A 54,060-nucleotide genomic window follows, 5' to 3' on the forward strand; every position below is an offset into this window, starting at 1 on the left:
CGCGCGATGCCGCGGCCCAGGCGCCGGCGCCCGCGCCCGCCGCGCCGGCGCGGCCGATCCACGCCAAGCTCGACGAGGCCGCCCGCGCCGTGGAAGCCCGGATGATCGGCTGGCGCCGCGACATCCACCAGAACCCGGAGCTCGGCAACCAGGAACGGCGCACTGCCGGGCTGGCGGCGGCGCATCTGAAGCGCCTCGGCTACGAGGTGCGGGAGGGTGTCGCCGTCACCGGCGTCATCGGCGTGCTGCGCGGTGGCGCCGGGCCTGGACCGGTGCTGGCGCTCCGCGCCGACATGGACGCGCTGCCGGTGACCGAGGAGGTCGATCTGCCCTTCGCCTCTCGCGTGCGGACGCGCTGGGGCGGGCAGGAGGTGGGCGTGATGCATGCCTGCGGCCATGACTGCCATGTCGCGATCCTGATGGCGGCCGCCGAAGTGCTGGCCGCGCAGCGCGCTGAGCTCCGCGGCACCGTGAAGCTGCTGTTCCAGCCGGCCGAGGAGGGCCTGCCGAATGGTGAGATCGGCGGCGCCCGGCGGATGCTGGACGAAGGCGCCTTCGATGATCCGAAGCCGGAGGCCGTCTTCGGCCTGCATGTCGGCAGCGCCCGCGCGGTCGGCACCCTCGGCTATCGCCCGGGCCCGGCGATGGCGAGCTCGGACGGCTTCCGCATCACCGTCGAGGGGCGGCAGACCCATGGCGCGCGGCCCTGGAGCGGGGTCGACCCGATCGTCATCGGCGCGCAGATCGTCACCGCGCTGCAGACCATCCAGAGCCGCCAGGTCGACGCCAACGACCCCTCGGTGCTGACCATCGGCAGCTTCCAGGCGGGCAACCGCGGCAACATCATCCCCGACCGCGCCGTCATGGTCGGCACGCTCCGCACCTTCGACGAGGGGCGGCGCAGCTATATGCAGCGGCGCGTCACTGAGATCGCGGAGGGGATCGCGCGCGGCATGGACGGCAACGCCGTCGTGCGGTGGGAAGCGAACGGCTATGCCACCGTGGTCAACGACCCCACGCTCGCCGATCGCATGGCGCCGACCTTGGCGCGGGTCGCGGGCCCCGGAAAGCTCGGCATCAATCCGCGCGCCACCGCCTCCGAGGATTTCTCCTTCTTCGCCCAGCGGGTACCCGGCTTCTTCTTCACCATCGGCATCACCGCGCCCGGCGAGGATCTTGCCACGGCGGCGCCCAATCATTCCCCACGCTTCCGGGTGGACGAGGCCGGGCTGCTGCCCGGCCTCCGCGCCATGCTGCATCTGGTCGCGGACTACACCGGCAGCGGGAGCGTCTGACCTGGCGCCCGCCAGTCCTCAGCCGGCGTAGCCGCCCGCGTCCAGATAGCGCTGCTCCTCCGCGCGCATGGCGCGGCCGAGGATGGGGTTGCGGTGCGGGAAGCGGGCGAAGCGGCGGATGATGTCGCGGTGGCGCCGCGCGCGCGTGAGGTTCGGCTCGCCCAGATGCGCCACCAGCGCGACCGACCGGTCCTGGTCGGCCAGGTCCTCCGAATGCGCGAAGGGCAGGTAGAGGAAGAGCCGGAGCGCCGTCTCGACGCCCTGGTCGTGCCCGGCGGCGATGGCCGCCGCCGCCGCCGCCCGCGCCGTCGCATCGGTCGCATACATGCGCCGCGTGCCGCGGAAGGCGTTGCGCGGGAACTGGTCCAGCAGCAGCACCAGGCCGAGCGCGCCCTCGGGCGTCGCCAGCCAACCGGCGCCGTCGCTGCGTGCCGCCGCCTCGTGCGCGGCCAGGAAGCCGCGGCGGAAACGATCGTCGAAACCCGGGTCCTTGGCGAACCAGAGGCCCGGCCCCGCCGCCCGCCAGAAATCGACCACCGCCCGGGCGGAATCCAGGCCGCCGGCCTCTACCAGGCTCTCCATCGCGCGCATCGCTGTCTCCATTCTGCTTGCGGGGCGAAACTGGCGCTGGGGCGATACTGAATCCAATGATACGATTTCAACGATATGCTGCACGAAATCGACCTTTCCCGTGCCGACCTCAACCTGCTGGTCCTGTTCGAGGCCGTGCTGCGGGAGGGCCATGTCGGGCGCGCCGCGGCGCGGCTGAACCTCTCTGCGTCAGCGGTCAGCCACGGGCTCGGGCGGCTCCGGCGGCTGCTGAACGACCCGGTCTTCCTGCGCACGCCGAAGGGCGTGGTGCCGACGGCCCGCGCCCTCGACCTCGCGGGGCCGATCGGCCTGGTGCTGGCCGGTGCCCGCGGCGTCATCGCCACCGCCCGGCCTTTCGACCCCGCGCGCTCGGCGCGGCAATTCGTGATCGGCGCGCCGGACGGGGTCTCGGCACTGTTCCTGCAGCCGCTGCTCGCGGTGCTGCGGCGCGATGCGCCCGGCGTCGACATCCGCCTCCGCCAATTGCTGCCGCCGGCCGCCGCGCGGGTGGGCGCCACCGCCTGGGAGCCGGCGCTGGCCGAGCTCGAAGCCCGTACCCTCGACATCGCGGTCGCCCCCTTCGAGGGCGTGCCGGCACGGTTCGCCGCGCAGGTGCTGCGGGAGGAGGATTTCGTCATCCTGGCGCGGGCCGGCCATCCCTTCGCCGCGGCGCCCACGCTGCCGCATTATTGCGCCGCCAGCCACCTGGTCGTGTCGATGACCGGCGATGCCAATGGCTTCGTCGATGATGCACTGGCCGAGCGCGGCCTCTCGCGCCGGGTCGCGCTGACGGTGCCGAGCTTCTTCATGGCGCTCGCGGTGGTGGCGGAGACCGACCTGATCGCGGCGGTTCCGCGCGGCTTCGCCGCCGCCTATGCGCCGCGGTCCGGCGTCACCTCCAGCGAGGCGCCGCTGCCGCTGCCCCGCTTCCGGATCCAGGCGGTCGCGTCGAAGGCCGCGCTGCAGGATGCCGGCATCGCCTGGCTCGGCGATGCGCTGCTGGCTGCCGGTACGCCGGCTGACGCGGTATCGCCGTCATCGTGCGATGCGCGTCCTGTTCCCTGAGGAACAGCCGTTACGGCGGCGCTGCGGCATGTGTCCGCCTGCAAAAGGCAATCAAGCCGTCACACGGGAAAAGACACATGACCTCTCAGATGTTCGACACCGAGACCATGATCCACCTGCATGCGCGGGCCGCTGAAGCCGTGCCGCAGCCGGCATCGCGCAGCCCCTTCGGCGCGATCTCGCGCTGGTGGCGCGCCCGGCGCGACGCGCAGCAACTCGATGCCCTGAGCAACGAGACGCGGAAGGATATCGGCCTGCCGCCGCGCAACGCCTACACGACGATGCCGGACTGGCCGCGCTGACGCGCTGGCCGCGGCGACCGCACCCTCGGCGCCGGTCGCCGCGCACCGGAGCGTGAGCTTCACGCGGCGAAGCCCACACCCGCATCCACACACCGCGCCTCATACCAACGGACCGGTCGCTTGGCCGGTCCGAGGCCGCGAATGCGGCCCGCCGCAAGTGCGGCGAAAGCCAAGCCGCACGGATGTGCGGCGCGTCACGCCGAAGGCGTGCCTTCGGCACGACGCCTTTGAGGGCGCTGGTATAACTTCCGGCATGGGCTATGCCGATCCGGATTGCCGGCCTAACCTTCCCACTCCCGATGCATCCAGTGCGTCCGCCCAGCAACAAGATGACGTCCAAGACCGGCGGGCCGCGAAGGGAGTGGAAGATCGACAATGACGGATACCCGATACCTCGCGCCGCAGACGCTGGATGAGGCGGTCGGCGCCTTCGCGGCGGCCGCGGGCGCGGCCCGCATCCTGGCGGGCGGCACCGACCTGCTGGTGCAGATGCGCGCCGGCCTGCTGCGGCCAGGCCTGATCATCGATATCAAGAAGATCGAGGAGATGACGGCGATCGTGGAGGAGCCCGATGGCGGCTTCCGCGTCGGCGCCGCCGTCTCCGGCGCGGCACTCGCCGAGCATCCGCGCTTCGGCCAGGTCTGGCCGGGCGTGCTGGAGGCGGTGAACCTGATCGGCTCCACCCAGGTGCAGGGCCGCGCCTCCCCGGGCGGCAATCTCTGCAACGCCTCGCCCGCCGGCGACAGCGTGCCGGCGATGATCGCGGCCGGTGCGGTGGTCACCGTGCAGGGCCCGAACGGGCGCCGGCAGATGCCGGTGGAGGCTGTACCGGCCGGCCCCGGCCGCACCAACCTCACGCCGGGCGAGATCCTGGTCAGCTTCGCGCTGCCGGCCCGGCCGAAGGGCTCGGGCGATGCCTATCTGCGCATGATCCCGCGTACGGAGATGGACATCGCGGTGGTCGGGGTCGGCGTCAGCCTGACGATCCAGGGCGGCACCGTCACCGCGGCGCGTGTCGGCCTCGGCGCCGTGGCGCCGACCGTGCTGCTGGTCGCGGATGCCGCCGATGCGCTGATCGGATCGAAGCTCGACGACGCGGCGCTGGAGGCGGCGGCCGCCGCCTGCCGCGCCGCCTGCCGCCCGATCGACGACAAGCGCGGCACCATCGTCTACCGCACCAAGGTCGCCGGCGTGCTGCTGAAGCGCACCGTCGCGATCGCCGCCGAACGCGCCGGGAGGGCCTGAGACCATGGCGAAACTGCATGTCGCGACCACCATCAACGGCGAGCCGATGGAGTTCCTCTGCGATCCCGGGCAGAGCCTGCTCGACGCGCTGCGCGGGACGCTCGGCCTGACCGGCACCAAGGAAGGCTGCGGCACCGGCGATTGCGGCGCCTGCTCCATCACGCTGGACGGCCGGCTCGTCTGCTCCTGCCTGATGCTGGCCGCCGAGGCCGAGGGCCGCGAGATCGCGACCATCGAAGGCATGGCGGCGGGCGAGGATCTGCACCCGCTGCAGCAGAAGTTCCTGGAGATGGCGGCGCTGCAATGCGGGATCTGTACGCCCGGCATGCTGATCGCCGCCAGGAACCTGCTGGAGCGCAACCCCGATCCGACCGAGACCGAGGTGCGCTTCTGGCTGGCGGGCAATCTCTGCCGCTGCACCGGCTATGACAAGATCGTCCGCGCGGTGATGGAAACCGCCGAGGAGATGAGGGGGGCCGCGCGATGAACGTCATCAGCAACAAGTGGATCGGCCAGCGCACCATCCGCCCGGATGGCGCGGACAAGGTGACGGGCCGCGCCGCCTATGGCGCCGATACTGTCATGCCCGGGATGATCTGGGCCCGCGTCCTGCGCAGCCCGCACGCGCATGCGCGCATCCTCCGGATCGACACCAGCAAGGCCGAGGCACTGCCGGGCGTGAAGGCTGTCATGACGGCCAAGGACGTCGTCGAGTTCCCGCTCGACAAATCCGTCATGCTCGGCATCCAGGACATGCGCTGGATGTGCCGCAACGTGATGGCGCGGGAGAAGGCGCTGTTCCACGGCCATCCCGTCGCTGCCGTCGCCGCGACGACCGAGGCGATCGCCGCCGAGGCCTGCGCCCTGATCGAGGTCGAGTACGAGGTGCTGCCCTGGGTCATCGAGATCGAGGACGCGATCAAGCCCGACGCGCCGATCCTGCACGACTTCATCAAGCTGGACGGCAAGCCCTCCAATATCGCGGGCAAGCTCGAGCACAAGCTCGGCGATGTCGATGCCGGCTTCGCCCAGGCCGATGTGGTGATCGAGCGCGAGTTCAAGACGCGCCCTGTCCACCAGGGCTATATCGAATCGCACGCCTGCCTGGTCAGCGTCTCGCCCGATGGCAAGGCGACGATCTGGAGCTCGAGCCAGGGCCAGTTCATGGTGCGCGCGATGAGCGCCTACCTGACGGGCATCCCGCAGAGCGACATCCGCGCCATCCCGGCCGAGATCGGCGGCGGCTTCGGCGGCAAGACCATCATCTACCTGGAGCCGCTGGCGCTGATCCTGGCGCGGAAATCCGGCCGCCCCGTGAAGATGATCATGTCGCGGGAGGAGGTGTTCCGCGCCTCCGGCCCGACCTCGGGCTCCATGAGCAAGGTGAAGATCGGCGCCACCAAGGATGGCAAGATCGTCGCGGCGCAGGGCACCTTCTACCTGCAGGCGGGCGCGCTGCCGGGGTCGCCGATCCGGGGCGCCGCCGGCTGCGCCTTCGCGCCCTACGACATCCCGAACGTGCATTCGCTCGGGTTCGACGTGGTCTCCAACCGCTCCAAGGTCGCGGCCTATCGCGCGCCGGGCGCGCCGATCGGCGCCTATGCGGTCGAATGCGTGGTGGATGAGATCGCCGAAGCGCTGAAGATGGATCCCCTGGAGCTCCGCCTGAAGAACGCGGCGAAGCAGGGGACCAAGGCGGCGCATGGCCCGGTCTATCCGCGCATCGGCTTCGTGGAGACGATCGAGGCGGCGCTCGCGCATCCGCACTACAAGGCGCCGCTCGGCAAGCATCAGGGCCGCGGCGTCGCCAGCGGCTTCTGGTTCAACGCCGGCGGGGAATCGAGCGCCCAGGTCAACGTCACCGAGGACGGCAATGTGGTTGTCACCACCGGCCATCCGGATATCGGCGGGTCCCGCGCATCGACCGCCAACATCACGGCGGAGCTACTCGGCATCGACTACAAGCGCGTCTCGGTGCTGATCGGTGACACCGCGACGATCGGCTACAGCAACCTCACCGGCGGCAGCCGCGTCACCTTCGCGTCCGCCATGGTGGTCACGCAGTCGACCGAGAAGGTGATCACCACCTTGCGGGAGCGCGCGGCCAAGATCTGGAAGATCGACCCGGAGGCGGTCACCTGGGATGATGGGGAGGCGCGGCCCGCCGGCGACAATGCCGGCAAGTTCCCGGCGCTGACCTTGGCCGAGATCGCGGCGAAGGCGAGCGAGACGGGCGGGCCGATCGGCGCCGGCGTGCAGCTCAACACCGCCGGGGCGGAAGGCGGCTTCGCGACCCATGTCTGCGATGTCGAGGTCGACCTCGACCTCGGGATCGTGCGCGTGCTGCGCTACACCTCCTTCCAGGATGTCGGGCGTGCCATCCACCCGAGCTATGTGGAAGGCCAGATGCAGGGCGGCGCCGCGCAGGGCATCGGTTGGGCGCTGAGCGAGGAGTATATCTACGACAAGAAGGGGCGCGTCGATAACGCCAGCTTCCTCGACTACCGGATGCCGGTCTGCTCCGACCTGCCGATGCTCGACACCGTGATCATCGAGGTGCCGAACCCGAAGCATCCGCAAGGGGTGCGCGGTGTCGGCGAGGTGCCGCTGGTACCGCCGCTCGCGGCGGTCTCCAACGCCGTTTACAACGCACTCGGCCGCCGCTTCTACAGCCTGCCGATGTCCCCGCCCCGCGTGCTGGAGGTGCTGGAGGGCGCGTGACTTCGGCGTCATGATGTGACCCGCGAGGGGCTGCGCCATCGCCAGGTGCGGCCCCTTTCGCTATCCAGGGGCATGCTCCGTCCGTGGCACCTGATCCTCACGCTTCTGCCGCTTGCAGCCGCCTTGCCGTCGCTTGCACAGGATGCGGGGCCGGCGCCCGGCACCTACGGGTCCTGGCGGGACGCGCATTGTCAGCGGCCGGATGAAGACCATGACGAATGGCGCTGCGGCCCGCCGCAGGCATTGCTGGGCGCAGTGATCGCGCCGCGTCCCGGCCACCGGGCGCGGGTCCGCGTGCAGATCTGGGGCGCCGATCGCGGCTGCCAGTTCGACGGCGACGGCGAATGGCAGGGCGCCGCGCTCATCGCGCGGGAGGATCCGGATGGCGGGTCCGGCCCGCGCTGCGAGATCCGCGTGACCCGCGGCGCTGGTGGCATCGATATCGCGGCACCGGACATCGTGGCCTGCGGCTGCGGCGACTGGATCAACATGCGGGGCCTGCCCCGGATCTCCGCCGCAACCGCGATCCCGCCGGTCGCGCCGCGCCGGCGTTAGATCGGGTTTCCTTTCCGTCAGTGGCCCGCCATAGGATCGCTCCGGCGACTGGATAATCGCCAGCGCCACAGGGGAGGATCAGTATGGCGAAAACTTCGCGGCGGCCGCTGCTCGGCGGCCTGGCCGGCCTGCTCGCGTCACCCGGCCTCGCGCGGCCGGCGCTCGCCCAGGGCAGCGCTGCGGCGCGCCCCGTCACCATCATCGTCCCCTTCGCGCCCGGCGGCAGCACCGATGTCGTCAGCCGGCTGATGGCCGAGCGGATGACCGCCAGCCTCGGCCAGCCGGTGCAGGTCGAGAACCGGCCCGGCGGCAACACCATCGTCGGCGCCGAATATGTCGCGCGCGCCCGGCCCGATGGCCAGACGCTGCTGATGGCGGCCGGCACCACGCTGACCATCAATCCGGTGATCCAGCCGAACCTGCCCTATGCGGTGGAGGATTTCGCGCCGGTGATGCTGGCGACGACCTTCCCCTTCGGCATCATCACGCGGCTGGAGGGCGGGCCTGTGGATGTGCCGGCCTGGGTCGCGGCGGCACGCGCGCGGCCGGGGCAGATGACCTACGGCACCAACGGGCCGACGACGCTCACCAATGTCGCCATGCTGATGGTGCTGGAGCGGCTCGGCATCACCATGCAGGACGTGACCTATCGCGGTGATTCCGTGCAGCTCTCGGCCTTCCTCGCCGGCGATATCGACATGCTGATCGTGGCCGGCGGCACCGCGCAGCCGGTGCACCGCAACCGCCAGGGCCGCATGATCGCCTGGACCAGCGGGCGTCGCGTGGAATCGACGCCGGAGGTGCCCTCGATCGCCGAATTCGCGCCGGGGCTGGAGGTGCTGAGCTGGTTCGGCCTGCTGGCGCCGGCGCGCACGCCGGCGGAGCTGGTGCAGCGGCTGAACGCGGCGGCGAACCAGGCGCTGCAGGATCCCCGCCTGCGCGAGCGGCTGGTGACCGAAGGCCAGTTCCTCGCCGGCGGCACGCCGCAGGATTTTTCGGAGTTCCTGCGCCGGTCGGATGCGCAGTGGCGGCCGATCCTCAGTCGGCTGAACGTGCCGCGGAACTGACGCTGGATTTGACCGGCATCGGGGCGCGACTAAGCTCTTCGGTTCACGGCTCCGGAGATCCGCATGGCCCGCGTCCGCGACATTCCCTCGAGCGAGCTGCCGCCCGACCTCGCCGCGATCTATGAGCGTTTCGCCGCCGATTACGGCCCCTTCCGCAACCAGGTCGCGGTCTTCGCGCATGTGCCGGCGGCGCTGCGCCATCTGATGGCGATGCTGATGGAGCTGCGCGAGGCGAAGACGCTGCCCAAGCGCTATCTGGAGATTGCGATCATCGTGGTCTCCAAGCTGAACGAATGCCACTACTGCGTCGCGCACCACACGCCCTTCCTGACGGTCGAGGGCATCTCGCCCGCCGGCATCGACCGCATCCTCGACTACCGGGACCATCCGGAGCTCGACGAGGTCGACCGCGTCGTCGTCGAATGGGCGATCGCCGCCTGGGAGACGCCGAACCGCATCCGCGATGCGCTCTACCAGCGCCTGCGCGCGCATTTCTCCGAGGCGCAGGTGGTCGAGCTGGCCCTGCGGACGACGCTCTGCGGCTTCTTCAACCGCTTCAACGACGCGCTGCAGATCGAGGAGGAGCAGGAAGCGCAGGCGCGCCTCGCCGCCGCCGGCGGCTGACGCGGTGCGACGACGAGGCGCAGCTCCTGCTCAGGCAGCGGGCCTGATGAAGCCGAGCTGGGTGAGCGCGGTGACGCCATCATCGAGGCCGATCTCCTCGGCGATGCGGCCGTCCTTCACGCGCAGCACCGTGGTGCCGGTGAAGTGCATCTTCCGCCCGGTCGCGGCCGGCAGCCGGCCTGCCAGGAAGTCATCGAAGGCGGGGCCGGTATGGGTGCCGCCGCCTTCCCATTGGCCGACGACGTAATCGCCCTCCGCGATCAGCTCCGCCGTGCCCCAGAATTTCAGGTCGGGGAAGGCGCTCCGGAAGCCGGTCATGAAGGCCTTGATGTCGGCATGGCCCCGGCGCGGCGCGTGCAGCGAGTATTTCAGCAGCATGTCCGGTGCGGCGATATCGTCGATGACCGAGAGATTGCAGGTCTCGCCCCAGAATTCGGTGAACCAGCGGCCGACCACGGCCTTGTTGTCGTCCAGTCTGCTCATGCGAAAGCCCTTTCCTCTGGCATTGGTGTGCCGAGGATGGGCTCTGGTCCGCATGGGCGCCTTCCGCTTCTTGCCCTCGCATCGGGCGCCGGTCTTCACCTCCGGGATGGTTCAGGGATTGCCGCCCTCCCGCGTCTTGCGGTCGCGGAGCGGCGCGACATCGGCGGGGCCGCCGCGCGTCTGCCCCTGTTCGGCCAGGCTGCCGGCCTGGGCCTCGCCCGGCGCCACGGGATGCTCGGGCATACCGGCCGCGGGATCCTCGCCGCGCTCCGTGCCCTTGCGGCCTTCGGCCTGGCGCCGGGTCGCGGGGTTCTGCCGGATGGGGGCGGGCTGGGCGCCCGGTTGCCTCGGGTCGGTGCTTGATGGCTTGCTGGTCATGGCGTCCTCCTTCGTCCCTGGTCGTCAGGAACGCGGCGGGTCATCCGGGGGCCGGGGCGCCTTCGGATCCGCCGCGCGGCGCCACCGACGCGGCACCACGCTCACGAATTCCAGCCAGTGCAGCAGCGCCAGGATCAGCACCAGCGCGACCACGGCCGCCAGCCATCCCATTCCGGACCCTCCGCGTCACCGGAAGGCAATGCATGGCGCCGGGCCGGCGTTGCATCACGCCGCGGATGCGCATCCGTCCTCGGGCGATCCCGGCTTTCGCAGCTTGGCCGTGAGGGGCAGGATGAGCCTTTCCCCGGCAAGGAGCCGCCGCCCGCATGTCCGCCCTCGACAAGATCCGCCAGTACCACCCCGAGCTGACCGCGCTGCGCCGCGACCTGCATGCCCATCCCGAGCTCGGCATGGGCGAGCATCGCACGGCGGAGATCGTGGCCCGGCAGCTCGAAGCCATGGGCGTCGAGGTGCATCGCGGCGTCGGCGGCACCGGCGTGGTCGGCGTGCTGCGGGGACGCCCGGGCAACCGCGCCATCGGGCTCCGCGCCGACATGGATGCGCTGCCGATTGAGGAACAGAACGACGTGCCGTATCGCAGCGGCACCAAGGGCGTGATGCATGCCTGCGGCCATGACGGGCACACGACGATGCTGCTGGGGGCGGCGAAGTACCTGGCGGAGACGCGGAACTTCGACGGCACCGTGCACCTGATCTTCCAGCCCGGGGAGGAAGGCTGCGGCGGCGCGCTCGCGATGCTGGAAGACGGGCTGTTCGACCGCTTCCCCTGCGACGTGGTGTTCGGCATGCACAACCGCCCGGGCATGCCGGTCGGCGAATACGCGATCAGCGAAGGCCCGGCCATGGCGGGCGGCGCCTTCTTCGACGTAACCGTGCGCGGCAAGGGCGCGCATGGCGCGCATCCGGAAGCGGGCATCGATCCCGTCATCGCCGCCTGCCACATCGCGACCGCGGCGCAGACCATCGTCTCCCGCGTCGTGAACCCGGCCGACCCCGCGGTGATCAGCATCACCAAGATCGCCGGTGGTGATGCCTACAACGTCATCCCGGAGACCGCGACGCTCGCCGGCACTGCGCGCTTCTTCAGCCGCAAGGTCGGCGCGCAGATCGAGGAAGGGCTGAAGCGCGTGGTCGAAGGCGTCGCCGCCGGCCTCGGCTGCGAGGCAAGCCTCGACTACCGGCTGATCTTCGCGCCGACGCTCAACGCCGCGGACCCGACCGACGCCTATGTGGCCGCGGCGACGGAGCTGGTGGGGGAGGCGAAGGTGACGCGCGGCAAGCCGCCCTCGATGGGGTCGGAGGATTTCTCCTTCATGATGGAGAAGGTGCCGGGCGCCTATATCCTGGTCGGCAATGGCGAGGGCGCGATGCCGCACAACCCCCGCTACATGTTCAACGACGAGGCGATCCCCTTCGGCGCCGCGCTCTATGCCCGCATCGTCGAGCGCGGGCTGAAGCAGGAGGGCTGACAGCGCGCCGTCCGCCGCCTTCCCCTGGATCCTGAAGGCCAACCGGGCGCGATGCCCGGTTGCGCGTGCATGGGCTCGTAAAACATACCAACCTGATCGCCGGGCCCAGGGCGCTGAGCTGACAGGTATGGACGGTTGGTAAGCTGTCACGGAGACATCAAGCAACCGACGCCCGACAGAAATGGTTGGTATGTTTCTGTCGTTCTCATGGACGCCATCCTTGGATCCGGCCGATCGCCCCTCTGGGCGCGCGTCGCCGACGACCTCCGCCGCGCCATCCTGGGCGGCACCTATCCTCCCGGGTCCCAGCTCCCGAATGAGCAGGGGCTCATGCAGCTCTACCGCGTCAGCCGGAACACGCTCCGCCGCGCGGTGGCGGAGCTGGAGCTGCGCGGGTTGCTGCGTACCGAGCAGGGGCGGGGATCCTTCGTGCAGGAACGGCTCGACTATGCGCTGGGCGCGCGGACCCGCCTGACGGATAACCTGCTCGGCACGGGCCTCACCGCGAAGCGACGGCTGCGCGAGATGTGGCAGGTGCCGGCGTCACCCGAAGCGGCGGAGGCGCTCGGCATTCCCCTCGGCGATCCGGCCTGGCGCGTCGTCTCGCTGCAATGTGTCGACGGCGCCGAGATCAACATCGCCACCTCCTGGTATTCCGCGCGCCGCTTCCCCGATTTCGACCAGCGCCGGCAGCAGGAGGAGAGCGTGACCAGGCTCTTCCGGAGCTACGGCATCCCCGACTATGTGCGCGCCTGGACGCGCCTCTTCGCCCGCCGTGCGACGGAGGCGGAGGCGCGCGCGCTGCGCCAGCCCGCCGCTTCCCCGGTGCTTGAGATCCACAAGCTTGATGCCGCGCCGGATGGCACGCCGCTCGCCTATGGCAGCGGCGTCTGGGCGGCGGACCGCGTCCAGCTCGTGGTGCCGGGGCCGGGTGGGACCATGATGGGGGAGGATCGCCGATGACCGGGATCACGCGCCGCACCGCGCTGGCGGCGGCCGCACTTACGCCGCTGTCCGGCTCTGCGCGCGCCCAGCCATCCGCGCCATCGGGTCTCATCATCGCCATGCCGACGCATCCCGAAGTGCTGGAGCCGGTGCTCGGCAACAACCTGCCGAAACTGCGCAGCCTGCCCAACCTCTTCGATGGGCTGCTCGCGATCGATGCGCGGGATGGCGTGCGCATCCGCCCCGCGCTCGCCGAGCGCTGGCGCCGCGTGGATGCGCGGGTGCTGGAATTCGATCTGCGCCGCGACGTCGTCTTCCATGACGGCAGCCCGATGACGGCGGAGGATGTCGTCTTCAGCCTGGGGCCGGAGCGCGGGCGCGGCCCGGGTGGCGCCGGCCGCACCGTGACGCCGCAGTACCTCTCGACCATCGAGCGCGTGGAGACGACCGGCCCGCATGCGGTGCGGGTGACGACCCGCGCGCCCGACCCGCTGATCGAGCAGCGTCTGGCGGGCTGGAGCGCGGAAATCGTCAGCCAGCGCGCCTTCCGCGCGGCGAGCGACTGGGATCGCTGGGCCGCGGCGCCGGTCGGCACTGGGCCCTATCGCATGGCGGAGAGCCGCACCGATGTCCGGCTGCTTCTGCGCCGCCATGACCGACATTGGGCCGGGCCGGCGCCCTATGAGAGCCTCGATTTCCGCATCGTGCCTGAGCTCGCGGCGCGCGTCGCCGGGCTACGCACCGGCGATTTCGACATCATCGTCGACGTCTCCCCCGACCTGATCCCGGAGGTCGAGCGCGACCGCCGCTTCCTGGTCGCCGGCGGCTCGATTCCCAATGTGCGCTTCGTCAACTGCGACATCGGCCATCCGCTGCTCGCCGACGCCCGGATCCGCCGCGCCCTATCCTTCGCGGTGGACCGGGAGGCGATCGTCGCCGGCCTCTGGGTCGGGCGCACCGACATCCCGCGTGGCTTCCAGAGCCCGGCCTTCGGCGCCATGTACATCGAGGATTTCCCTTACCCGCGCCATGATCCGGAGGCGGCGCGGCGGCTGCTGCGCGAGGCCGGCTATGGTGGCGCGCCGATCCCCTACCGGGTGATGCCGAACTACTACCCGCTCGAGGTGCAGACGGCGCAGGTGCTGGTCGAGATGTGGCGCGCCGTCGGCATCGCGGTGCGCATCGAGGCAGTCGAAGGGCTGAGCCAGGCGCGGCGCCTGCCGATCCACGCCATGTGGAACGAGAGCACCCTGATGTTCTACCCGGACCCGCTCAGCATGGCGTCGCGCAGCCACGGGCCGGGCGGGGTGTTCCAGCGCGCGCTGACCCGCTGGGCCAATCCCGAGTTCAACGGGATCGCCGCCGCGCTGGAGACGGAAGGCGACCTGGCGCCGCGCCGCCGCCTGCACCGGCGCGCGCTGGAAATCCTCGATCACGATGATCCGCCCTGTGTGATCCTGCACAACAACGCGGTGCTCTACGGCTTTCGGCGCGACATCTCCTGGCGTCCGGGCAGTAGCGTCGCCCTCGATTTCCGGAGACCAGCCGCATGAGCATCCCCATTGCCCGCGCGTATCCGCGCATCCTGCAGATCACCGACACGCATTTGGGGCAGGGCGATACCCAGGGCGCCGCGAACTGGGCGATCATGGCTGCGCTGATCCGCAGGCTGAGCCCCGACCTTGTCGTGCATACCGGCGATCTGATGCTGAGCGATCCAGGCTCTGTCAGCGACCGCGCCACCGGCCATGCGGCGCTGGCGGCACTCGGCCTGCCCTTCCGCGTGACACCCGGCAATCACGACGTCGGCGACACGCCTTCCCCCAACGCCATCTTCGGCCAGGTGGTGAACCACGACTGGATTGCCGCCTGGTCTGGAACCTTCGGATCGGATCGCTGGGCGCTGGAGCTCGGCGTGTGGACGCTCGCCGGCCTCAATGCGCAGCTCTTCGGCACCGGTTGGGTGGAGGAGGAAGCGCAGTGGGACTGGCTGGCGCGGCTGCTCGCGGAAGTCGCGCCGCGGCCGGTCGCGCTGTTCATGCATAAGCCGCCCTATCTGGTGCAGTTCGGGGAAGAGCGCGACCAGGACCCGATGACCATCCCGGCCGTGGCGCGCGCCCGGCTGCGGCACCTCGCCACCGGCAGCACGCTGCGGCTGATCGCCTGCGGCCATCGGCACGAGCATCGCGTCTATCTCGGCAGTGCGGAGGAACCCGCGGTGCTCTGGGCACCGCCGGTCTCCTTCGTCGGCCAGTATTCGGCGCCGGTGCCGGATGTCGGCGGCCATCCCGGCTGCGTCCTGCACACGCTGCTCGGGGACCGCATCCTGTCGCAGGTGCTGAGCCCGCCCGGGCTGTCGCGCTTCGATTCCAGCTTCCTGCACCGCATGCTGGAAGCGCAGCGCGCCGGGGCGCAGCATGCGGCGGCGTAGCCTGCTGGCGGCGCCGCTCGCCGCCATTCCGGCGGCGCGTGCCGCGGCGGAGCCCTGGCCCGGCCGCCCGATCCGCATCATCGTACCCTTCCCGCCAGCGAGCGGCGTCGACGCCACCGCGCGGTTGATCGCGGAGCCGCTGCGCGCCCTGCTCGGCCAGCCGGTGCTGGTCGAGAACCGCAGCGGTGCCGGGGGCAATATCGGCGGCGCGGCGGTGGCCGCAGCGGCGCCGGACGGCCATACCCTGCTGATCTCCTCGCCGGGGCCGCTCGCGGTCAACCAATTCGTCTACCGGCAGATGCCCTACGAGACCGACACGGCTTTCGCGCCGATCATCCTGCTGGCGCACAATCCGATGGTCATCCTGACCGCGCGGGAGCGGCCGGAGCGCAGCTTCGCGGATCTTGCCGCCGCCGCCCGGGTCGCCGCTGCGCCGTTGCGCTACGGCACCGCCGGTGCCGGCGGTGGCGGCCACCTGACCATGGCGCTGCTCTGCGCGCAGCAAGGGCTGGTGCTGGAACACGTGCCGTTCCGTGGCGGAGCACAGGCGCTGCTGGCGCTGGCCGCCGGGCAAATCGAATTCGCGATCGACGCGATCTCGGCCGCCTGGCCGCAGATCTCCTCCGGCCTGGTATGGCCGGTCGCGGTCACCGGCCCGTCGCGCTGGCCGCCGCTGCCGGAGGTCCCGACGGTCGACGAAAGCGGCGCGCCGGGCTTCGCTATGGCCGCCTGGACCGTACTCGCTTTCCCCGCCGCGACGCCGCCCGCGATCGTGGCGCGCATGAACCAGGCGGTGAATGCCGTGATCGCGGCGCCGGGGCTGCGCGCACAGCTTGCGCAGGGCGGCACGCTGGCGGGCGGCGGGACGCCGCAGCAGGCCGAAGCCTTCCTGCGGGCGGAGCGCATCCGCTGGCGCCGCGCCGTCGAGATCTCTGGCGCGACGGCAGATTAGAGTTTGTTCCGACGAGCAGATCCACGTCTCCGGCCGATGCCGCCCTCCGACGATCTGCTCTAGATGGTCGGCTTCTTGCGCAGCTCCGCATCCAGGAAGCGCTCATAGGCGAGCTCGCCAACCGCCGCGATCCCGGCCTCGCCGATCGCGGCGCGCGGATCCGCGGCGTTGCGCCAGGCCTTGTAGCCATCCTCGGCCGGCCAGCCGAGGCTCTCGGCCAGCAGATGGATCCAGTTGGCGACGCCGACGCCCTGCCGTTCCAGACTCACGCTCTCCCGGTGGCAGGAATGGAAGATGGTGCAGAGCGTGTCGGCGCCGGTCTCCGCCATCGCCGCAAGCGTCGCGCGCTGCGCATCGGCCAGCGCGCCGGGCACCGCTGATATCGCGGAGCACATGTGCCCGGGCGCGCGATAGGGATGCTCGACGACCTCGAGGCCCGGGATCATCAGCAGGATCTCCGGGATCATGGCGTTGACCGGCACGCGCCCGTTGAAGCCGAGATGCGCGTGCAGCAGCACCCGCCGCTCGACGCGGCCTTTCAGCAGCGGCCGCAGCTTGTCCCGCCTGGCATGCAGCACTTCGCTGACATGCACGGTCTCGAAATTGGTTGGCGTCACCGGCGCCATGCTGTCCTGCATATTCATGTGGCAGGACGGGCACCAGGTGACGAGCGTCTCGCGACCCGTCGCGTTGAAGCCCTCGATGGTACGTTTCGCCATGCCTTCGTTGATGCGGGCGCTGGCATCCTTCGGGCTGCCGCAGCAATGCGCGGGGCCGCCGGAGGGCGCCGCATCCATGCCCACCGCCTCCAGCAGGCGCGTGGTGGTGCGGATGACCTCGCCATGGCGGGTCATGTTGCAGCCATACCAGAAGACCGCGCTGTCGGGCGTCACAGCCATTGCGCCTGCTCCTCCTCGGTCAGGGTCAGCCGCGCGAAGGCCTTCACCTTCGGCGAATACTGCGTGTCCTCCTTCACCGGGATCTTCGGCGCCTCGCCGAGCGCGCCCTTGGCCCGCCAGGTCGCCAGCCGCATCATGAAGGCGGCGTCGAGCTGCTCGGGGCAGGCGGCGCTGCAGACGCCGCTGCGGGTGCAGGCGGCGATCCAGGCCAGCGCCGCCGGCGTGCCCGGCCCGTCGCGCAGCACGTCGCGCATGCCGGTGGCGACCGCGCCCGGCCCGGCTTCGGCGACGCCGGCGGCATAGGGCGTCATCGGGCAGGCGCTCACGCAGGCGCCGCAGGCGGTGCAGAGCGAAGCGAGCCGTGCGGACTCGCCGCGGATATGCTCGACCAGAGTCATGACGTGGCGCCCGGCAGCACCGCGATGCCCTCGATCTCGACGCGGCAATCGGGGGTCGTGAATTGCGCGCCACCGAGGCAGGTGCTGGCGGGCGGCGCCTCCAGCGCGGCGAAGGCGGCCTGCCGCGCCTGGTTGAAGCCGTCATAGTCGCGCATGTCACTGAGCCAGGTGGTGATCTTGAGGAGGTGCGAGAGATCGGCGCCTTCCTGCGCCAGGGCGCGCTCCAGCCGGGCGAAGCATTCCCGCGCCTGCTCCAGCACCGGCCGTCCCGCGGCCTCGCTGCCGCGGGCGGTGACGCCCGAGCAGAAGATCAGCTTGGCGCCGCCACCGAGCGGGACGGTGCGTGACGGCGGAAACAGGGGTCGCTGCGACATCGCCAGCCCTCCTGTCGGGAGCCTCGCGCGCTACCGCATCCAGGGCAAGCGGGGCAGTCAGCGCCGCATCAAGGCCTCGGTGGCGGCAACCGCCGTCGCCAGCCCGTCCTCGGCCTGCATCCTGGCGCCGAGCGCGCGTGCGCGGGCCCGCGTCTCCGGCCGTTCAGCGAAGGCGATGCCTTGCGCGAGCGCCGCTGCCGTCAGGCGCTTTGCCGGTACGGGACGTCCGGCGACGCCAAGCCGCATGAGGCGGTCGGCCCAGAAGGGCTGGTCGCCCGCGAAGGGCACGACGACCGAAGGGATGCCGGCCCGCGCCGCGGAATGGGTGGTGCCGGAGCCGCCATGGTGGATCGCGAGCGACACGCGCGGGAACAGCCAGCCATGCGGCACGTCCCCGATCGGCAGGATATTCGCCGGCAGCGCCGCGGCATCGATGCCGCTCCATCCCGGATGGAACAGCGCGCGGCGGCCGGCGACCGCGGCGATCACCGCCGACAGCAGGGCCGCGCGATCGAAGCCGGTCATGCTCCCGAAGCCGACATAGAGCGGTGGCTCGCCCGCCAGGACATCCGCGAGCGCCAGCGGCGGCGACCATGCCGGCGCCGGCAGCACCCATTGCCCGCAGAGGCGGGCATTCTCCGGCCAGTCCCTCGGCACCGGCACCAGGCTCGGCGACAGGCCATAGAGCATGGGATGGCTGGTCCAGCCGCGCCGCCGCGGCGGCAGCCCGCAGACGCTGCGGCGCGCGGCATTGGTCGCGCTGCGGAAGGCGCGCCACAGCATCACGTTGACGAGATGGTGGCTCGCCCGGTTGAGGATGCGCGGCACCAGCGCCGGTGGCAGGAAGGGCGAAGGGAATGCCGCGGTCGGCGTGATCGGGATCAGGCCGGCGCCGATCGCGGGGATACCGAGATGCTCGGCGGCGGAGAGGCCGATGAAGGCTGCCAGGCCCGAGAGGATGATGGCGTCCGAGCCGCGCCCCGCCTCGACCGCCGCGCGCAGCCAGGCCTCGGCATGCGCATCGGCGATCCGGGCCAGGGTCTTGGCAGTGCCGGCGGCACCGCTGCCGCCTGCGACGACGCCGGAGATCGCCGCATCCGGCCGCAGCGCGCCCCTGATGTCGCCGGCGAGCGCCGCGGCGGGCACGCCGAGGGCGTGGGCGGTACCCAGCGTCGCGCCATCCGCGAGCAGCAACGCCTCATGGCCGGCATCCATCAGGGCGCGGCAGAGCGCCGCCAGCGGGCGCGCATCGCCTTCCGTCCCATAGGTCACGACGAGGAACTTCACGGTTGCGTTCCACCTCGATTGCGACGTTGCTTTGTTCGTTCGAACGAACTAAATATCGCTCATGAGCGACGCCCGGTCAACCGCCCCCATTGACGACCGCCTGCTCGTCACCGCGATCGACCTCTTCGGTCGCAAGGGCCTTGAAGGCGTCAGCACGCGCGCCATTGCTGCCGCGGCCGGCACCGCCATGTCCTCGATCACTTATCACTATGGCGGCAAGGACGGGCTCTACCTCGCGGCCGCGCGCCATATCGCGGACCGGATCGGGACGGCGATGGCCGCATCCCTCACCGATGCCGCCGATATCGAAGGCATGAGTGCGGCGCAGGCGCTGGATGCGGTCCACGCCATGACCGACGCCTTCCTGCGCCTGATGCTGAGCCCGGAGAGCGCGGCCTGGGCGCGCTTCATCGTGCGCGAGCAGATGGAGCCGACCGAGGCCTTCGAGATCCTCTACCGCGACATCATGAGCAGGGCCTCGGGTTGCCTCATCCGGCTGATCGCGCATATCGGCGGCGGCCGCTGGGACGCGGAGGAGGTGCGGCTCAAGACACTCGCGATCATCGGCCAGGTGCTGGTCTTCCGCGTCGCGCGCGCGACCGTGCAACGCCTCACCGGATGGGAGGAGATCGACGCCGGCCGTGCGGCGGCGATCGCGCGCAGCGTGCGCGCGCATTGCCGCGCCATCCTGCTGGTCGGGGAGGACGGATCATGAAGCGGCGGATGATCATCCTTGCCGGCCTCGCCATCGTCGCGGCCGCCGCCTTCCTGACCAGGGGCTTCGGCCTGCTGGAGGGTGAGGACCGGCGCGCGCTGACGCTCTACGGGAATGTCGATATCCGCGCCGTCGATCTCGGCTTCCGCGTCGCCGGCCGGATCGCGGCAATGCCGGTCGAGGAAGGGGCGCGAGTCGCGGCGGGGACCGTGCTCGCCCGGCTCGACACGCGGCCGCTCACCGACAGCCTCAACCTCGCCGAAGCGCAGGTCCGGTCGGCGACGGCGGAGCTCGAGAAGCGCCGCAACGGCAACCGGCCGCAGGACATCGCACAGGCCGTGGCGGTGGTGGCGGAGCGCCGCGCGGCCCTCGCTCAGGCGCGGGAGGATTACGAGCGCCGTGCCCGGCTGGTGCAGACCGGCGCCGTCAGCCGCGCTGCCTTCGACGCCGCGCAGGCGACCCATGATGCCGCCCAGGCCCAGCTCGAAGCCGCCGAACAGGCGCTCTCCCTGCAGCGGGAGGGCACAAGGCCGGAGGATATCGAAGCCGCGGCGGCGCAGCACGCCGTCGCCATCGCGCAGCGCGACCGCGCACGGACCGACCTCGCGGACGCGACCATCCTGGCACCGGAGGCCGGCACCATCCTGACCCGCGCGCGGGAGCCCGGGGCGGTGGTGCAGGCGGGCGAGACGGTCTTCACCCTGACCATCGAACGCCCGCTCCGGGTGCGCGCCTATGTCGCGGAACCCGATCTCGGCCGCATCGCGCCCGGCATGCCTGTGCTGGTGCAGAGCGACGGCAATCCGCGGCGCTATGCCGGCACCATCGGCTTCATCGCGCCGACCGCCGAGTTCACGCCGAAGACCGTGCAGACCGAAAGCCTGCGCGCCGACCTCGTCTACCGGCTGCGCATCATCATCCCCGACGCCGATGACGCGCTGCGCCAGGGCCAGCCGGTGACGATCAGCGTGCCAGATGCGCGGCCGGCCGCAAGCCGCTGAGATGGCGGGGCCGGTCGCCATCGCGCACGCCGTCACCAAGCGCTTCGCACCCGGCGGGCCGGCGGCACTCGACGGCGTCAGCATCGAGATCGAGCCCGGCCGCATGACCGGCCTGGTCGGGCCCGACGGCGCGGGCAAGACCACGCTGATCCGGCTGCTCACAGGCCTGCTCGATCCCGATGCGGGAACGGTGGAGGTCATGGGCAAGGCCGCGGCCGAGGCCGATCGTGCGGTGATCGGCTACATGCCGCAGCGCTTCGGCCTCTATGAGGATCTCAGCGTCATCGAGAACCTCTCGCTCTATGCCGATCTGCGTGGCCTCGATGCCGGTGAGCGCGATGCACGGTTCCGGCGGCTGCTCGACTTCACCGACCTCGAGCGCTTCCGCACGCGCCTCGCCGGCAAGCTCTCCGGTGGCATGAAGCAGAAGCTCGGCCTCGCCTGCGCGATGGTCAAGGCGCCGGCCCTGCTGGTGCTCGACGAGCCCGGCGTCGGCGTCGACCCGGTGTCTCGCCGGGAGCTCTGGGCGATGGTGCGGGAACTGGCGGGCGAGGGCATCGGTGTCCTCTGGTCGACGGCCTATCTCGACGAAGCCGAGAAATGCGACACCGTCTTCCTGCTGAGCGAGGGCCGGCTGCTGCATGCCGGACCACCCGCTGACCTGACCGGGCAGGTCGAAGGGCGGGTGTTCCGGATGGCGACCGGCGCCGAGGGGCGCCGCTTGCTGCTGGCGCGGGCGCTGAACCGCGATGACGTCACCGACGGGACGATCCAGGGCGCCTCGCTCCGGCTGGTCATGAAGCCGGGCATCGCGCCCCCGGCGCCGGACGCGCTCGGGGCACCGGCATCGAGCCAGGTCGCCCCGGCAGTGCCGCGATTCGAAGACGCCTTCGTCGATATCCTGGGCGGCGGCCCGCCCGGCACCAGCGCCCTCGCCGCGGCCTATCGCGCGGTGCCGGAACGGCAGGAACCGGCGATCCTCGCCGAGCGGCTCACCAAGCGCTTCGGCGATTTCACTGCGGCCGATGACATCAGCTTCGCGATTCCCCGCGGGCAGATCTTCGGGCTGCTCGGGCCCAACGGCGCCGGCAAGTCGACCACCTTCAAGATGCTCTGCGGGTTGCTGACGCCGACATCAGGAAATGGCCGGGTGGCCGGGCATGACCTCCGGACCGCGCGCGCCGATGCGCGGCAATCCCTCGGCTACATGGCGCAGAAATTCTCGCTTTATGGGGATCTCAGCGTGCGGCAGAACCTGAACTTCTTCTCGGGCGTCTATGGCCTCACCGGTCGCGCGCAGCGGCAGGCGATCGAGCGCGTGGTCGAGGTGTTCCGGCTCGGCGACTATCTACCGGTGAACAGCGGGTCGATGCCGCTCGGCTTCAAGCAGCGCCTGGCACTCGCCTGCGCGGTCATGCACCAGCCGCCGGTACTGTTCCTCGACGAACCGACCTCGGGCGTGGATCCGATCGTCCGCCGCGAATTCTGGACCCATATCAACGGCCTGGTCGAGAAAGGCGTCACCGTCCTGGTGACCACGCACTTCATGGACGAGGCGGAGTATTGCGACCGCATTGCGCTGATCTACCGCGCCCAGCAGATCGCGATCGGGACGCCCGATGCGCTGAAGGCGCAAGCCGCAACCGAGGCCGGCCTGCATGACCTGACGCTCGAAGACGCCTTCATCGCGCTGATCGAGGCCTCGGACCGGAAGCGGGAGGCGGCATGAGCCAGGCCTTCTCCGCGCAGCGCTTCCGCGCCATGCTGGTCAAGGAGACGCTGCAGATCCTGCGCGATCCCTCGACCCTCCTGATCGCCTTCGTGCTGCCGCTGATCCTGCTCTTCCTCTTCGGCTATGGCGTCTCGCTCGACACCACGCGGATCAGGGTCGGCCTCGCGCTGCAGGACATGAGCGCGCCGGCGCAGAGCCTGGCGACCGCCTATGAGCGCTCCCGCTGGTTCGAGGTCACGGGGCGGCGGGATGTCGAGGGCTTGAAGCCGGAGCTGGTCGCCGGCCGCATCCGCGGCATCATCGTGATCCCCGCCGATTTCGGCCGCCGCCTCGCCGGCACCGGCGAGCCCGCCGCCATCCAGGTCATCACCGACGGCTCGCTGCCGAACACCGCCGGCTTCGTCGCTGCCTATGCGGAAGGCGTGCGCGCGAGCTGGGCGGCGGGGCAGGCGGAGGAACGCGGCGCCAGGCCGCAGCCGCCGATCACCCTGTTGCAGCGCTTCTGGTTTAACCCGGAGCTCGCCAGCCGCTTCTTCCTGATCCCGGGCTCGATCGCGATCGTCATGACCATGGTCGGCACCCTGCTGACCGCGCTCGTCGTCGCGCGGGAATGGGAGAGGGGGACCATGGAGGCCATCATGGCGACGCCGATCGGCATGGCGGAGTTCCTGGCGACCAAGGTCATCCCCTACTTCATCCTCGGCCTCGGCTCGATGACGCTCTGCACCCTGGTCGCGATCTTCGCCTTCGGCGTGCCCTTCCGCGGCTCGCCGCTCGCGCTGCTGGCGATCGCGACCGCCTTCTTGATGCCCGCACTCGGCCAGGGGCTTTTGATCTCGGCCGCGACCAAGAACCAGTTCGTCGCCAGCCAGGTCGCGCTGCTCTCGGCCTTCCTGCCGGCCATGCTGCTCTCGGGCTTCCTCTTCGAGATCGCGTCGATGCCGAAGATCATCCAGGCGATCACCTACCTGGTCCCGGCGCGCTACGTCATCCCGCCGCTGCAGACCGTCTTCGTCGTCGGCGATCTCTGGGACCTCTTCCTGCGCAACATCGCTGTCATGCTCGGCTTCGGTGCGCTGTTCTTCCTGCTCGCTATACGGGCGACGCGGCGGAGGATCGCCTGATGTGGGGCAGGCTCCGCGCCATCATCGTCAAGGAGATCTGGGCGATCCTGCGCGATCCGCGCGCCCGGCTGATCCTGGTCGTCCCGCCGCTCATCCAGCTCTTTGTCCTCGGCTTCGCATCGACGCTCGAGGTCAAGAACATCGATGTCGGCGTCTACAACCGCGACGACGGCGCCTGGAGCCGGGAATTCGTCCAGCGCCTGGCGGGCAGCCCCAATATCCGCCGCATCGTCCGGATCGACCATCCGGCGGCACTGCGGGAGGCGATCGACGACCAGCGGGTGATCGCGGCCGTCGTGCTCGACCAGCGCTTCAGCGCCGATGTGGCGGCGCGGCGGCCGGCGGTCATCCAAGCGATCTTCGACGGCCGCCGCTCCAATGCGGCGCAGATCGTCTCCGGCTATCTGGAGCGGATCGCGGGCGAACTCGGCGCGGAGATCGCGCCTCAGGCGGCCCGGCCGCGCTCGCAATCGGCCGTGGTCCACTGGTTCAACCCCAATCTGGACTATCTCTGGTTCACCATGCCGGCGCTGGTGGTGATCATCAGCACCCTCGCCGGCCTCGGTGTCACCGCGCTCTCGGTCGCGCGCGAGCGGGAGCTCGGGACCTTCGACCAGCTCATGGTCTCGCCGCTCCGCGTGCAGGAGATCCTGGTCGGCAAGATGGTGCCGCCGATCCTGGTCGGCCTCTTCAATGGCAGCCTCTATCTGCTGCTGATCCCGACGGTCTTCGGCGTGCCGCTGACCGGCTCCATCCCCCTCTTCTACCTGGCGCTGTTCTTCTACCTGCTGGCGCTGGTCGGCATCGGCATGTTCGTCTCCTCGCTGGCGAAGACGCAGCAGCAGGCCTTCCTCGGCGCCTTCCTGGTCACCGTGCCGGCGACCCTGCTCTCCGGTTATGCAACGCCGGTCGACAACATGCCTGCCTGGCTGCAGGTGTTGGCCGAGGCGAATCCGCCGAAGCATTTCCTGATCGTGAGCGAGGGCGTCTTCCTGAAGGCGATGCCCGCGGCCGAGGTCGCCGCCAATACCTGGCCGCTCGCGGTGATCGCGCTCGGCACCCTCACCGCCTCGGCACTCCTGTTTCGCGCACGCATGGAGTGAGGCCGCGACGCCGCGGTCATGCCGTGAAGAGGGGCACCAGCTCGGCCGCCAGCTCCTCCACCACCTCGGCGGCGGGGCGGCGGCCCCGCGCCGGGTTGAGCATCAGGTGGTCCACACCGATCGACTGCAAATCCAGGATGTGGCGCGTCAGCGCGTGGCGGCCGAGCCGCAGGCCGAATTCGGCGGCAGTGCTCGGCGCGGCGGGATCGTCCTGGAGGTCGATGTTCAGCGCCTGCGCGAAGGGCTTTGGGTCACCATCGCCGCGCTCCGCGACGTAGCGCCGCCACAGCCCGACAATGTCGCGCTGGGAGGCGAGGTCGCGCGCATAGGACAGCCAGCCATCGGCATTGGCCGCCAGCCATTGCACCGTCTGCCCGCCGCTGCCGACCGCGAGCAGCGGCGGCGGCTGCACCGCCGGCGTCAGCAGCGCGCCGTCCGGGGCGTGGGCGGTGCCGAGTGCGGCACGGATGCTGGCGAAGCCGTCGCGGAACAGCACCGCCCGGTCGCCGCGGTTGACGCCGAAAGCGGCGTATTCCGGCGGCCGGTCGCCGGAGGCGAGCCCGAGCAGCAGCCGGCCGCCCGAGAGCGCCTGCAGGCTGGCCGCCGCCTTGGCGACATGCAGCGGGTGGCGCAGCGGCAGCACGGCGCCGGCGGTGCCGAGCGCGATCCGTGACGTCCGGGCGGCGAGCGCGCCCAGCCAGACGAAGGGATCGAGGAAGGGGCCGCGATCCGGATAATCCGGGTGGATCAGCGGCACGTCCCGGGTCCAGAGCGCGGCGAAGCCGTCATCCTCGGCGATCGTGGCCATGCGCAGCATGGCCTCGGCCGACAGCAGCTCGCCCGAAGGCGTCGCCGTCGGGACCATGAGGCCAAGGCTGATCCCTCCTGCCCGCAGCAACGGCGATGGCGGCATCATCCGCGCGACTCCGCGCTGGGCTCGCATACGAAGCCCATCGACATCCCCGGCCTCGGTTCGCTGTGGCGATCATCGGCGGCGGACGCCGCCGATGCCGACCTATCTGGGGCGGGATGGCGCCGCGCGCAGCGGCCCGGGCCATGCGCCGGCCCCGACGCGGCTATTCCAGCCGGACATTGTTGGCGCGGATGATCCGGCCATAGGCCTCGGTCTGCTGCGCGAGGCGGGTTCGGAAGGCGGCACCGCCATCGGCCTGCACCTCGCCGCCCAGCTCGCCGATGCGCGCCTTGACCGCCGGCTCGTTCAGGACCGCGGCTATTTCGCGCTCCAGCCGGGCGAGGGTGGCGGGCGGGGTCTGGCCCTGCGCCAGGATGCCTTGCCAGGTGCCGGCATCCGGCTCCGGCCAGCCCAGCTCACGGAAGGTCGGCAGGTTGGGCAGGGTCGGCAGGCGATGCGGCCCGGTTACCGCGATGCCGCGCATCTGGCCCTGGGTGACGAAGGGCATGGATTGGGTGGTGCCCGCCATGGTCAGGTTGGCCTCGTTGGTCACCAGGGACATCAGGGCGGGGGCGCCGCCGCGATAGGGTACCGAGACCATCTCCGTCCCCCAGGACGAGGCGAGTGCCAGCGCAACCAGGTGGGACAGCGTGCCGGTTCCCGCATTCGCGGCGTTCACGCGGCCGGGATTGCGGCGCGCATACTCCACCAGCCCCGCCGCGTCCTGCACCGGCAGGGTGTTGTTCACCGCCAGGATATAGGGCGCGTAGATCACCATCTGGACCGGCGCCAGGTCGCGCACCGTGTCGAAGGGCATGCGCTGGAACAGGAAGGGGTTGGTCGCGAGCACGGAGACGTCGAGCAGCAGCATGGTGTGCCCGTCCGGCCGGCTCTTGGCGACGACATCGGCGCCGATATTGCCACCGGCCCCGGCCCGGTTCTCCACCACCACGTTCTGGCCGACCCGCTGCGAGAGCGACGGCGCGATCAGGCGCGCCAGGATGTCGCTGGTGCCACCCGGCGCATTCGGCACGATGATGCGCAGCGGCTGGGTGAACTCCTGCGCGCGCAGCGCCGGGGCGGCGAGGAGCGCTGCGGCGCCGGCGGAGGCCTGCAGTAGCGTGCGTCGTTGCATCCTGAACTTTCTCCCTATCGGCCTGCGGGTTCGTCCGCCTGCCCTTCCCTGCGACAGACTATACTCGAAACGCCGGAGGGAACCGCCCCATGACGCATCGCGACCGCTACGGCCTGGAATTGTCGACGGCTTCCGACGCCGCGGCCGCCCTCTACCGGGAGGGCAGCGACCTCCTGCTCGCGACCTGGCCTGGCGCGGCCGAGGCCTTCGACGCAGCGATCGCTGATGATCCCGACTTCGCCCTGGCCCGCGCCTCCCGTGCCCGGCTGCATGCCATCCGCGGCGAGGCGGGGCAGGCCAGGGCCGCGATCGCGGCGGCCCGGGCGCTTGCCGAACGCCACGGCACGGAGCGGGAGAGGGGCCAGGTCGCGATCCTGGCGCTCGCCATCGAAGGCCACCCGGCGCAGGCGCTGCGGCAGGCACTGGCGCATCTCGATACCTGGCCACGGGACGCACTGGTGCTGTCGCTGCCGCTCGGCGCCTTCGGGCTTTTCGCCTTCTCCGGCATGGCCGATCACGACCAGGCCCGCGTCGACCTTTGTGAGCGCCATGCCCGCCATTACGGCGACGACTGGTGGTTCCTGACCTACCGGGGCTGGTCGCATGTCGAGAACGGCGATCCCGGCGCCGGCCGGGCGCTGGTGCAGCGCGCCTTCGCGCTCAGGCGGCACAATGCCAATGCCGTCCACGCCCTGGCGCATGCCATGTTCGAGGAGGGCTCAGGCCAGGAGGCCGAGGCGCTGGTGGCAGGCTGGCTGCCGGAATACGGCCGCACCGGGCTGCTCTACAGCCATATCTCCTGGCATCAGGCGCTGGTGGCACTCGATGACGGCGATGCGGCGCGCGCTCTCTCGATTTACACGGACCGCGTGCAGCCGCAGGCCACGCTGGCGACGCCCATCAACATCGTGACCGACGGCGCCTCCTTCCTGTGGCGGCTCCATGCCTATGGCCATGCGGTCCCGAAGCCACTCTGGGAGGAGGCCGCCGCCTATGCGGACCGTGCCTTCCCCAAGGGCGGCAATGCCTTCGTCGAGGTGCATCTGGCCATGCTCGCGGCGGCGACCGGCGACCGGGCCCGCGCCGAGGCGGGCGCGACGGCCGCCGGCCCCGTGGTGCCGGCGATCCATCGCGCGCTGCTGGCCTTCGCCGATGGGGATTATGGCGGCTGCGCGCGGATCCTGGCGCCGGTCGCGGCCGAGGTGGTGCGCATCGGCGGCAGCCACGCCCAGCGCGAGGTGATCGAGGACACGCTTCTCATTGCGCTCATGCGGAGCGGCGCGGCCGCGCAGGCCCGCGCCCTGCTCGATGATCGCCTGCATCGCCGCCCGTCGCGGCGGGACAGTGACTGGCGCACCCTGCTGGCGGCGTGAGCCTGCCGCGAGGGTTGGGATGCGCAAGCCCGCCCACGTCGGTCATAGTGTCCGCAGGCAAGGAGAACAGGCATGGCATTCGACGCGGCCCTGCAGGAGATCGCGGAACAGGCCTGGGAAGTGATGGAAGCGATCGGCCGCCGCACCGGTACCCCGGACACCGGCATCACCCGCGCCTGCTATGGCGAGGGCGAGCAGATCGCGGCGGAAGCGGTGACGGAATTCGCCGCTGGCCTCGGGCTGACGCTGGAGCCCGACCGCTACGGCAACCTGCATGTCCTGGTCCCGGGCGCCGAGCCCGATGCCAAGGTGATCATGACCGGGTCGCACCTCGATTCCGTGCCCGGCGGCGGCAATTACGACGGGCTCGCCGGCGCCATGGCCGCGCTCTCGGTCGCGGCGGCGGCGCGGCGCACGGGCGGGCATCAGCGGGGGATCCGTGCGGTTGCGATGCGCGGCGAGGAAAGCCCGTGGTTCGGCACCGCCTATGTCGGCAGCCGCCTGATGCTCGGCCATTCGACGCTGGAGGAGATCGGCGCGCTCAGACGCATCGACAGCGGCGTCACGCTGCGCGAGCATCTCGATGCGCTCGGCTATGCCGATGCACCGGTGCTGCCGATCTCACGCGGTACGGTGGCGGGTTTTTTCGAACTGCATATCGAGCAAGGGCCGCTGCTGATCGCGAACAACCTCCCGGTCGCGGTGGCCACCGATTGCCGCGGCAATATCCGCTACCCAGAAGCGCGCTGCCTCGGCGAATACGGCCATTCCGCCGCCCTGCCGCGCGCCTTCCGCCATGACGCGGTGATGGCGGTCGCCGAGCTCGCCTTGGAATTCGAGCGCTTCTGGGAGGAGGTCGAGAGGCGTGATCCCTCCGCCGTCTTCACGATGGGGAAGCTCGGCACCGACCCCGCCGCGCATGCCATGACCAAGGTGCCGGGCGAAGCCCGCTTCAGCTTCAATTTCGGCTCGATCCGGGAAGATGTGCTGGCGGAGGCCGATGCCCTGCTGACCCGCCTGCTCGCGACCATCGGGCAGCGCCGCGGCGTGCGGTTCGAGATGGGGCCGCGCTTCGGCTCCGCGCCGTCCCATCTCGATCCCGGCCTGGCGGCGGCGGTGGAGGGGGCGGCGCAAGCGCTCGGCATCGGGGCCATGCGGCTCGCGACGGTCGGGCATGATGCGGCGATGTTCCACTTGGCCGGTATCCCGGCCTCGGTGATGCTCGTACGCAACGCGCATGGCAGCCACAACCCGCAGGAAGCGATGGAGCGTGCCGATTTCCTGCTCGGCACCCGTGTGCTCGGGGGGGCGGTGATGCGCGCCGCGGCCTGATCAGGATTCTCGCTAACGCCCGAGATTGCAGCCGCCTTCCTCAAGCGGCCGCGCCGCGTCGGCGGCCGGGATGGTGGCGACCAGGCGATACAGGTCCCAGGGCCCGCGGCTTTCGGCCGGCGCCTTCACCTCAAACAGATAGAAGTCGCGCAGCACGCGCCCATCCTCGCGGATGCGGCCGTCGCGCGTCATGAAATCATTGATCGGCGTCGCGCGCATCACCTCGGCCACGCGCTCGGCATTGTCGGTGCCGGCGGCCTGCACGGCGCGCAGGTAGTGCATGGTCGCGGTGTAGACGCCGGCCTGCGGCATGGTCGGCATTCGCCCGCGCACGGCGAAGAAGCGTTGCGACCAGGCGCGCGCCTCGTCATTCATGTCCCAGTAGAAGCTCTCGGTCAGGCGCAGCCCCTGCGCGGTCTGCAGGCCGATCGCGTGGATATCCGTGAGGAAGGCCATCACGGCGGTGGGCGTCATGGTCCGGAACAGCCCGAATTCGGCGGCCTGCTTGATGCTGTTGGAGAGATCGCCGCCGGCATTGGCGAAAGCGAGCACCTGCGCGCGGCTGGCCTGCGCCTGCAGCAGGAAGGAAGAGAAGTCGGGCGTGTTCAGCGGGTGCCGCACGCCGCCTGCGACGCGCCCGCCATTGGCCGCCACCACCTGGCCGACATCCCGCTCGAAGGTGTGGCCGAGCGCGTAGTCGACGGTCAGGAAGAACCAGGACCGGCCGCCGGCGCGCGCAATCGCCGTCGCGGTGGAGCGCGCCAGCGCGTAGCTGTCGAAGGTCCAGTGGATGCCGTAGGGCGAACAGGCGCGGCCGGTGAGGTCTGAGACCGCCGCCGAGGAGTAGATCACCAGGCGGCGCCGTTCCCGGGCGACACCCTGCACGGCCAACGCCACGCCGCTGTTGGGGATGTCCATGATGACATCCACGCGGTCGTTGTCGTACCAGCGACGTGCCAGGGCGGAGCCGACATCGGGCCGGTTCTGGTGGTCGCCGGCCACCACCTCGATGGGATGGCCGAGCACGGTGCCGCCGAAATCGGCGACCGCCATCCGCGCCGCCTCGACCGAGCCGGGGCCGGCCAGGTCGGCGAACAGCCCGCTCTGGTCGTTCAGTATCCCGATGCGCAGCACATTGTCCGACAGTTGCGCGGCGGCCGGCTGTGCGACCGCCAACGCGCCGCCCAACAGGGCGGCCATCCAGGAACGCTTCATCTCACATCGTCTCCTTGTTCGGTTCGCGGTCTGGCGCCGCGTGCCTGGCGTTGGTGCGCTCCTTGTCGGGGCATGGTGTGCCTCCTGGAGCGTGCTCGTCGCGGTGCTATGCCGCGGCGGTGGGGGGCAGGGCCCCGGCGGGATCGGGCGTCTCGGCCAGGATGCGATCCACGGCGGTGGCGGCGCGCGCCCAGTCGAAGGTCCGGAAGGCATGGCCGCGCGTGACGAACTGCGCGCCGGCATAGAACTTCTCATACTGCACGTGCCGGGAGCCGAACTCGCTGCCGACCGCATCCCAGGCCAGCTTGAAGAACTTCACTCGCTCCAGCGGCGCGGCGGCGGGGCTCGATTGCGTGTGCCGGATATCCTCGGCCACCACCGGATCCGACAGGTCGCGGAAGGAGGAGGGCAGCATGATCATGCCCCCGCCCGCGAGCTCCCGCAGCGCATCGATGAAGCGGGGGTAGAGCTGCTGCGTCAGCACCTGGGCGGCATAGAGCAGGGCGCGATCGGGGACGAAGAAGCCGTGCTCCAGGCGGCCGCGCGCCTCCATGCCGGCCAGCATCCCCTCGACCATGCCGACCTCGGCCGCGAGCTGCCCGAGCGTCTCGCGCACCGGGGCCATGGCGATGGTGCCGTTCACCTCGGCCGTGCGCCGGGCGAGGCCGGCGAGGAAACGGAGCTTCACCGCGAGCCGCGCCTGGCACTGGTGGTTCTGCAGCACATGCGCCGGCGTCTCATGCCACATGGCCTGCATGATCCGGGTGTCGCGCAGCGCGAAGACGCGCGCCCACGGTACCTTCACATCATCGAACCAGGCCACCGCGTCGTTCTCGTCGAAGCGCGAGGCGAGCGGGTTGTCCCAGGGCGAGACGGCGGCGGCCTCATAGGATTTGCGCGAGAGCAGCCTGAGGCCCTTGGCATCGAGCGGGATGGCGAAGCAGGCCGCGTATTTCTCGTCGCCGGGACCGAGCGGCTGGATCAGCGACACCAGCATCTCGTTCGCCATGATGGCGGAGGTCGCGAGCATCTTGCCGCCGCGCACCGTGATGCCCTCATGATCCTCGTCCACCACCGCCATGGCCTCGTAGCCGGCGGCCTGCTGGCTCACCTGCTTCGACCGGTCGGCCTGCGGGTTGATGATCACATAGGTCAGGAACAGGTCCTGCGCGCGGGCGAAGGCCAGGTAGTCGCGGAGCGCCGCGGCCCGCTTCGGGTCGTAGGCCTCGAAGGTCCCGATCCCTATCCCGAAGCCGGTGAGGCAGGAGGCGACGTGATCGGGGGAGCGGCCGATGAAGCCCGCATGGCCCTCCGCCCAGGCCTCCATCGCGAGGCGCCGGTCGCGCAGCTCCTCGAAGGAACGCGGCGCCTGCCAGGCGCGGTTGGCGCGCCTTCCGTTGCCGCCGGGAATCGCGAAGGTCAGGCGCTCCACCGCATCCGGATGCGCCTGCGCGTCATAGAGCGCGGCCGCAGAGGCGACGGCCCCGCGGAAGGCGATGTCGGTCGTGACATCGGCCACCTGCCTGCCGTCGATGCGCACGTCGCGCCCGTCGCGCAGGGCCGAGAGGTGGTCGCTGCCGGTCTTGACGTCCATGGGTCCTCCTCAGGCCGATTTGCGGTGGCGGTGCAGATCGAGGATCGCCAGCGCGTCGTCGGCACAGCCCACCAGGTCGTGCATGGCTTCGGCAAAGCGCCGGAAGCCGGGGCCATCCAGCGCGCCGAACAGCGCATCATTGGCCTCGGCCTGGACCGGCGCCAGGCGCGCCAGCATCTGCTCCGCCCGCTGCGTCGCGCGCAGCAGCACGCGGCGGCCGTCGGCGGGGTCGCCGCGCTTCTCCAAGAGGCCGAGCTTCACGAGGCGGTTGGCCTCGACCGTCACGGCGGAACCGGTGAGATGCAGGTGCTCCGCCACCGCAGACACGCCCACGCCATCCCGCCCCTGCCGGTGCAGCACGGTCATGAGGAGCGTGTAGCCGGAAGCGGGCAGACCCAGCAGCTCCCCGAAGGCCGCGCGGATCTCCTGGATGCGTGCGGCGAAGGCCAGCGTGTCATGGACCATCGCGCGGAAGGCGGCGTCGGTGCCGTCGGGCATCAGCTCGGGACGGGAGACGGTGAGGGGGCGCTTCATGGAGCGAATTTGTCTTGATCAAATGGCTAAATCAAGAAGATAAATGATGCAGGAGATTCGGATGCCCCCAAGCCTGTTCCGGGATGCGATGGCAAGGCTCGGCGCCGCCGTCGCCGTGGTCACCAGCGATGGCCCGGCCGGGCGCTGCGGCCTCACGGCCTCCGCGCTCTGCTCGGTCACCGACGCGCCGCCGACCGTGCTGGTCTGCGTCAATCGCGGCAGCGCGCTGAACCCGGTGATGCGGGCGAATGGCGTTATCGGCATCAACCTGCTCGGCGCCGGGGACGCCGCCTTGTCCGACACCTTCGCCGGCCGCACCGGCCTGCCCATGGCGGATCGCTTCGATGCCCGCTGGGGCCGGGGCGAGACCGGCGTGCCCCTGCTGCGCGGCGCCGCCGCGGCGCTGGAAGGGCGCATCGCGGATGTCGTGGAGCGGGGGACGCACAGCCTGCTGCTGGTCGAGCTGTCCCGGATCGAGCTCGGCCCCGGCGAGGTCGGGGGCCTGGTCTGGTTCAGCCGGGCCTATCACGGGCTGCGCGCGGCATGAACGGTCGTCCCACGGCGACGGCGAAGCTTCCGCCTGGGCGGGCATCGATCGCACCGCGTAATCTTGGCTGCTCACGCGAAGATGCGCGGGCGACAACCGGGCGGCGTCCGTGCCAGATAGGCCATGACCAAGGACGACCATCGCCAGGGCCGGGCCCGCATCCTGGGCATCGCCGGCGCATTGGGCCTCAGCGCCGCCGCGCTGATCGCCTGCACCACCCATGAGGCGACCCGGCTGGCGGACGGCACGCTCGTCTACCGGATCAGTTGCAGCGGGACGCGGCGGCCGATGGTGAACTGCCTCGAGCAGGGGGACACGCTGTGCCGGTCGCAGGGCTACCGGATCCTCGGGCGCCGCGGCGAGGAGATCTCGCTCACCGAGCTGATGATCGCCGAACGCATCGCCGAGGAGATGGGCCTCGGCTCCGACCGGGCCATCGCCATCGTGTGCGAACCGGCACCGACAGCGGAGGCGAGGCAGGGCAGAAGGAACGGCGTTGTCCGGCACCCCGGCGATTGGTGAGCCGTTAAGGCGCCTGCCTCACTGTGTCGGGATCGAGGCGGTGGTGACCGCCTTGTTGCCCGAGGCCGGTGCGATCCTGGCGCTTCGCCGACGCCGAGGGTGACGGTGATCAGGGTCAACCCGCATGCCGTTCGATGTCGCCGAGACGCCCCTGCCGCTCCACGTGCGAATGCCCGTGGCCGTCATGGCATTCCTCGGCCACCTGTCCCGCTTGATTCCGTCGGTCCGCATCGCAGTGGATGGGCCGGACCGCGCCGGCGCCTGCTGGATCGACCTCACGCTGGGTGAGTTGTCGCCTGCCGTCGAATGGCAGGCGGAGACCGGCTTCGGGATCTATGGGCCGGGTCCGATCCTGCCCGAGCGGCCGAAGCTGCTGCTCGCCTGCCCGCAGGCGGCGGCGCTCAGGCTGTCCCGGATGCTCCGATCCTGGGGCGGCGCGCAGCGGCCGGGCGGCGATCGCGCGGTCTCGCCGGCGCCGGCATCAGGCGGTGCCGGCGCCGATCATACCGAGCTTCCGTAACGCGTCGATCTGCTCCTCCGACAGGCTGGTGCGCGCGTTACCCGGGCTGCCGCGCCGCCAGCATCGGCCGCGCGCGCAGGCGCAGCACCAGCCAGGTGGCGATCGCGAGGTTCACCAGGTTCCAGCCGATGCCGTTGACCACGGCCATCTGGTAGCTGGCCGTGGCGTCGAAGATGACGCCGGAGAGCCAGCCGCCCAGCGCCATGCCGGCCAAGGTCGCGGAGAGCACCAGGCTGACCCTGAGCCCGGCCTCCGCCGGCGGGAAGAATTGCCGCGCCATGATCGCGTAGCTCAGCACGATGCCGCCCTGGAACAGGCCGAAGACGATGGAGAGGATGTAGAGCGAGCCGAGGCTGTCGAAGCGCAGGAACAGCGCCAGCGCCAGGCATTGCAGGGCGGAGCCCAGCAGCAGCGTGGCCGGTGCGCCGATGCGGTCGGCGATGACGCCGGAAATCAGGCGGCTGATCACGCCGAAGCCGAGCATGAGCGACAGCATTTCCGCCCCACGCGCCGGGCCGTAGCCGAGGTCGACACAATAGGCGACGATATGCACCTGCGGCATCGCCATGGCGACGCAGCAGGCGATGCCGGCGACCATCAGCAGCACCTGCAGCGCATTCGACGACAGCCCGAGCCGCGCCAGCCCGTCACCGGCCGCCATCGCCGCCTCGGCCGCCTGGATCGGGGGCGGGCGGCGCAGCGCGAGCATCAAGGGCAGCATGGTGACGACACAGAAGGCGCCGATGCCGATATGCGTCGCCCGCCAGCCGTGATCCGCCATCAGTTGCTGCAGGATCGGCGGCCAGACAGTGCCCGCGAAGTAGTTGCCGCTGGCGCAGAGCGCCACCGCGATGCCGCGCCGGCGGGTGAACCAGAGCGAGGTGTCGGCGACCAGCGGCCCGAACACCGCGCAACTCCCGAAACCGCCGACGAACACCGCATAGAGCACCGCGAATTGCCAGAGATCGCGGGCGAAGGCGGTGGCGACATAGCCGATGCCGAGCGCGAGCGTGCCGATCAGCACCGGCAGGATCACGCCGAAGCGATCAGCCAGCCTGCCCATCAGCACGCCGCCCATCATGAAAGCCAGCATGGTCAGGGTATAGGGCAGGGAGGCGCCGGCCCGCGCCACGTCGAACTCGGCCTGCACCGCCGGCAGCGCGACGACGATGGACCACAGCCCGACGCCGCCGATGGTCGACAGCAGCACCGCCGCCAGCAGGCGCCACCAGGCATAGGTGGAATCGACCGTGCTTGCCGTCATTCGGATGGGCCGCGGTTCATGGAGCCGTCGCGGGTATGCGGCAGCTTCCAGCCCAGGGTTTTCGATGCGACCTGGCTGCGCAGGACTTGTGCCGTGCCGCCGCCGATCGTGAACATGCGGAGCTCCCGCGCCCTACGCTCCATCGCTTCCCCCCCGGTGGTGTCGCTGGATCGTCGTTCAGCGAGCGTTCTTGTCCGCCCGGATGATCCCATCCGGACGCGATCCACTCCAGACACCGTGCGGCAGCCCTGCCATGTCGCGCGCGGCGATCAGCCCGAAGGTCATGCCGGAGGCGAGCGAATAGCCGGTCTGATAGCCTGCGCCGGTCTCGGTGCGGGCGGCGGCATTGCCGACGGCGTAGAGGCCGGGCATCGGGTGGCCACGCACGTGCAACACCCGGGCGCTGCTATCGGCCAGCAGCCCGGCGGAAGCGAGCGCGGTCGGATGCAGGCGGATGCCGAAGAAGGGCGCCTGCTCGATCGGGCCGAGCGTTGCCGCCGGGCCCAGCCTGGCCAGGCCCCAGGGCGTCTCGCCGCGGTGGTGCTCGCTGTCCCGGCCCCGGCCGGCATCGGCGTTGAAGCGCCGCGCCGTCGCCTCCAGCCCTTCGGCGTCGATGCCGAGCTGCGCCGCCAGATCCGCCAGCGAGGAGGCACGGCACACCCAGGGCGGGATCGGCGCACCGGGTGGGCGGCCCGCGAAGGATTGCCGTGCGCCATACTGCGCGTCGAAGATCAGGAAGCAGGGCAGGTTGGGCTGCTCGCCGCGCCGGACGTCGAAGGCGCGCAGATGCGGTGCCACGGCCTGGAAGAAGCTTTCATCGGCGAAGCGGCGGCCTTCGCGGTTCACCACCATCGTGTGCGGCGCCGTCAGCTCCGCCGTGCCGGACAGCCGGCACGGGGCGGTGCCGCCGGGCGCCTCGTCCGGGTTGCGGAAGCCCAGGAAGACGGAGAGGTTGTTGCCGACGACGTGCAGCGCGGCGCCGTGCTCCGTCGCCATCACCAACCCATCGCCGCGGAGGCTTTCGGGGAACATGGATTGCCAGCCCGGCAGCGCTTCGAACCGGTCCACCAGCGCGGGGTTGGATTCGTAGCCGCCGCAGGCCAGCACCACGCCACGCCTTGCGGCGAATTGTGCACCATCGGCGGTCACCACGCCGGTGACGCGTCCGGCGTCCACCAGCAGCCGCGCCGCCGCCGCCTTCGTGCGGATGCCGACGCCGTGCCGCAGCGCGGCGGCGACGAGCCAGGTCATGAGGCCGGCGCCGGCGCCGCGCTGGCCGGGCCGCTCTCGTTCCACGGCCGCAGCCGCCTCCCAGGTGGCGACGTTGTTGGCGCCACCGAGGCGGACGGCCTCGCTGCCGCCCAGGCGATACAGCGGGCCCGCCGGCGTCGCGATACGGTCATGCCACTCGCCCAGCACCGCGGCGTCGAGCGGCGGCGTGTCCAGGATGCGCCCGCCGGCCATCGCTCCGGGCGCCAGCCCGTGGTGGTCGATGCGCGGGCTCAGCCGGAAGGGGATGCCGGCGGCTTCGAAGGCGCGCAGTGCCTCCGGCGCCATGGCCGCGAAAGCCTCCATCCGCGCGGGGTCGGCGCCGCCGCCGGCGACATGCGCCAGATAGGCCCGCACCGCCTCCGGCGTATCGGCGCTGCCGGCTTCCGCGTGCAGGTGATTGCCGCCCACCCAGAGGAAGCCGCTCGAGATCGCGGTGCCGCCGCCGAGCTGCGGCGCCGCTTCCAGCACCAGGCAGTCCATGCCCAGCGCGCCGGCGGCGATCGCGGTGAAGAGGCCGGCGCAGCCCCCACCCAGCACGATGACGTCATGCGTGCCGCCGCTCATTGCGGGCGGATGCCCGCCAGCGCCACCACCTGGCGCCAGCGCTGGGTGTCCTCCGCCAGCAGCCGCTCGGCCTCGGCCGGGGGCATGCCGCCGGGCAGGCTGGCGATGCTGGCGAGGAAGGCGACCATGTCGGGCGCCGCCAGCGCCTTCGCGGCTTCGGCATGCAGGCGCTCGACGATCGGCATCGGCGTGGCGCGCGGCACGGCGAGGCCCGACCAATGCATGATGGCGTAGTCTGGCAGGCCGGCCTCGGCGAAGGTCGGCACCTCCGGCAGCGCCGCCAGCCGACCGGGGCCGCTGATGGCGAGCGGCCGCAGCACGGCCGCCGAGCCGCCCATCATTGCCGCGCTGGGGGAGGCAAAGACCGTGTCCACCTGCCCGGCCATCAGCGCGCTCACGGCTTCGCCACCGCCGCGATAGGGCACATGGAGCAGCCGCACCCCGGCCGCGAGCTCGTAGGCGACCGTCGCGAACTGCACGGAGCTGCCGACGCCGCCGCTGCCATAGGTGAGGGCCTCCGGCCGGCGCCGCGCGGCCTCCGTCAGGTCCCGCAGCGTTGTGTAGGGGGCGTCGCGCCGCACGGCCGCCACCACCGGGGTGAAGGCGCTGATGGTGATGAGGCGGAAGGCTTCGGTATGATTGAAAGGGAGGCCGTTCACCAGGAAGGGCATCATGCCATAGGTGCTGTCGAGCGCGAGCAGCGTGTGGCCATCCGGCACGGCGCGCGCCACCTCGGCCGCGCCGATGCTGCCGGAGGCGCCGGATCGGTTCTCGACGAAGACGGTCTGGCCCAGGGCCTCCGTCAACTTCTGCGCCAGCCGCCGCGCGATGGTGTCGATCGCACCGGTCGGCGCCCAGGCCACCACCAGGCGCAGCGGTCGCGACGGGAAGCCGGGCTGGGCCGAGGCGGTGCCGGCCGTGGCCACGGCAGTCGCGGCCAGCAGGCCGCGGCGCGGGATGCGCATCGGAGGTTTCCTCATGTCTTGCTTGGCCGCAGCGACGCAAGGGCTGAAGCCTAACGCGGGATGGTGCGCGACGCCATGCATTGCCCCGACAGCCGAAACCACCGAGCATCGACCCAGGTGAGGCAGCGGCAGGAAGGGCCCGATGACGACAATCCTGGTGATCCACGGCGCCGGCATGGACATGCGCGGCAAGACGCAGGTCGAGGTCTTCGGCCCGATGACGCTACCCGAATACGATGCGGCGATCCGCGGTTATGCGGAAGCGCTCGACGTCGAGGTGGAGATCTTCCATTCCAATATCGAGGGCGAGGTGATCAATCGCCTGCACGCCGCCCACAACGCGCCCGGGATCGACGCCGCGATCATCAACCCGGCAGGCTTCACCCGCGGCTATCCGGCGCTGCTCGGCGCGCTCAACGCCATGCGCTTCCCGGTGATCGAGGTGCATATCTCCAATCCCGCGAAGCGCGGCCTGGTCTCCGAGGTCGCGGGGGCGAGCCGCGGCGCCGTCGCCGGCTTCGGCGTCGCGGGCTACAAGGTCGCGATGCAAGGCCTGCTCGAGATCCTGGGGAAATAGCGCCTCAGCCGCGCGGCGGCAGCACCCAGCGTGTCTCCGGATCGATCGGCAGCATCGGCCGCTGCAGCTTCGTCCAGGCGAAGCGGGTGAGGATGGGGGAGGTGAGGCCGGGCGCGTCGACCTCGACGATCTGGTCGTGGCCGAAGAACTCGTCGAAGCCGCCGCGGAAATGCCCGCGCGACTTCACGACGACCGCGCGTGCGGCACCGATGTCGAGCCCGAGATGCTCGAAGAAGGCCGGATCGGCGCATTGGGCGCGGATCGAGACCACGACGACGGTGATGCCGCCGAGGCGGAGCGCCGCGGTCGGCCCGAGCGTCATCGCGGTGCCGCCATAGATCCCCCGCCGGCCGGTGACACGGCCATCGGACAGCGCGACCACCTCCGCCTCCGCCGCGAAGGGATGGCTGAAGGCATCATCGGCCGAGAGCGTGCCCTGCGGGCGGTTGAAGCGCGCTGTGAAGCGGGCGCCGCGGCCCAGGCGATGCGCCTCCTCCGCCAGCAGCGGGTCGTGGATGATGCCGACCAGGCACTCCGCGATGCCGGCCGCATGGAAGGCTTCCAGGATGAACATGGTATTGCCGCGGCCGCCGCCGCCGGGATTGTCCGCGACATCGGCGAAGGCCAGCGGCACCGCGCTCTGCCTCGCGCGCCGCACCGCTTCCTCGAGTGGCGTCAGCTTTGCCACGAAGCGGTCCCGCCGTTCCCAGGCGGCCAGCGCCAGCCGGTCCGCCAGCGCTTCCGCCGCATTCTGCTCGGTCGCCGTCACCACCACCGCCATGCCGTTGAACGGCGTATCGCCATAGGCGAAGCCACCCATGACCGAGACGTTCAGGATGCGCGCATCCTCGGCGGCCCAGGCCTGGCCGAGATCGATCACCTCGGCATAGGGCCCCTGGGCGGTCAGCAGGGAGACGGTCGGCGCCACGATCGGCAACCGGCGCAGCGCGCGGTGGGCCTTGGTGCCGGTCAGCAGCCGGCGCAGGATCTGCGCGCTTTCCGCACCCCTCTCGCGCATGTCCAGATGCGGGTTGGTGCGGTAGCCGATGAAGGCGTCGCAGTCGCGGACCATGGCGTCGGAGACATTGCCGTGCAGGTCGTAGCTGCAGACCAGCGGCATGTCGGGGCCCAGCACCTCCCGCACCAGCGCCTGCAGCGCGCCTTCGGGGTCGTCCAGCTCGGTGGTCAGGCCGGCGCCGTGCAGCACGCAGTAGACGCCGTCGACGCGCCCGCGCAGCGCCTCCAGCCCGTCCTGCCAGATCGCCATCATGCGGGTGAAGGCGGCGTGTTCCACCGGCCCGTTCGGCTCCGCCATCGCCAGCAGGATGCCGTGCGGTTCCCAGGGGCCGGCGGCGTCCATGTCGGCGACGAAGCCCGGCATCTCGCCGAGCGCTTTGGGCGAGGCCGCGCGCGCATCCGTCACCACCTCCTGACCCATGACCCAGCAGCGCGTGTCAAAGTCGCGCTGCGTCGCCGGGGGTGCGAAGCGGTTGCACTCGATCGAGAAGCCAAGCAGCGCGATGCGCATCGGACCGGGATCTCCAGCAGCTCTCCGGTCACAGTATCCCACTGAAAGAGAATCTGCTCTAGCGCAGCCAGCGCAATGGCGCCGTCACCAGCTCCGGCCACAGCACCAGCAGCGCCAGCACGACAAGCTGCGAGATCAGGAAGGGCGTGACCGCGCGGGTGACGCGGCCGAGATCGACACCGGCGACCGCGGAGGCCACGTTCAGCACCGTGCCGACCGGCGGGGTGATCAGGCCGATCGCGTTGTTCATGATGAAGAGCACGCCGAAATAGACCGGGTCGATCCCGGCCTCCCGCACCATCGGCATCAGGACCGGCGTCAGAATCAGGATGGTCGGGATGAAGTCGAGCGCAGTGCCGACCACCACCACCAGCACCATCATCGCCGCCATCAGCAGGGCCGGGTGGCCGGTGAAGGGTTCCAGCAGCGGCCGGATCTGGCCCGGCACATCGGCGATGGTGATGAAATAGGCGGTGACCGAGGCAGCCGCCACCAGGAACATCACGGCGGCGCTGGTGCGAAGCGCGGAGAGCAGCACGCCGGGCAGCATGGCGAAGGTGAGCTCGCGATAGCCGAACATGCCGACCAGGATGGCATAGACCGCCGCGACGACGCCGGCCTCGGTCGGCGTGAAGAGGCCGAACTTCATCCCGAGCACGATCAGCGCCGGCAGCCCGAGCGCGAGCAGCCCGTCGCGCAATGCCGCCAAAGTCTCCCGCCAGCTCGCGCGCGGCATTGGCTGCACATCCTCTCGGCGCGCCACCAGCCACCAGGTGGCGGCAAGGGCCGTCCCCATCAGCAGGCCCGGCACGATGCCGGCAAGAAAGAGCGAGGTGATCGAGACATTGGCGGCGACGCCGAAGACGATGAAGCCGATGGAAGGCGGGATCACCGGGCCGATGGTGCCGCCCGCGGCCATCAGGCTGGCGGCGCGGCCGACGTCATAGCCCGCGCGCCGCATCATCGGCACCAACACCGCCGCGAGCGCCGCGGTATCCGCGACCGCTGAGCCGGAGAGTGAGGAGAGCAGAATGGCGGCGATGACCGCGACATAGCCGAGGCCGCCGCGCACATGGCCGACGAGCGCCAGCGCGAAGCCGACCAGCCGCCGCGACAGGCCGCCGGCGGTCATCGCCTCCCCGGCCAGCAGGAAGAAGGGAATGGCGAGCAGGGCGAAGCTGTCCGCCGCGTTCAGCATCTGCAGCGCCATGGCCTGGGGATCCAAGGCATCGAGCTGCCACATCATGGCAAGCGCCGAGACCAGCAGGGCGAAGGCGATCGGCATGCCGAGCGCCATGGCGCCGAGCAGCGCGCCGATGAAGAGCAGCACCGTCATGCGCCGGGATCCTGGGTCTCGGGGGATGGCTCGGGTGGATCCCGGCCGCGGAGTGCCGCGACCAGGTCGGCGGCGATCAGCACGAGGAGACCCGCGGCCGACACGACAGCCGCAGCATAGGCCCAGCCGAGCGGCAAGCCGGAGACCGGCGCCGCATTGCCGAGGTTCAGCAGCGTCTGGCTCCAGGCGCCGCTGAGGAAGACCACGCAGCAGGCGAGCATCAGCAGGTCCGAGAGGATGCGGCAGGCCTGCCGCCCGGCGCGCGGCAGAGCGCGGACCAACAGGTCGAAGCCGAGATGCCCGCCCCGCCGCATCACCACTACGGCGCCGGCGAAGGTGATCCAGACGAAGAGGAAGCGCGACAGCTCCTCGGAGACGGTGATGCCGGAATCGAAGGCGTAGCGCAGCACCACATTGCCAAAGACCATGATCACCATGGCGGCGAGGGCGAGCGCCAGCATCCACTCGACGCCGCGCAGCACGAGATCGGCTGCGCGTCCGATCATGGCGCCGGCAGCCGATAGGTCTCGGCCGCAGTGCCGGACAGGATGCGCCGCTGCGCGGCCTCCGGCAGATCGGCGATGATGATGCGCATGCCGTCCATGATCGCGTCATAGCTGGCGATCAGCCCGTCCACGGGAAAGTTGCTGGCGACCATGCAGCGCTCCGCGCCGAACAGGCGGACCGCCTCCAGCACGACCGGCGCCTGCAGCGCCGCCATCCAGAGCCGGCCCGGCACGCAGCAGCCCGACAGCTTCACCAGGACGTTCGGCGCGTCCGAAAGGCGCGCCATGGCGTCGCGCCAGCCGGTCAGGCCTTCGGCGCTGCGATCGGCGGGCAAGCCGAGATGGTTCAGGATGATGCGCGTGGCGGGAAAATCCCGCGCCAGCGCCAGCGCATCGCCGAGATGCCACCAGGGTGTCTGCAGCTCGAAATGTAGGCCGCTTTCGGCCAGCCAGCGATAGCCGGCGCGCCAGGTGGGGCAGCGCATCGAGCCCGGGATGCGGTGCCCGGCGTCGTAGTCCTGCGGCCGTGCGACGCCCTTCGGCTTGTGGCGCAGGCTGCGCACCAGGGGCATCGCCGCCTGAGCCTGGATGATCGCCGCCGCATCCGCACGGTCGAGGAAGACGGCGCCTGCCATCGCATTCGGCAGACCCTCCCGTGCCGCGATGTCATGCACCCAGCGCGTCTCACGCAGCGGGTCGGCGGGATCGTGCTCGGCCTCCATATAGACGCTGGCGATGAGGTTCTGCCGCGCCGCGTCGTGGCGGAGGTCCGATGGCATGTAGTTCCGCCGCAGCGCCCGGTAATCCCCATAGCGGAAAGGGATGGGCGGCTCGTCCTGCAGCCAGGGATAGCGGTTGGCGTCGAGATCCCAGATATGGTGGTGCGCGTCGATGAGCGGCAGCATCAGGCGCCGAGATCCTCGATCGCGAAGACCCGGGCCGGCGCGCCATCGGCGCCGGGCACCAGTAGCGGTGCGGCGCAGAGGAAGCTGCGCGGGCCGGCCAGTGCAGTGGTGTTCACGAGATACTCGATCAGGGTGATGCCGCGCCGCAGCAGCACGTCATGCGTCACATGTTGTTCGAATGGCACCTCGATCTTGTCGAGCAGCAGCCGGATCGGGAAATCCTGCGGGAAGTCGAAGGCGACCGCCCTGGGTTCGCGCGCCAGCAGCCATTCCGCGGCGTCCCGTGTGAGCCAGGGCGCTTCCCGCCAGAATGCCGGCGTGTTCCAGTCGCGCTGACGGTCCCAGCCCGTGGAGAGCAGCAGGATCTCTCCCGCCGGGCCGCCGGGATCGGCGGCGGCCAGGCGTGCCGCGTCGATCGCCTGGTTCGCCGGTGCGTCGCGGAGGTTCAGCACCCGGCAGGGGCCCACGACGCGTTCGAGCGGCGTCGCCTCGATGGTCGGCGCATCGGCCAGGATATGCGCCGGCGCATCGACATGGCTGAAGCCATGGCAGGCGGCGTCCAGGCGGGAGATGCGGAACTGGTCCCCGGCCTTGATGTCGCCGGTGACCGAAAGCTGCGTGCGCCAGCGGAAATGCGGCGCGATCGGCATCGAGAGATCGATGATCCGCATGGTCAGGCGCCGGCGGCGTCGATCGCATCCGGCAGCGCGGTGCCGTGCCTTCCCGTGAAGTCGCGCCGCACCTCTTCCGTGACGATGCGGGCGAAGGCGGCGCGGTCCGGCTCCTCCAACGCCTGCATGCCCTTGGCCTTCAGCTCGGTGACAGAGGCGGCCTCGGCATCCTCGTTCATCTGCCGCTGCTGCGGCGTCACCTCATTGGCGACCGTCTGCAACAGATCGCGCTGCGCCGGCGCCAGTGCTTCCCAGCGCTGCTTCGACATGGCGAGGATGCCGGCGGTATAGGCGTGGCGCGTCAGGCTCAGATGGCGCTGCACCTCGTAGAAGCGGGCATTGAGGATCAGCGTCGTCGGATTCTCCTGCCCATCCACGGTGCGGGTCTCGAGCGCGGTGAAGAGCTCCGTGAAGGGCATCGGCGACGGGTTCGCGCCGAGCAGCTGGAAGGCCTTGATATGCGCGGGGTTGGGCGTGGTGCGGATCTTGAGGCCGCGCAGATCGGCCGGCGCGGCGATGGCGCGGCGGGAATTGGTGATGTTGCGAAAGCCGATGTCCCAGAAGCCGAGGACGCGCAGATTGGCGCCGTCCAACTCCTGCCGGAGCTGGTCGCCGATGCGGCCATCCAGCACCGCCGCGACATGCCGGCGGTCGCGGAATAGGAAGGGCAGGTCGAGCACGTTCAGCTTCGGCGCCAGGCCGGTGAAGAAGGGGTTGCCGGTCAGCACGATGTCCAGCGTGCCGCCGCGGGCCGCGGCGATGGTGGTCGGATCGCTACCGAGCGCGCCATTGCCGAAGACCTGCACCTGCAGGGCGCCACTGCTGCGCTCGTTCACCAGTTGGGCGAAGAGCCGGGAGGCGCGGCTCCAGCTGTCGCTGTCCGGATGCGGATGCGCGAAGCGCAGCCGGGTCGCCTGGGCACGGGCGCTGCCGGTAAGGGCGGGCAGTGCAAGCGCGCCGAGGGCGGTGCGGCGGGATATCGTCATGACGTACCTCCCTGGTTTCCTCAGCCCCGCGCGCGGCGGGCGCCCATGTCGCAAGCGAGATCGTAGGCAGCCTGCAAGGCGCCGACCCGGGCGATACCCTGGCCCTGGATGTCGAAGCCCGAGCCATGGGCGCAGGTGGTGATCGGCACCGGCAGCCCGCCCGCGACGGTGACGCCGCGCCAGAAGCCCATCAGCTTCATCGCGATCTGTCCCTGGTCGTGATACATGGTGACGATCGCATCCACCTCCTTGGCGCGCAGGAAAATGGTGTCGGCCGGATACGGACCTTCCGCCGGCAGGCCGAGGCGCTTCGCCTCCTCGACCGCGGGGCCGATCACCTCGATCTCCTCGCGGCCGAAAGCGCCGTTGTCGCCATTATGCGGATTGAGCCCGCAGACTGCGATGCGGGGCTGGGCGAGACCCGCCTGCAGCAGGGCGCCATGGATCAGCCGAATGGCGCCGATCACCGCCGGCTGCGTGATCTGCGCGGCCACGTCCTTCAGCGCGATATGACTGGTGACGCGGCAGGTCCAAAGCCCGTCGCAGACATTGAACTCGCTGGTCGCGCCGGTGTGGCCGAGCAGCTCGGCGAACCAGTGCAGCTCATCGCTGTGGCCCATGCCCGCGAGGTGCAGCGATGCCTTGTTCAGCGGCGCGAAGCAGATCGCATCGACCTGGCCGCGCTGCGCCAGGTCCAGGCATTCCCGGAGCGTGCCGAGCGCATAGCGCCCGCCATTGGCGGTCACCTTGCGTCGCTCGAAGGGTTTGGCGGCACCGCCGAGGCGATCCCAGAGTGCGACATGGCCCGGCGTGGCCTGGGCAGGATCATTGACGGCGATGAAGGGCAACTCCACGCCCGCAATGCGCACGCCCTCCTGCAGCTCATCGCGGTCGGCGACCAGCAGGATCGCGGCTTTGCGCCGGTTCTCCGGCGCGGCCAGCAGCTTCGCGGTAATCTCGGGCCCGATGCCGGCAGGGTCGCCCAGCACCATGGCGATGCGCGGCGCTCGCCCGTCCGGCGGCGACGGATCGGACATGCTCGAACGTCTCCTCTGGTCCGCGGTCTTCGCCGCTGGTGCCGACAGGCTGGCCAGCTTCCGTGCGGTCTGTCAACCGGTCCGGCCACCAGACCAGTTGACGCAACCCCCGCCGGCATGGCTAGGCTGCCGCGGGAGAGACGATGCTCGACACCATCGCGGAGCTTCGCGCCGGGCTATCGAAGCGCACGGTGCGGGCGCAGATCACCGACAAGCTTGCGGGCATGATCGGCTCCGGCCTGCTGCGCCCGGGGGACGAACTGCCCTCCGAGCGTGACCTCGCCCAGGCGCTGGAGGTCAGCCGGGAGACGGTGCGCGGCGCGATCCAGGCGCTGGCGGCGCGCGGCATGGTCGGCGTGGCGCAGGGTGCGCCTTCCCGCGTGCTCGGGCCGGAAGGTTGGCTGGCGCCGCCACCGGCCTCTCCCATCGCGCGGTTCACGCCGGAGGAGATCCACGCCACCCGCGCGCTTTTGGAAGTGGCGGCGGCACGGGAGGCCGCGACGCGGATCGAGGCGACGGCGCTCGTGCATCTCGAATTCCTGGTCGAGGCGCAAGGCCGCGCCATCAAGGATCCGGCGGCCTTCCATATCTGCGGCGCCGAGTTCCATGCCGGCATCCACCGCGCCGCGGGCAACCGGCTGCTCGCGAGCTTCCTTCTCGATGTCTATGGCCAGGCGCAGCAGCTCCGCCGCCCGGCACTGGGGGCGCCGGGTGCCACCAGGCGCAGTTGGCAGGACCACAAGCGCATCTTCGATGCCATCGCAGCGCGCGATCCGGATGCGGCCGCGGCCGCGATGGCCGCGCATCTGGGACGCATCCATCATCCGGGCCGACGAAAGGGCTGAGACGGAACGCCGCGGTCCGGGCTGTACTCCAAGCAACCAAGAATGACTGGGAGGGAAGAGCCATGAAGCGCCGGAACCTGCTGACCGGAACATTGCTGGCGGGTGCTGCCCCCGCCATCCTCGCGGGCGGCCGCGCCCATGCCGCCTGGCCGGAGCGCCCGATCACCCTCATCGTCCCCTATCCGGCCGGCGGCGGCACCGACATCGTCGCCCGCACCCTGGCGCCGCTGCTGGAGCGCGAGATCGGCGGCAGCATCAACGTGGTCAACCGCGCCGGCGGCGGCGGCATCACCGGGCATGAGGCGATCGCCCGCGCGGCGCCGGATGGCTACACGCTCGGGATGATCACCAATGACCTCTCCTTCTACGTCCCGCTCGGCCAATCCCGTCTGACGCATCGCGACTTCGCCAAGATCGGCCAGACCAACGAGATCGCGGCGACCGTCACCGTCAAGCCGGACAGCCCACATGACACGCTGCCGAAGCTGCTCGAAGCGATCCGCGCCAATCCCGGGCGGCTGCGCGGCACCGGCGCGGCACCTGGGGTTTCCTGGCATGTCGCCTTCCTCGGCATGATGGACAGCCTCGGCCTTGATCTACGGAGCGTCATCTGGGTCCCCTCGCAGGGCGGCACGCTCGGCCATCAGGACGTCGCGGCCGGCGGCAGCGAGTTCTCCACCGCGTCGATCGGGGAAGCGCGGGCGCTGCTCGAAGCGAACCGGGTGAAGACCATCGCCATCATGGCCGATGCACGCGTCCCGCAATTCCCGGACATCCCGACGCTCAAGGAAGCCAGCGGCAGCGATTGGACCTTCAGCGTCGCGCATGGCGTCGGCGGACCGAAGGCGCTGCCCGCGCCGATCCTGGAGCGCATGACGGCGGCCGTCGCCAAGGTCCATGCCGGCGAGGAGTTCCAGACCCAGCTCCGCAACCGCCTGATCCGCGCCGTGCACCGCGCGCCCGCGGACTGGGACGCGGTGCTGGAGCGACAGCTCAGCGAATTCGCCCGCCTGCTGCGTGCTGCCGGCCTGGCGCGGGGCTGAGGCGATGGTCGGGATCCGGCAGCGTCTGCCGGGCCTCGTGGTCGGCGCGCTCGGTGCTGCGGCGATCCTCGAAGCACGGAATTTTCCGACACCGCCAGGGCAGGTCTATGGCCCGGCGATGTTTCCGATGATCATAGGCTGCGGCCTGCTGCTCTGTGCCGTCGCGATCGCGCTGCGGCCGGTGCCGCCACCCGTGGCGGAGCCGGACGCGCCGGGCGGCAAGCTGGCGGCGGCGCTCTATGCGCTGGCCCCGGCGCTGGTGCTGCTGCTGTTCGAACCGGTAGGCTGGCCACTGCTCTCGGCGCCGCTGGTGGCCGTTCTGCTCTGGCTGGTCGGCCTGCGAGTTCTGCCGGCGGCGTTGGTCGGCATCGGCATGGCGGCTTTCACCTGGGCGGCCTTCGCGATGGTGCTGCGGGTACCGCTGCCACGCGGCCCGCTCGCCTTCCTGCCCTACTGAAAGGCGCGCCCATGGATGCCTTCCTGCGCGCCCTGGCGCTGGTCGCCGATCCCACCGTGCTGCTGACGGTGCTCGCGGCCTCCATCTTCGGCCTTATGGTGGGGTGCATCCCCGGGCTCACGGCGACCATGGCGACAGCGCTGCTGGTGCCCTTCGCCATGTTCCTCGACCCGGTCTCCGCCATCGCCTCCATCGTCGCGGCCACCGCCATGGCGATTTTTGCCGGCGACATCCCGGGGACGCTGCTCAGGCTCCCCGGCACGCCGGCCTCGGCCGCCTATGTGGATGAGAGCTACCGCCTGGCCAAGGCGGGCCGCGCCGGGGAGGTGCTGGGCCTGAACCTGGTCTTCTCCGCCGCCGGCGGCATCCTCGGCACGATCGTGCTGGTCGCCGCCGCCCCGCTCCTCGCGGATTACGCGCTGTCGCTGACCAGCTTCGAGTTCTTCTGGCTCTCGGTGCTCGGCCTCTCCTGCGCCGTCTTCACGGTCGGCGACAATATCGCCAAGGGGGCGGCCAGCCTGCTGCTCGGCCTGCTGCTGGCGACGGTCGGGCGCGACTACACCAGCGGCTGGCCGCGCTTCACCTTCGAGGAGCCGGACCTGCTGGACGGGCTGCCCTTTGTGCCCGCGCTGATCGGCCTTTTCGCGCTGCCGGAGATCCTGCGCACGGTGCGGGCGAGGCCCCAGGGCGATGTCGTCACCATGCGACAGGGCATGCGCATCTTCGCGGGGATGGGCCGGGCGCTGGTCCGCTGGTGGCCGAATTTCCTGCGCAGCGGCGCGATCGGCACCTTCGTCGGCGCGCTGCCGGGCGGCGGTGCCGATACCGCGGCCTGGACCGCCTATGCCGTCTCCCGCCGTGTGACCCGGGACCCGGAGGCCTGGGGCAAGGGTGAGAGCCTGGAGGGCATCATCGATGCCACCAGCGCCAACAACGCGTCACTGGCCGGCGCCTGGATCCCGGCGCTGGTCTTCGCGATCCCGGGCGACACCATCACGGCGATCGCGATCGGCGTGCTCTACCTGAAGAACGTCACGCCCGGGCCGAGCATCTTCCTGGAGAACGCGCATATCCTCTACGCGGTCTTCATTACCTTCTTCCTCGCCAACCTGTTGATGATCCCGCTCGGTTGGCTCGCGATCCGCGCGGCGGTGCCGATCCTGCGCATCCCCCGCCGCCTGCTGATGGCACCGCTCCTGATGTTCGCCTGCCTCGGCGCCTTCTCGGTGGAGAACAGCCTGTTCGGCATCGGCGTGATGCTGGGCTGCGGCCTGATCGGCTATTGGATGGAGGCGAACGGCTTTCCGGTCGGCCCCTGCGTGCTGGGGATGGTGATGGGGCGGCTGGTGGAGGAGAATCTAATGACCTCGCTCATCAAGGTGCAGGGCGACCTGACGCGGTTCTTCGAGCGGCCGGTCGCGACCGCGCTGGCCGTGGCGACGGTGCTGATCTGGCTGTGGCCCTTGCTGCAAAGGCTGCGGCGGCGGTGGGCCGCGGCGCAGTAGTCACCTCGCCTGTGCTATCGCGCCGGGCGCGCATCCTGCGGCCGGGTGCGCTCATCGGTGCGCGGCGTGTGCTCGAAGCCCGTCTGCATCGCCCAGACATTGCGCTGCAGATGGATCGGGATGATGGCCGCGTCCGCCATGGCGAGGCGCATCGCGCCCTGCAGCATCGCCTCGCGCCGGGCATCGTTCAGCTCGCGCACCGCGGCGCCGAGCTGCGCGTCGAAAGCCGGGTTGGCATAGCGCCCACGGTTCACCGACCCGGTGCCGAGCGCGCGGTCGAAGCTTGCCAGCACCGAGCGCATGCCGGCCGAGGGCTCGCCCGTCGAGCTCCCCCAGGAGACGAGGAAGGCCGAGAATTCCTGGCGGGAGGCGCGGCCGACGAAGCTCGCGAAGGGCGACACGTCGACCGTCGTGCGGATGCCAATGCGGGTCCACATCTGCGCCACCGCCTGGGTGATGCGGGCATCGTTCGGATAGCGGTCGTTCGGGCCGTGCAGCACCAGGCGGAAGCCGTCGGGGAAGCCGGCTTCCGCCAGCAGGCGGCGGGCCACGGCAATGTCGGGCGCCGGCGGCGGATGCAGCTCCGGCGCATGGCCGAAGGTGCCGGGCGGCATGAACTGGTTGATGGCGGTCGCCTGCCCCTCCATCACCCGCGCGACGATCGCGTTGCGGTCGACTGCCAGCGACAGCGCCTGCCGCACGCGCAGATCCTTCAGGGGATTGCGGTCCAGGGGCCGCCCGTCATTGTCCGTGATGAAGGGCGACGGCCCGGTGCGCATATGGTCGAAATGGAGATAGACGAGGCGCAGGCTGTCGATCTCCGACAGGCGAAGCCGCGGATCGCGGCGGATGCGCTCCAGATCCGCGGTCGGCACCTGGTCGATGATGTCGACGTCGCCGGCGAGCAGTGCCGCGGTGCGCGCCGCCGGGCTGGTGATCATCCGGTAATCGACGCGCTGCCAGGCCGGCGGTCCGCCCCAATAGGCGTCATTGCGTTCCAGCGTCACGCGGCTGCCCGGCTGGCTCGCGACCAGGCGGAAGGGGCCGGTGCCGATGGCGGCGCGGCCGGCGTTGAAATCCTCTGTCGTCGCATTGCCATGGATGCTGCGGCTGAGCATTGGCACCTGCGCCAGGTTCGGCGGCAGCAGCGGGTCCGGCCCGTTGGTGCGGAAGCGGATGGTGCGGGCATCCACCACCTCCACCGACCGGATGGACTGCGTGTAGGTCTGGAAGGAGCCGGGGCTGTTCAGGACGGTCGGGATCCGCGCCAGCGTGAAGGCCACGTCATCGGCGGTGAAGGGCGTGCCGTCCTGGAAGCGCAGGCCTTCGCGCAGACGGAATTCCCAGACATCCTCGCCGACCGGCCGCCAGCTCTCGGCCAGCGCCGCGACGGGCCGGGAATTCGGATCCATCTCCAGCAGGTTGTCGAAGACCATCGACGCGAAGGCGTTGTTCGGAGAGATGTTGTGGAAATGTGGGTCGAGCGCGGTGACCTGCGCGCCGACGCCCATCCGCAGCACCTGCGCCGAAGCCCCGGCCGCACCGTCGAGGACGGGAAGGGCGAACGCCAGCAGGGCCGGGATCCAGCCGCGCGCGATGCTCGTCATGCTCGCCTCCCCTAGTGTCGTTGCGTCGCGTCGTTTCAGCCGAGGCGGTAGGCGGCGCCGCAGCGGCCGCAGATGTCGCGGATATGCTGGGCGAGTGTCGCAGGAATCGGGATCCCTTCGCTGAGGCGGCGGATGCGTGCCGCCTCCTCCGGATCACCAGCGACCAGCACCCTCTCACCGGGTTGTGCCGCGGGCGTCGCGTGCAGCACGTCGATCGCGTCGTCCAGGTCGTTCTCGAACGCCCCCTCGTCGCGAAAGGCGCGCGGATCGATCGCCATGAAGAAATGGCCGATATCATCAGGCGCGCCGGGACGCTGCGTGCGATTGCGGATCGGCGAGAAGGAAGCGCCGACCAGCGTGCCGCCCAGGATATGCACCATCATGGCCAGGCCATAGCCCTTGTGGCTGCCCATGGCGGCGGTGCCGCCGAGCGGCGTGATCCCGCCATCCGGCCGCGCCGCAACCTGCTGATAGGCTTCATGCGGATCGGTGACGGCCCGGCCTGCGGCATCGACCACCCAGCCTTCCGGCACCGGCCGGTCGTTGAGGTGGTGGACCTTCACCTTGCCGGCCGCGACGGTCGTCGTCGCCATGTCCAGCACGAAGGGCAGGTTGCGCTTCGCGGGCGCGGCGAAGGCGAGCGGATTGGTGCCCAGCACCGGCTCGGCGCCACGCGTCGGCACCATGGTCACGCCGCGCGTCGCGCTGGTGACCAGGCCGATCGCACCCCGCCGCGCCGCGATGCGCGCATAGACGCCCGCCGCGCCGAAATGGTGGGAGTTGCGGACGCCGACCACGGCGAGGCCGACCGCCAGCGCCTTGTCCACCGCCATGTTCATGGCGAGTGTGGAGACCGGATGACCCAGGCCCGCGCCGGCATCCAGCAATGCCATGCAGGGCGTTTCCCGCACCACCTTCGGCTCTGCGGTGACGTTCAGCGCGCCCTCGCGCCAGCGCGTCTCATAGGTCATCAGCATCGAGATGCCGTGGGAGTCGACGCCGAGCAGATCGGTCTCGACCATCGCGTCCGTCGTCGTCTCGGCCAGCGCCGGCGTCATGCCCCAGGCGAGCAGGATGCCGAGGATCTGGGCGCGAACCGTCTCCGCGCTCACCAGCGAGACATCGGCCATGGCTCAGCCCTCCTCGGCGACGACCGGGTTGCGGAGCGTGCCGATGCCGGAGATCTCGACTTCCACCACGTCGCCAGGCTTCAGCCAGCCCGGTGGATCGCGATAGGAAGCGACCCCTTCCGGGGTGCCGGTCGCGATGACATCGCCCGGCGCCAGCGGCGTGATAGCGGAGACGTATTCGATCAAGGTCGGAATGTCGTAGATCAGGTCGCCCGTGCTGGCGCGCTGCACCTGCTGCCCATTGACGCGGGTGGTCAGCGTCAGCGCCGCGGGATCGGGGATCTCGTCCGCCGTCACCATCCAGGGGCCGAAGGGGCCGCTCGCGAAGAAATTCTTGCCGGAGGTGGTGGTGTGCTTTTGCCAGTCGCGCACGCTGCCGTCATTGAAGCAGGCATAGCCCGCGACATGCGACAGCGCCGCGGCCTTCGAGATGTGCCGGCCCGGCTTGCCGATGATGACCGCGAGCTCCCCCTCATAGTCGAAATGCGTGGAGACGCGCGGCCGCACCATCGCTGCGTCATGGCCGAGCAGCGTGTCGTTCCAGCGCGAGAAGACGCGTGGGAAGGCCGGCGCCTCGCGGCCGGCGCCGCCCTCGCTCACATGCGAGCGGTAGTTCAGCCCGATGCCGATGATCTTCGCCGCATCCGGCACCACTGGCAGGAAGGTCACCGCGGTGAGTGCGTGATCCGGCGCCTCGCCGGCGAAGGACCTCGCCGTATCGACGCCCTGCGCCAGCAGGCCGCGCAAGGTGCCGCCGAGGCGACGGCCGAGGTCGATGACGCCCTGGCCGGAGACCATCCCGAAGGAGGGGCCGGCGGGCGTGCTGAAGCTCATCAGGCGCATCGGTGCGATCCCCTGCTCATTCGGCGGCCGCTTGCGGGTGCAGCACATCCTGTTGGAAGGCGGGGTCGAAGATGCGGTCGGCCAGCACCTGGCAGCGCTTCATCAGCCGGTGCTCGGTCGGGCCGTAGTCCGGGATCGCGTTGTGCAGCGTGCCGATATTGTCCCAGACCATCAGGTCGCGCTCGGCCCAGACATGGGTGTAGAGGAAGCGCGCCTCGAGCTGATGCGCGAAAAGGATCTCCAGCACCCGGTCGCTCTCGGCCGCGTCGAGCTCGTTGATGCGGATCGCGTAGCCGGGGTTGCAGTAGAGCACGGTGCGCCCGGTGATCGGATGGGTCAGGAAGACGGGGTGGACCGATGGCGGCCGCTGGCGCCGCTGCTCCTCGGTCAGCGGTGGCCGGCCGCTGCCCTTGGCGCGCATGCCGTCCCAGAACTTGTTGAAGTCATGGGTCGCCGTCGCACCCTTGAGACGCTGTTTCAGGCCTTCGTCCAGCGCCTCATAGGCGGCGTGCATATTGGCGAAGACGGTGTTGCCCAGCACGCGGCCATCGCGCCGC

General features: G+C 70.7%; 56 protein-coding genes (1 of these 56 only partly in view). 29 read left to right on the forward strand and 27 right to left on the reverse strand.

Annotated features, from left to right (window positions below):
* On the forward strand, positions 1-1,295 hold a 1,295-nt coding region (locus GXW71_RS12210; protein ID WP_211852792.1), incomplete at its 5' end, for an amidohydrolase.
* An 18-nt stretch (positions 1,296-1,313) separates the two neighbouring features.
* On the opposite strand, the gene GXW71_RS12215 is transcribed toward GXW71_RS12210, so the two are convergent.
* The gene (locus GXW71_RS12215; RefSeq protein ID WP_246526514.1) at positions 1,314-1,886 is read right to left on the reverse strand and encodes a DUF924 family protein; all 573 of its coding nucleotides are present in this window, start codon (positions 1,884-1,886) and stop codon (positions 1,314-1,316) included.
* 75 nt (positions 1,887-1,961) lie between these two features.
* On the opposite strand from GXW71_RS12215, the gene GXW71_RS12220 reads away from it, so the two are divergent.
* From GXW71_RS12220 to GXW71_RS12255, 8 genes are all read left to right on the forward strand, one after another.
* Positions 1,962-2,951: a LysR family transcriptional regulator gene (locus GXW71_RS12220; RefSeq protein ID WP_211852793.1), complete on the forward strand. Its 990-nt coding sequence runs from the start codon at positions 1,962-1,964 to the stop codon at positions 2,949-2,951.
* A gap of 77 nt (positions 2,952-3,028) precedes the next feature.
* Positions 3,029-3,253, forward strand: coding sequence for a DUF1127 domain-containing protein (locus GXW71_RS12225; protein ID WP_211852794.1), 225 nt, complete (start codon positions 3,029-3,031; stop codon positions 3,251-3,253).
* 375 nt (positions 3,254-3,628) lie between these two features.
* The gene (locus GXW71_RS12230; RefSeq protein WP_211852795.1) at positions 3,629-4,498 is read left to right on the forward strand and encodes an FAD binding domain-containing protein; all 870 of its coding nucleotides are present in this window, start codon (positions 3,629-3,631) and stop codon (positions 4,496-4,498) included.
* Between the two features lie 4 nt (positions 4,499-4,502).
* Positions 4,503-4,985 carry a (2Fe-2S)-binding protein gene (locus tag GXW71_RS12235; RefSeq protein WP_211852796.1) on the forward strand — a complete coding sequence of 161 codons (483 nt, stop codon included), beginning with the start codon at positions 4,503-4,505 and terminating at the stop codon, positions 4,983-4,985.
* Positions 4,982-7,219 (forward strand): xanthine dehydrogenase family protein molybdopterin-binding subunit, encoded by a 2,238-nt coding sequence (locus GXW71_RS12240; protein WP_211852797.1) that lies wholly within the window; start codon positions 4,982-4,984, stop codon positions 7,217-7,219. The genes GXW71_RS12235 and GXW71_RS12240 overlap by 4 nt, the downstream gene beginning before the upstream one ends.
* Positions 7,220-7,342: 123 nt before the next feature.
* A complete protein-coding gene (locus GXW71_RS12245; RefSeq protein WP_211852798.1) occupies positions 7,343-7,774 on the forward strand; it encodes a hypothetical protein in 432 nt (143 codons plus the stop codon).
* An 83-nt stretch (positions 7,775-7,857) separates the two neighbouring features.
* A complete protein-coding gene (locus tag GXW71_RS12250) occupies positions 7,858-8,841 on the forward strand; it encodes a Bug family tripartite tricarboxylate transporter substrate binding protein (RefSeq protein ID WP_211852799.1) in 984 nt (327 codons plus the stop codon).
* A 63-nt stretch (positions 8,842-8,904) separates the two neighbouring features.
* The gene (locus GXW71_RS12255) at positions 8,905-9,465 is read left to right on the forward strand and encodes a carboxymuconolactone decarboxylase family protein (protein ID WP_211852800.1); all 561 of its coding nucleotides are present in this window, start codon (positions 8,905-8,907) and stop codon (positions 9,463-9,465) included.
* Positions 9,466-9,495: 30 nt separating this feature from the next.
* Here GXW71_RS12255 and GXW71_RS12260 read toward each other — a convergent pair whose 3' ends face one another.
* The 3 genes from GXW71_RS12260 to GXW71_RS12270 form a co-directional block, all read right to left on the reverse strand.
* Positions 9,496-9,948 carry an ester cyclase gene (locus GXW71_RS12260; RefSeq protein WP_211852801.1) on the reverse strand — a complete coding sequence of 151 codons (453 nt, stop codon included), beginning with the start codon at positions 9,946-9,948 and terminating at the stop codon, positions 9,496-9,498.
* A 111-nt stretch (positions 9,949-10,059) separates the two neighbouring features.
* A complete protein-coding gene (locus GXW71_RS12265; protein WP_211852802.1) occupies positions 10,060-10,326 on the reverse strand; it encodes a hypothetical protein in 267 nt (88 codons plus the stop codon).
* 24 nt (positions 10,327-10,350) lie between these two features.
* Positions 10,351-10,497, reverse strand: a complete 147-nt coding sequence (locus GXW71_RS12270; protein ID WP_211852803.1) for a hypothetical protein — start codon at positions 10,495-10,497, stop codon at positions 10,351-10,353.
* A gap of 155 nt (positions 10,498-10,652) precedes the next feature.
* Between GXW71_RS12270 and GXW71_RS12275 the strand changes: the two genes are divergently transcribed.
* The 5 genes from GXW71_RS12275 to GXW71_RS12295 all read left to right on the forward strand — a co-directional run bounded on the left by GXW71_RS12275 (position 10,653) and on the right by GXW71_RS12295 (position 16,144).
* Complete coding sequence (locus GXW71_RS12275) at positions 10,653-11,816, forward strand: M20 aminoacylase family protein (RefSeq protein ID WP_211852804.1); 1,164 nt, start codon at positions 10,653-10,655, stop codon at positions 11,814-11,816.
* 207 nt (positions 11,817-12,023) lie between these two features.
* Entirely contained in the window at positions 12,024-12,779 is a 756-nt protein-coding gene (gene phnF, locus GXW71_RS12280) for a phosphonate metabolism transcriptional regulator PhnF (protein ID WP_211852805.1), read from the forward strand.
* Complete coding sequence (locus tag GXW71_RS12285) at positions 12,776-14,314, forward strand: ABC transporter substrate-binding protein (protein ID WP_211852806.1); 1,539 nt, start codon at positions 12,776-12,778, stop codon at positions 14,312-14,314. Before phnF ends, GXW71_RS12285 begins: the two co-directional genes overlap by 4 nt.
* Positions 14,311-15,192 carry a metallophosphoesterase family protein gene (locus tag GXW71_RS12290; RefSeq protein ID WP_211852807.1) on the forward strand — a complete coding sequence of 294 codons (882 nt, stop codon included), beginning with the start codon at positions 14,311-14,313 and terminating at the stop codon, positions 15,190-15,192. The genes GXW71_RS12285 and GXW71_RS12290 overlap by 4 nt, the downstream gene beginning before the upstream one ends.
* Positions 15,179-16,144: a tripartite tricarboxylate transporter substrate-binding protein gene (locus tag GXW71_RS12295; RefSeq protein ID WP_211852808.1), complete on the forward strand. Its 966-nt coding sequence runs from the start codon at positions 15,179-15,181 to the stop codon at positions 16,142-16,144. The genes GXW71_RS12290 and GXW71_RS12295 overlap by 14 nt, the downstream gene beginning before the upstream one ends.
* A 59-nt stretch (positions 16,145-16,203) precedes the next feature.
* Here the strand turns inward: GXW71_RS12295 and GXW71_RS12300 are convergent, their stop codons facing one another.
* The 4 genes from GXW71_RS12300 to GXW71_RS12315 are packed head-to-tail and all read right to left on the reverse strand — an operon-like array spanning position 16,204 to position 19,102.
* Positions 16,204-17,043, reverse strand: coding sequence for a (Fe-S)-binding protein (locus GXW71_RS12300; RefSeq protein WP_211852809.1), 840 nt, complete (start codon positions 17,041-17,043; stop codon positions 16,204-16,206).
* The gene (locus GXW71_RS12305) at positions 17,034-17,441 is read right to left on the reverse strand and encodes a (Fe-S)-binding protein (RefSeq protein WP_211852810.1); all 408 of its coding nucleotides are present in this window, start codon (positions 17,439-17,441) and stop codon (positions 17,034-17,036) included. The genes GXW71_RS12300 and GXW71_RS12305 overlap by 10 nt, the downstream gene beginning before the upstream one ends.
* Positions 17,438-17,815, reverse strand: a complete 378-nt coding sequence (locus GXW71_RS12310; protein ID WP_211852811.1) for a RidA family protein — start codon at positions 17,813-17,815, stop codon at positions 17,438-17,440. Before GXW71_RS12310 ends, GXW71_RS12305 begins: the two co-directional genes overlap by 4 nt.
* A gap of 57 nt (positions 17,816-17,872) precedes the next feature.
* Positions 17,873-19,102: a glycosyltransferase gene (locus GXW71_RS12315; protein ID WP_211852812.1), complete on the reverse strand. Its 1,230-nt coding sequence runs from the start codon at positions 19,100-19,102 to the stop codon at positions 17,873-17,875.
* Positions 19,103-19,163: 61 nt separating this feature from the next.
* On the opposite strand from GXW71_RS12315, the gene GXW71_RS12320 reads away from it, so the two are divergent.
* From GXW71_RS12320 to GXW71_RS12340, 5 genes are read left to right on the forward strand one after another with little or no spacing between them, the layout of a single operon-like run.
* Positions 19,164-19,817 (forward strand): CerR family C-terminal domain-containing protein, encoded by a 654-nt coding sequence (locus GXW71_RS12320; RefSeq protein WP_211852813.1) that lies wholly within the window; start codon positions 19,164-19,166, stop codon positions 19,815-19,817.
* On the forward strand, positions 19,814-20,818 hold the full coding sequence (hlyD, locus tag GXW71_RS12325; RefSeq protein ID WP_246526515.1) for a secretion protein HlyD: 1,005 nt from the start codon (positions 19,814-19,816) through the stop codon (positions 20,816-20,818). Before GXW71_RS12320 ends, hlyD begins: the two co-directional genes overlap by 4 nt.
* 1 nt (position 20,819) lies before the next feature.
* The gene (locus tag GXW71_RS12330; RefSeq protein ID WP_211852815.1) at positions 20,820-22,547 is read left to right on the forward strand and encodes an ATP-binding cassette domain-containing protein; all 1,728 of its coding nucleotides are present in this window, start codon (positions 20,820-20,822) and stop codon (positions 22,545-22,547) included.
* Positions 22,544-23,674 (forward strand): ABC transporter permease, encoded by a 1,131-nt coding sequence (locus tag GXW71_RS12335; protein WP_211852816.1) that lies wholly within the window; start codon positions 22,544-22,546, stop codon positions 23,672-23,674. The genes GXW71_RS12330 and GXW71_RS12335 overlap by 4 nt, the downstream gene beginning before the upstream one ends.
* Positions 23,674-24,777 carry an ABC transporter permease gene (locus GXW71_RS12340; RefSeq protein WP_211852817.1) on the forward strand — a complete coding sequence of 368 codons (1,104 nt, stop codon included), beginning with the start codon at positions 23,674-23,676 and terminating at the stop codon, positions 24,775-24,777. Before GXW71_RS12335 ends, GXW71_RS12340 begins: the two co-directional genes overlap by 1 nt.
* Before the next feature lie 16 nt (positions 24,778-24,793).
* On the opposite strand, the gene GXW71_RS12345 is transcribed toward GXW71_RS12340, so the two are convergent.
* Both GXW71_RS12345 and GXW71_RS12350 read right to left on the reverse strand, forming a co-directional pair.
* Complete coding sequence (locus GXW71_RS12345) at positions 24,794-25,693, reverse strand: TIGR03571 family LLM class oxidoreductase (protein ID WP_211852818.1); 900 nt, start codon at positions 25,691-25,693, stop codon at positions 24,794-24,796.
* A 160-nt stretch (positions 25,694-25,853) separates the two neighbouring features.
* Entirely contained in the window at positions 25,854-26,825 is a 972-nt protein-coding gene (locus GXW71_RS12350; protein ID WP_211852819.1) for a Bug family tripartite tricarboxylate transporter substrate binding protein, read from the reverse strand.
* Between the two features lie 89 nt (positions 26,826-26,914).
* On the opposite strand from GXW71_RS12350, the gene GXW71_RS12355 reads away from it, so the two are divergent.
* Both GXW71_RS12355 and GXW71_RS12360 read left to right on the forward strand, forming a co-directional pair.
* Positions 26,915-28,198 (forward strand): tetratricopeptide repeat protein, encoded by a 1,284-nt coding sequence (locus GXW71_RS12355; protein ID WP_211852820.1) that lies wholly within the window; start codon positions 26,915-26,917, stop codon positions 28,196-28,198.
* A gap of 72 nt (positions 28,199-28,270) precedes the next feature.
* Complete coding sequence (locus GXW71_RS12360) at positions 28,271-29,530, forward strand: hydantoinase/carbamoylase family amidase (protein WP_211852821.1); 1,260 nt, start codon at positions 28,271-28,273, stop codon at positions 29,528-29,530.
* 12 nt (positions 29,531-29,542) lie between these two features.
* On the opposite strand, the gene GXW71_RS12365 is transcribed toward GXW71_RS12360, so the two are convergent.
* The 3 genes from GXW71_RS12365 to GXW71_RS12375 all read right to left on the reverse strand — a co-directional run bounded on the left by GXW71_RS12365 (position 29,543) and on the right by GXW71_RS12375 (position 32,873).
* On the reverse strand, positions 29,543-30,745 hold the full coding sequence (locus tag GXW71_RS12365; RefSeq protein WP_211852822.1) for an ABC transporter substrate-binding protein: 1,203 nt from the start codon (positions 30,743-30,745) through the stop codon (positions 29,543-29,545).
* A 106-nt stretch (positions 30,746-30,851) separates the two neighbouring features.
* Positions 30,852-32,339 (reverse strand): 4-hydroxyphenylacetate 3-hydroxylase family protein, encoded by a 1,488-nt coding sequence (locus GXW71_RS12370; RefSeq protein WP_211852823.1) that lies wholly within the window; start codon positions 32,337-32,339, stop codon positions 30,852-30,854.
* A gap of 9 nt (positions 32,340-32,348) precedes the next feature.
* On the reverse strand, positions 32,349-32,873 hold the full coding sequence (locus GXW71_RS12375) for a MarR family winged helix-turn-helix transcriptional regulator (RefSeq protein WP_211852824.1): 525 nt from the start codon (positions 32,871-32,873) through the stop codon (positions 32,349-32,351).
* Positions 32,874-32,934: 61 nt separating this feature from the next.
* On the opposite strand from GXW71_RS12375, the gene GXW71_RS12380 reads away from it, so the two are divergent.
* From GXW71_RS12380 to GXW71_RS12390, 3 genes are all read left to right on the forward strand, one after another.
* Positions 32,935-33,420, forward strand: coding sequence for a flavin reductase (locus GXW71_RS12380; protein WP_246526516.1), 486 nt, complete (start codon positions 32,935-32,937; stop codon positions 33,418-33,420).
* Between the two features lie 123 nt (positions 33,421-33,543).
* Complete coding sequence (locus GXW71_RS12385; RefSeq protein WP_211852825.1) at positions 33,544-33,942, forward strand: hypothetical protein; 399 nt, start codon at positions 33,544-33,546, stop codon at positions 33,940-33,942.
* A 124-nt stretch (positions 33,943-34,066) separates the two neighbouring features.
* On the forward strand, positions 34,067-34,462 hold the full coding sequence (locus GXW71_RS12390; protein ID WP_211852826.1) for a hypothetical protein: 396 nt from the start codon (positions 34,067-34,069) through the stop codon (positions 34,460-34,462).
* 37 nt (positions 34,463-34,499) lie between these two features.
* Here the strand turns inward: GXW71_RS12390 and GXW71_RS12395 are convergent, their stop codons facing one another.
* The 3 genes from GXW71_RS12395 to GXW71_RS12405 form a co-directional block, all read right to left on the reverse strand.
* Positions 34,500-35,726 (reverse strand): MFS transporter, encoded by a 1,227-nt coding sequence (locus GXW71_RS12395; RefSeq protein ID WP_211852827.1) that lies wholly within the window; start codon positions 35,724-35,726, stop codon positions 34,500-34,502.
* A gap of 177 nt (positions 35,727-35,903) precedes the next feature.
* Positions 35,904-37,562 (reverse strand): FAD-dependent oxidoreductase, encoded by a 1,659-nt coding sequence (locus GXW71_RS12400; protein WP_211852828.1) that lies wholly within the window; start codon positions 37,560-37,562, stop codon positions 35,904-35,906.
* On the reverse strand, positions 37,559-38,527 hold the full coding sequence (locus GXW71_RS12405; protein WP_211852829.1) for a Bug family tripartite tricarboxylate transporter substrate binding protein: 969 nt from the start codon (positions 38,525-38,527) through the stop codon (positions 37,559-37,561). The genes GXW71_RS12400 and GXW71_RS12405 overlap by 4 nt, the downstream gene beginning before the upstream one ends.
* 142 nt (positions 38,528-38,669) lie before the next feature.
* Between GXW71_RS12405 and GXW71_RS12410 the strand changes: the two genes are divergently transcribed.
* On the forward strand, positions 38,670-39,104 hold the full coding sequence (locus tag GXW71_RS12410; protein WP_211852830.1) for a type II 3-dehydroquinate dehydratase: 435 nt from the start codon (positions 38,670-38,672) through the stop codon (positions 39,102-39,104).
* Between the two features lie 4 nt (positions 39,105-39,108).
* Here GXW71_RS12410 and GXW71_RS12415 read toward each other — a convergent pair whose 3' ends face one another.
* From GXW71_RS12415 to GXW71_RS12445, 7 genes are read right to left on the reverse strand one after another with little or no spacing between them, the layout of a single operon-like run.
* Complete coding sequence (locus GXW71_RS12415) at positions 39,109-40,632, reverse strand: M81 family metallopeptidase (protein ID WP_211852831.1); 1,524 nt, start codon at positions 40,630-40,632, stop codon at positions 39,109-39,111.
* A 58-nt stretch (positions 40,633-40,690) separates the two neighbouring features.
* Positions 40,691-41,968: a TRAP transporter large permease gene (locus GXW71_RS12420; protein WP_211852832.1), complete on the reverse strand. Its 1,278-nt coding sequence runs from the start codon at positions 41,966-41,968 to the stop codon at positions 40,691-40,693.
* Positions 41,965-42,474 (reverse strand): TRAP transporter small permease, encoded by a 510-nt coding sequence (locus GXW71_RS12425; protein ID WP_211852833.1) that lies wholly within the window; start codon positions 42,472-42,474, stop codon positions 41,965-41,967. Before GXW71_RS12425 ends, GXW71_RS12420 begins: the two co-directional genes overlap by 4 nt.
* Positions 42,471-43,379 (reverse strand): amidohydrolase family protein, encoded by a 909-nt coding sequence (locus tag GXW71_RS12430; RefSeq protein ID WP_211852834.1) that lies wholly within the window; start codon positions 43,377-43,379, stop codon positions 42,471-42,473. The genes GXW71_RS12425 and GXW71_RS12430 overlap by 4 nt, the downstream gene beginning before the upstream one ends.
* On the reverse strand, positions 43,379-44,050 hold the full coding sequence (locus GXW71_RS12435; protein ID WP_211852835.1) for a cyclase family protein: 672 nt from the start codon (positions 44,048-44,050) through the stop codon (positions 43,379-43,381). Before GXW71_RS12435 ends, GXW71_RS12430 begins: the two co-directional genes overlap by 1 nt.
* 2 nt (positions 44,051-44,052) lie before the next feature.
* Entirely contained in the window at positions 44,053-45,036 is a 984-nt protein-coding gene (locus GXW71_RS12440) for a DctP family TRAP transporter solute-binding subunit (RefSeq protein WP_211852836.1), read from the reverse strand.
* Between the two features lie 20 nt (positions 45,037-45,056).
* Positions 45,057-46,073 carry a 4-hydroxythreonine-4-phosphate dehydrogenase PdxA gene (locus tag GXW71_RS12445; protein ID WP_211852837.1) on the reverse strand — a complete coding sequence of 339 codons (1,017 nt, stop codon included), beginning with the start codon at positions 46,071-46,073 and terminating at the stop codon, positions 45,057-45,059.
* A 143-nt stretch (positions 46,074-46,216) separates the two neighbouring features.
* Here GXW71_RS12445 and GXW71_RS12450 point away from each other — a divergent pair, with 143 nt between their 5' ends.
* The 4 genes from GXW71_RS12450 to GXW71_RS12465 all read left to right on the forward strand — a co-directional run bounded on the left by GXW71_RS12450 (position 46,217) and on the right by GXW71_RS12465 (position 49,923).
* Positions 46,217-46,918, forward strand: a complete 702-nt coding sequence (locus GXW71_RS12450; protein ID WP_211852838.1) for a FadR/GntR family transcriptional regulator — start codon at positions 46,217-46,219, stop codon at positions 46,916-46,918.
* A gap of 62 nt (positions 46,919-46,980) precedes the next feature.
* Positions 46,981-47,961 (forward strand): Bug family tripartite tricarboxylate transporter substrate binding protein, encoded by a 981-nt coding sequence (locus tag GXW71_RS12455; RefSeq protein WP_211852839.1) that lies wholly within the window; start codon positions 46,981-46,983, stop codon positions 47,959-47,961.
* Between the two features lie 4 nt (positions 47,962-47,965).
* On the forward strand, positions 47,966-48,418 hold the full coding sequence (locus tag GXW71_RS12460) for a tripartite tricarboxylate transporter TctB family protein (RefSeq protein WP_211852840.1): 453 nt from the start codon (positions 47,966-47,968) through the stop codon (positions 48,416-48,418).
* A gap of 11 nt (positions 48,419-48,429) precedes the next feature.
* The gene (locus GXW71_RS12465) at positions 48,430-49,923 is read left to right on the forward strand and encodes a tripartite tricarboxylate transporter permease (protein ID WP_211852841.1); all 1,494 of its coding nucleotides are present in this window, start codon (positions 48,430-48,432) and stop codon (positions 49,921-49,923) included.
* Between the two features lie 14 nt (positions 49,924-49,937).
* On the opposite strand, the gene GXW71_RS12470 is transcribed toward GXW71_RS12465, so the two are convergent.
* The 4 genes in view from GXW71_RS12470 to GXW71_RS12485 are tightly spaced (at most 35 nt apart) and all read right to left on the reverse strand, a layout consistent with a single transcriptional unit that may run on beyond the window.
* Positions 49,938-51,530: an ABC transporter substrate-binding protein gene (locus GXW71_RS12470; RefSeq protein ID WP_211852842.1), complete on the reverse strand. Its 1,593-nt coding sequence runs from the start codon at positions 51,528-51,530 to the stop codon at positions 49,938-49,940.
* A 35-nt stretch (positions 51,531-51,565) separates the two neighbouring features.
* Positions 51,566-52,660, reverse strand: coding sequence for an Ldh family oxidoreductase (locus GXW71_RS12475; RefSeq protein WP_211852843.1), 1,095 nt, complete (start codon positions 52,658-52,660; stop codon positions 51,566-51,568).
* Positions 52,661-52,663: 3 nt separating this feature from the next.
* Positions 52,664-53,503 carry a fumarylacetoacetate hydrolase family protein gene (locus GXW71_RS12480; RefSeq protein WP_211852844.1) on the reverse strand — a complete coding sequence of 280 codons (840 nt, stop codon included), beginning with the start codon at positions 53,501-53,503 and terminating at the stop codon, positions 52,664-52,666.
* 16 nt (positions 53,504-53,519) lie between these two features.
* Positions 53,520-54,060 carry the 3' portion of a TauD/TfdA dioxygenase family protein gene (locus GXW71_RS12485; protein WP_211852845.1) on the reverse strand. 371 nt of this gene lie beyond the right edge of the window, so the window shows 541 of its 912 coding nt (coding positions 372-912); its start codon lies off the right edge, out of view — the gene reads right to left on this strand; it ends in the stop codon at positions 53,520-53,522.

The organism is Plastoroseomonas hellenica (genome assembly GCF_018129085.1).
Classification (GTDB): domain Bacteria; phylum Pseudomonadota; class Alphaproteobacteria; order Acetobacterales; family Acetobacteraceae; genus Plastoroseomonas; species Plastoroseomonas hellenica.

Excerpts from the sequence above, each read along its gene's own strand:
- GXW71_RS12340 (WP_211852817.1), top strand. The coding sequence starts at position 23,674 with ATGTGGGGCAGGCTCCGCGCCATCATCGTCAAGGAGATCTGGGCGATC.
- GXW71_RS12345 (WP_211852818.1), bottom strand. The coding sequence starts at position 25,693 with ATGATGCCGCCATCGCCGTTGCTGCGGGCAGGAGGGATCAGCCTTGGC.
- GXW71_RS12480 (WP_211852844.1), bottom strand. The coding sequence starts at position 53,503 with ATGCGCCTGATGAGCTTCAGCACGCCCGCCGGCCCCTCCTTCGGGATG.
- GXW71_RS12355 (WP_211852820.1), top strand. The coding sequence starts at position 26,915 with ATGACGCATCGCGACCGCTACGGCCTGGAATTGTCGACGGCTTCCGAC.
- GXW71_RS12375 (WP_211852824.1), bottom strand. The coding sequence starts at position 32,873 with ATGAAGCGCCCCCTCACCGTCTCCCGTCCCGAGCTGATGCCCGACGGC.
- GXW71_RS12290 (WP_211852807.1), top strand. The coding sequence starts at position 14,311 with ATGAGCATCCCCATTGCCCGCGCGTATCCGCGCATCCTGCAGATCACC.
- GXW71_RS12400 (WP_211852828.1), bottom strand. The coding sequence starts at position 37,562 with ATGAGCGGCGGCACGCATGACGTCATCGTGCTGGGTGGGGGCTGCGCC.
- GXW71_RS12215 (WP_246526514.1), bottom strand. The coding sequence starts at position 1,886 with ATGCGCGCGATGGAGAGCCTGGTAGAGGCCGGCGGCCTGGATTCCGCC.
- GXW71_RS12285 (WP_211852806.1), top strand. The coding sequence starts at position 12,776 with ATGACCGGGATCACGCGCCGCACCGCGCTGGCGGCGGCCGCACTTACG.
- GXW71_RS12305 (WP_211852810.1), bottom strand. The coding sequence starts at position 17,441 with ATGACTCTGGTCGAGCATATCCGCGGCGAGTCCGCACGGCTCGCTTCG.
- GXW71_RS12365 (WP_211852822.1), bottom strand. The coding sequence starts at position 30,745 with ATGAAGCGTTCCTGGATGGCCGCCCTGTTGGGCGGCGCGTTGGCGGTC.
- GXW71_RS12440 (WP_211852836.1), bottom strand. The coding sequence starts at position 45,036 with ATGACGATATCCCGCCGCACCGCCCTCGGCGCGCTTGCACTGCCCGCC.
- GXW71_RS12405 (WP_211852829.1), bottom strand. The coding sequence starts at position 38,527 with ATGCGCATCCCGCGCCGCGGCCTGCTGGCCGCGACTGCCGTGGCCACG.
- GXW71_RS12445 (WP_211852837.1), bottom strand. The coding sequence starts at position 46,073 with ATGTCCGATCCGTCGCCGCCGGACGGGCGAGCGCCGCGCATCGCCATG.
- GXW71_RS12230 (WP_211852795.1), top strand. The coding sequence starts at position 3,629 with ATGACGGATACCCGATACCTCGCGCCGCAGACGCTGGATGAGGCGGTC.
- GXW71_RS12265 (WP_211852802.1), bottom strand. The coding sequence starts at position 10,326 with ATGACCAGCAAGCCATCAAGCACCGACCCGAGGCAACCGGGCGCCCAG.
- GXW71_RS12270 (WP_211852803.1), bottom strand. The coding sequence starts at position 10,497 with ATGGGATGGCTGGCGGCCGTGGTCGCGCTGGTGCTGATCCTGGCGCTG.
- GXW71_RS12425 (WP_211852833.1), bottom strand. The coding sequence starts at position 42,474 with ATGATCGGACGCGCAGCCGATCTCGTGCTGCGCGGCGTCGAGTGGATG.
- GXW71_RS12475 (WP_211852843.1), bottom strand. The coding sequence starts at position 52,660 with ATGGCCGATGTCTCGCTGGTGAGCGCGGAGACGGTTCGCGCCCAGATC.
- GXW71_RS12260 (WP_211852801.1), bottom strand. The coding sequence starts at position 9,948 with ATGAGCAGACTGGACGACAACAAGGCCGTGGTCGGCCGCTGGTTCACC.
- GXW71_RS12415 (WP_211852831.1), bottom strand. The coding sequence starts at position 40,632 with ATGCGCATCGCGCTGCTTGGCTTCTCGATCGAGTGCAACCGCTTCGCA.
- phnF (WP_211852805.1), top strand. The coding sequence starts at position 12,024 with ATGGACGCCATCCTTGGATCCGGCCGATCGCCCCTCTGGGCGCGCGTC.
- GXW71_RS12220 (WP_211852793.1), top strand. The coding sequence starts at position 1,962 with ATGCTGCACGAAATCGACCTTTCCCGTGCCGACCTCAACCTGCTGGTC.
- GXW71_RS12465 (WP_211852841.1), top strand. The coding sequence starts at position 48,430 with ATGGATGCCTTCCTGCGCGCCCTGGCGCTGGTCGCCGATCCCACCGTG.
- GXW71_RS12225 (WP_211852794.1), top strand. The coding sequence starts at position 3,029 with ATGACCTCTCAGATGTTCGACACCGAGACCATGATCCACCTGCATGCG.
- GXW71_RS12275 (WP_211852804.1), top strand. The coding sequence starts at position 10,653 with ATGTCCGCCCTCGACAAGATCCGCCAGTACCACCCCGAGCTGACCGCG.
- hlyD (WP_246526515.1), top strand. The coding sequence starts at position 19,814 with ATGAAGCGGCGGATGATCATCCTTGCCGGCCTCGCCATCGTCGCGGCC.
- GXW71_RS12390 (WP_211852826.1), top strand. The coding sequence starts at position 34,067 with ATGCCGTTCGATGTCGCCGAGACGCCCCTGCCGCTCCACGTGCGAATG.
- GXW71_RS12330 (WP_211852815.1), top strand. The coding sequence starts at position 20,820 with ATGGCGGGGCCGGTCGCCATCGCGCACGCCGTCACCAAGCGCTTCGCA.
- GXW71_RS12235 (WP_211852796.1), top strand. The coding sequence starts at position 4,503 with ATGGCGAAACTGCATGTCGCGACCACCATCAACGGCGAGCCGATGGAG.
- GXW71_RS12295 (WP_211852808.1), top strand. The coding sequence starts at position 15,179 with ATGCGGCGGCGTAGCCTGCTGGCGGCGCCGCTCGCCGCCATTCCGGCG.
- GXW71_RS12420 (WP_211852832.1), bottom strand. The coding sequence starts at position 41,968 with ATGACGGTGCTGCTCTTCATCGGCGCGCTGCTCGGCGCCATGGCGCTC.
- GXW71_RS12300 (WP_211852809.1), bottom strand. The coding sequence starts at position 17,043 with ATGGCTGTGACGCCCGACAGCGCGGTCTTCTGGTATGGCTGCAACATG.
- GXW71_RS12430 (WP_211852834.1), bottom strand. The coding sequence starts at position 43,379 with ATGCTGCCGCTCATCGACGCGCACCACCATATCTGGGATCTCGACGCC.
- GXW71_RS12310 (WP_211852811.1), bottom strand. The coding sequence starts at position 17,815 with ATGTCGCAGCGACCCCTGTTTCCGCCGTCACGCACCGTCCCGCTCGGT.
- GXW71_RS12455 (WP_211852839.1), top strand. The coding sequence starts at position 46,981 with ATGAAGCGCCGGAACCTGCTGACCGGAACATTGCTGGCGGGTGCTGCC.
- GXW71_RS12335 (WP_211852816.1), top strand. The coding sequence starts at position 22,544 with ATGAGCCAGGCCTTCTCCGCGCAGCGCTTCCGCGCCATGCTGGTCAAG.
- GXW71_RS12255 (WP_211852800.1), top strand. The coding sequence starts at position 8,905 with ATGGCCCGCGTCCGCGACATTCCCTCGAGCGAGCTGCCGCCCGACCTC.
- GXW71_RS12250 (WP_211852799.1), top strand. The coding sequence starts at position 7,858 with ATGGCGAAAACTTCGCGGCGGCCGCTGCTCGGCGGCCTGGCCGGCCTG.
- GXW71_RS12380 (WP_246526516.1), top strand. The coding sequence starts at position 32,935 with ATGCCCCCAAGCCTGTTCCGGGATGCGATGGCAAGGCTCGGCGCCGCC.
- GXW71_RS12385 (WP_211852825.1), top strand. The coding sequence starts at position 33,544 with ATGACCAAGGACGACCATCGCCAGGGCCGGGCCCGCATCCTGGGCATC.
- GXW71_RS12370 (WP_211852823.1), bottom strand. The coding sequence starts at position 32,339 with ATGGACGTCAAGACCGGCAGCGACCACCTCTCGGCCCTGCGCGACGGG.
- GXW71_RS12350 (WP_211852819.1), bottom strand. The coding sequence starts at position 26,825 with ATGCAACGACGCACGCTACTGCAGGCCTCCGCCGGCGCCGCAGCGCTC.
- GXW71_RS12410 (WP_211852830.1), top strand. The coding sequence starts at position 38,670 with ATGACGACAATCCTGGTGATCCACGGCGCCGGCATGGACATGCGCGGC.
- GXW71_RS12240 (WP_211852797.1), top strand. The coding sequence starts at position 4,982 with ATGAACGTCATCAGCAACAAGTGGATCGGCCAGCGCACCATCCGCCCG.
- GXW71_RS12395 (WP_211852827.1), bottom strand. The coding sequence starts at position 35,726 with ATGACGGCAAGCACGGTCGATTCCACCTATGCCTGGTGGCGCCTGCTG.
- GXW71_RS12320 (WP_211852813.1), top strand. The coding sequence starts at position 19,164 with ATGAGCGACGCCCGGTCAACCGCCCCCATTGACGACCGCCTGCTCGTC.
- GXW71_RS12460 (WP_211852840.1), top strand. The coding sequence starts at position 47,966 with ATGGTCGGGATCCGGCAGCGTCTGCCGGGCCTCGTGGTCGGCGCGCTC.
- GXW71_RS12450 (WP_211852838.1), top strand. The coding sequence starts at position 46,217 with ATGCTCGACACCATCGCGGAGCTTCGCGCCGGGCTATCGAAGCGCACG.
- GXW71_RS12360 (WP_211852821.1), top strand. The coding sequence starts at position 28,271 with ATGGCATTCGACGCGGCCCTGCAGGAGATCGCGGAACAGGCCTGGGAA.
- GXW71_RS12435 (WP_211852835.1), bottom strand. The coding sequence starts at position 44,050 with ATGCGGATCATCGATCTCTCGATGCCGATCGCGCCGCATTTCCGCTGG.
- GXW71_RS12470 (WP_211852842.1), bottom strand. The coding sequence starts at position 51,530 with ATGACGAGCATCGCGCGCGGCTGGATCCCGGCCCTGCTGGCGTTCGCC.